Annotated in this window: 48 protein-coding genes and 1 pseudogene (2 of these 49 running past the window's edge); 22 read left to right on the forward strand and 27 right to left on the reverse strand. The window is 68.6% G+C overall.

Going from position 1 to position 56,751, the window contains the following annotated elements; translation table 11 throughout:
* The 7 genes in view from BKE09_RS10720 to BKE09_RS10750 are tightly spaced (at most 16 nt apart) and all read left to right on the forward strand, a layout consistent with a single transcriptional unit that may run on beyond the window.
* Nucleotides 1-160: the 3' portion of a TldD/PmbA family protein gene (locus BKE09_RS10720; protein WP_014035492.1), read on the forward strand. 1,175 nt of this gene lie to the left of the window's left edge; 160 of the gene's 1,335 nt are visible here — the last part of the coding sequence; its start codon lies beyond the left edge, outside the window; its stop codon occupies nt 158-160.
* Nucleotides 160-867 (forward strand): DUF4159 domain-containing protein, encoded by a 708-nt coding sequence (locus BKE09_RS10725; protein ID WP_014035491.1) that lies wholly within the window; start codon nt 160-162, stop codon nt 865-867. Before BKE09_RS10720 ends, BKE09_RS10725 begins: the two co-directional genes overlap by 1 nt.
* Nucleotides 868-883: 16 nt before the next feature.
* Nucleotides 884-1,867, forward strand: a complete 984-nt coding sequence (locus BKE09_RS10730; RefSeq protein WP_075675726.1) for a MoxR family ATPase — start codon at nt 884-886, stop codon at nt 1,865-1,867.
* A 7-nt stretch (nt 1,868-1,874) separates the two neighbouring features.
* On the forward strand, nt 1,875-2,771 hold the full coding sequence (locus BKE09_RS10735; RefSeq protein WP_014035489.1) for a DUF58 domain-containing protein: 897 nt from the start codon (nt 1,875-1,877) through the stop codon (nt 2,769-2,771).
* A complete protein-coding gene (locus BKE09_RS10740; protein ID WP_075675727.1) occupies nt 2,768-3,889 on the forward strand; it encodes a BatA domain-containing protein in 1,122 nt (373 codons plus the stop codon). Before BKE09_RS10735 ends, BKE09_RS10740 begins: the two co-directional genes overlap by 4 nt.
* A complete protein-coding gene (locus tag BKE09_RS10745) occupies nt 3,886-6,054 on the forward strand; it encodes a hypothetical protein (protein WP_075675728.1) in 2,169 nt (722 codons plus the stop codon). The genes BKE09_RS10740 and BKE09_RS10745 overlap by 4 nt, the downstream gene beginning before the upstream one ends.
* Nucleotides 6,051-7,859 (forward strand): hypothetical protein, encoded by a 1,809-nt coding sequence (locus tag BKE09_RS10750; protein WP_075675729.1) that lies wholly within the window; start codon nt 6,051-6,053, stop codon nt 7,857-7,859. Before BKE09_RS10745 ends, BKE09_RS10750 begins: the two co-directional genes overlap by 4 nt.
* Nucleotides 7,860-7,925: 66 nt before the next feature.
* Here BKE09_RS10750 and BKE09_RS10755 read toward each other — a convergent pair whose 3' ends face one another.
* Together BKE09_RS10755 and BKE09_RS10760 are read right to left on the reverse strand one after the other, a co-directional pair.
* Complete coding sequence (locus BKE09_RS10755; protein ID WP_075675730.1) at nt 7,926-8,600, reverse strand: hypothetical protein; 675 nt, start codon at nt 8,598-8,600, stop codon at nt 7,926-7,928.
* 40 nt (nt 8,601-8,640) lie between these two features.
* Nucleotides 8,641-9,159: a hypothetical protein gene (locus tag BKE09_RS10760; protein WP_075675731.1), complete on the reverse strand. Its 519-nt coding sequence runs from the start codon at nt 9,157-9,159 to the stop codon at nt 8,641-8,643.
* A 212-nt stretch (nt 9,160-9,371) separates the two neighbouring features.
* On the opposite strand from BKE09_RS10760, the gene BKE09_RS10765 reads away from it, so the two are divergent.
* From BKE09_RS10765 to BKE09_RS10775, 3 genes are all read left to right on the forward strand, one after another.
* On the forward strand, nt 9,372-11,861 hold the full coding sequence (locus BKE09_RS10765; RefSeq protein ID WP_075675732.1) for a DEAD/DEAH box helicase: 2,490 nt from the start codon (nt 9,372-9,374) through the stop codon (nt 11,859-11,861).
* A complete protein-coding gene (locus BKE09_RS10770; protein WP_075675733.1) occupies nt 11,858-12,877 on the forward strand; it encodes a ribonuclease H-like domain-containing protein in 1,020 nt (339 codons plus the stop codon). Before BKE09_RS10765 ends, BKE09_RS10770 begins: the two co-directional genes overlap by 4 nt.
* Before the next feature lie 78 nt (nt 12,878-12,955).
* Nucleotides 12,956-13,270 carry an I78 family peptidase inhibitor gene (locus BKE09_RS10775; protein ID WP_075675734.1) on the forward strand — a complete coding sequence of 105 codons (315 nt, stop codon included), beginning with the start codon at nt 12,956-12,958 and terminating at the stop codon, nt 13,268-13,270.
* A 40-nt stretch (nt 13,271-13,310) separates the two neighbouring features.
* Here the strand turns inward: BKE09_RS10775 and BKE09_RS10780 are convergent, their stop codons facing one another.
* The 5 genes from BKE09_RS10780 to BKE09_RS10800 all read right to left on the reverse strand — a co-directional run bounded on the left by BKE09_RS10780 (nt 13,311) and on the right by BKE09_RS10800 (nt 19,787).
* A complete protein-coding gene (locus tag BKE09_RS10780; protein WP_075675735.1) occupies nt 13,311-15,416 on the reverse strand; it encodes a M56 family metallopeptidase in 2,106 nt (701 codons plus the stop codon).
* Between the two features lie 3 nt (nt 15,417-15,419).
* Nucleotides 15,420-15,806: a BlaI/MecI/CopY family transcriptional regulator gene (locus BKE09_RS10785; protein WP_075675736.1), complete on the reverse strand. Its 387-nt coding sequence runs from the start codon at nt 15,804-15,806 to the stop codon at nt 15,420-15,422.
* Nucleotides 15,807-15,911: 105 nt separating this feature from the next.
* Complete coding sequence (locus tag BKE09_RS10790) at nt 15,912-18,167, reverse strand: TonB-dependent receptor (protein WP_075675737.1); 2,256 nt, start codon at nt 18,165-18,167, stop codon at nt 15,912-15,914.
* Between the two features lie 17 nt (nt 18,168-18,184).
* Nucleotides 18,185-19,405, reverse strand: coding sequence for an MFS transporter (locus tag BKE09_RS10795; protein ID WP_075675738.1), 1,221 nt, complete (start codon nt 19,403-19,405; stop codon nt 18,185-18,187).
* Nucleotides 19,395-19,787 carry a hypothetical protein gene (locus BKE09_RS10800; RefSeq protein WP_240502898.1) on the reverse strand — a complete coding sequence of 131 codons (393 nt, stop codon included), beginning with the start codon at nt 19,785-19,787 and terminating at the stop codon, nt 19,395-19,397. Before BKE09_RS10800 ends, BKE09_RS10795 begins: the two co-directional genes overlap by 11 nt.
* A 129-nt stretch (nt 19,788-19,916) precedes the next feature.
* On the opposite strand from BKE09_RS10800, the gene BKE09_RS10805 reads away from it, so the two are divergent.
* The gene (locus tag BKE09_RS10805) at nt 19,917-20,864 is read left to right on the forward strand and encodes an AraC family transcriptional regulator (RefSeq protein WP_075675740.1); all 948 of its coding nucleotides are present in this window, start codon (nt 19,917-19,919) and stop codon (nt 20,862-20,864) included.
* A gap of 49 nt (nt 20,865-20,913) precedes the next feature.
* Here the strand turns inward: BKE09_RS10805 and BKE09_RS10810 are convergent, their stop codons facing one another.
* The 3 genes and pseudogenes from BKE09_RS10810 to BKE09_RS10820 all read right to left on the reverse strand — a co-directional run.
* Nucleotides 20,914-21,708 (reverse strand): hypothetical protein, encoded by a 795-nt coding sequence (locus BKE09_RS10810; protein WP_240502899.1) that lies wholly within the window; start codon nt 21,706-21,708, stop codon nt 20,914-20,916.
* A gap of 21 nt (nt 21,709-21,729) precedes the next feature.
* Entirely contained in the window at nt 21,730-23,145 is a 1,416-nt protein-coding gene (locus tag BKE09_RS10815; RefSeq protein WP_075675742.1) for an XVIPCD domain-containing protein, read from the reverse strand.
* 123 nt (nt 23,146-23,268) lie between these two features.
* A pseudogene (locus BKE09_RS10820) lies at nt 23,269-23,424 on the reverse strand (short-chain dehydrogenase); the annotation flags it as partial.
* A 182-nt stretch (nt 23,425-23,606) separates the two neighbouring features.
* Here BKE09_RS10820 and BKE09_RS10825 point away from each other — a divergent pair.
* On the forward strand, nt 23,607-23,915 hold the full coding sequence (locus BKE09_RS10825) for a hypothetical protein (protein ID WP_075675743.1): 309 nt from the start codon (nt 23,607-23,609) through the stop codon (nt 23,913-23,915).
* Here the strand turns inward: BKE09_RS10825 and BKE09_RS10830 are convergent.
* Nucleotides 23,903-24,961 (reverse strand): DNA topoisomerase IB, encoded by a 1,059-nt coding sequence (locus BKE09_RS10830; protein ID WP_075675744.1) that lies wholly within the window; start codon nt 24,959-24,961, stop codon nt 23,903-23,905. The genes BKE09_RS10825 and BKE09_RS10830 overlap by 13 nt on opposite strands.
* A 111-nt stretch (nt 24,962-25,072) precedes the next feature.
* Here BKE09_RS10830 and BKE09_RS10835 point away from each other — a divergent pair, with 111 nt between their 5' ends.
* From BKE09_RS10835 to BKE09_RS10845, 3 genes are all read left to right on the forward strand, one after another.
* Nucleotides 25,073-25,462, forward strand: coding sequence for an I78 family peptidase inhibitor (locus BKE09_RS10835; RefSeq protein ID WP_014035471.1), 390 nt, complete (start codon nt 25,073-25,075; stop codon nt 25,460-25,462).
* A gap of 175 nt (nt 25,463-25,637) precedes the next feature.
* Nucleotides 25,638-30,092, forward strand: a complete 4,455-nt coding sequence (gene gltB / locus BKE09_RS10840) for a glutamate synthase large subunit (RefSeq protein WP_075675745.1) — start codon at nt 25,638-25,640, stop codon at nt 30,090-30,092.
* Nucleotides 30,093-30,153: 61 nt separating this feature from the next.
* The gene (locus BKE09_RS10845; RefSeq protein WP_049422385.1) at nt 30,154-31,599 is read left to right on the forward strand and encodes an FAD-dependent oxidoreductase; all 1,446 of its coding nucleotides are present in this window, start codon (nt 30,154-30,156) and stop codon (nt 31,597-31,599) included.
* Here the strand turns inward: BKE09_RS10845 and BKE09_RS10850 are convergent.
* Entirely contained in the window at nt 31,585-33,993 is a 2,409-nt protein-coding gene (locus tag BKE09_RS10850; protein WP_075675746.1) for a response regulator, read from the reverse strand. The two genes, BKE09_RS10845 and BKE09_RS10850, sit on opposite strands and share 15 nt — an antisense overlap.
* A 166-nt stretch (nt 33,994-34,159) precedes the next feature.
* Between BKE09_RS10850 and BKE09_RS10855 the strand changes: the two genes are divergently transcribed.
* Nucleotides 34,160-35,026 (forward strand): methylglyoxal synthase, encoded by an 867-nt coding sequence (locus BKE09_RS10855; RefSeq protein ID WP_075675747.1) that lies wholly within the window; start codon nt 34,160-34,162, stop codon nt 35,024-35,026.
* A 402-nt stretch (nt 35,027-35,428) separates the two neighbouring features.
* On the opposite strand, the gene BKE09_RS10860 is transcribed toward BKE09_RS10855, so the two are convergent.
* The 3 genes from BKE09_RS10860 to ttcA are packed head-to-tail and all read right to left on the reverse strand — an operon-like array spanning nt 35,429 to nt 38,130.
* On the reverse strand, nt 35,429-36,208 hold the full coding sequence (locus tag BKE09_RS10860) for a SprT family zinc-dependent metalloprotease (RefSeq protein ID WP_075675748.1): 780 nt from the start codon (nt 36,206-36,208) through the stop codon (nt 35,429-35,431).
* 59 nt (nt 36,209-36,267) lie between these two features.
* Nucleotides 36,268-37,173, reverse strand: coding sequence for a recombination-associated protein RdgC (locus BKE09_RS10865; RefSeq protein WP_005411825.1), 906 nt, complete (start codon nt 37,171-37,173; stop codon nt 36,268-36,270).
* A gap of 36 nt (nt 37,174-37,209) precedes the next feature.
* The gene (gene ttcA, locus BKE09_RS10870) at nt 37,210-38,130 is read right to left on the reverse strand and encodes a tRNA 2-thiocytidine(32) synthetase TtcA (protein WP_170871740.1); all 921 of its coding nucleotides are present in this window, start codon (nt 38,128-38,130) and stop codon (nt 37,210-37,212) included.
* Between the two features lie 91 nt (nt 38,131-38,221).
* Here ttcA and BKE09_RS10875 point away from each other — a divergent pair, with 91 nt between their 5' ends.
* Nucleotides 38,222-38,425, forward strand: coding sequence for a YdcH family protein (locus tag BKE09_RS10875; protein ID WP_005421068.1), 204 nt, complete (start codon nt 38,222-38,224; stop codon nt 38,423-38,425).
* A gap of 100 nt (nt 38,426-38,525) precedes the next feature.
* Here the strand turns inward: BKE09_RS10875 and plsB are convergent, their stop codons facing one another.
* From plsB to BKE09_RS10900, 5 genes are all read right to left on the reverse strand, one after another.
* Complete coding sequence (plsB, locus tag BKE09_RS10880; protein WP_075675749.1) at nt 38,526-41,162, reverse strand: glycerol-3-phosphate 1-O-acyltransferase PlsB; 2,637 nt, start codon at nt 41,160-41,162, stop codon at nt 38,526-38,528.
* Complete coding sequence (locus tag BKE09_RS10885; RefSeq protein ID WP_075675750.1) at nt 41,162-42,115, reverse strand: hypothetical protein; 954 nt, start codon at nt 42,113-42,115, stop codon at nt 41,162-41,164. The genes plsB and BKE09_RS10885 overlap by 1 nt, the downstream gene beginning before the upstream one ends.
* A gap of 316 nt (nt 42,116-42,431) precedes the next feature.
* A complete protein-coding gene (locus BKE09_RS10890; protein WP_075675751.1) occupies nt 42,432-43,253 on the reverse strand; it encodes a serine protease in 822 nt (273 codons plus the stop codon).
* Between the two features lie 218 nt (nt 43,254-43,471).
* Nucleotides 43,472-44,197, reverse strand: a complete 726-nt coding sequence (gene pyrF, locus BKE09_RS10895) for an orotidine-5'-phosphate decarboxylase (RefSeq protein WP_075675752.1) — start codon at nt 44,195-44,197, stop codon at nt 43,472-43,474.
* Nucleotides 44,194-45,117: a 5'-nucleotidase, lipoprotein e(P4) family gene (locus tag BKE09_RS10900; protein ID WP_075675753.1), complete on the reverse strand. Its 924-nt coding sequence runs from the start codon at nt 45,115-45,117 to the stop codon at nt 44,194-44,196. Before BKE09_RS10900 ends, pyrF begins: the two co-directional genes overlap by 4 nt.
* A gap of 101 nt (nt 45,118-45,218) precedes the next feature.
* Between BKE09_RS10900 and BKE09_RS10905 the strand changes: the two genes are divergently transcribed.
* Nucleotides 45,219-45,872, forward strand: coding sequence for a DUF480 domain-containing protein (locus BKE09_RS10905; RefSeq protein ID WP_075675754.1), 654 nt, complete (start codon nt 45,219-45,221; stop codon nt 45,870-45,872).
* A gap of 110 nt (nt 45,873-45,982) precedes the next feature.
* Here BKE09_RS10905 and BKE09_RS10910 read toward each other — a convergent pair whose 3' ends face one another.
* Together BKE09_RS10910 and BKE09_RS10915 are read right to left on the reverse strand one after the other, a co-directional pair.
* Nucleotides 45,983-46,507 (reverse strand): GNAT family N-acetyltransferase, encoded by a 525-nt coding sequence (locus BKE09_RS10910; RefSeq protein ID WP_075675755.1) that lies wholly within the window; start codon nt 46,505-46,507, stop codon nt 45,983-45,985.
* Nucleotides 46,508-46,768: 261 nt separating this feature from the next.
* The gene (locus BKE09_RS10915) at nt 46,769-48,745 is read right to left on the reverse strand and encodes a UvrD-helicase domain-containing protein (RefSeq protein ID WP_075675756.1); all 1,977 of its coding nucleotides are present in this window, start codon (nt 48,743-48,745) and stop codon (nt 46,769-46,771) included.
* 99 nt (nt 48,746-48,844) lie between these two features.
* Between BKE09_RS10915 and BKE09_RS10920 the strand changes: the two genes are divergently transcribed.
* From BKE09_RS10920 to BKE09_RS10930, 3 genes are read left to right on the forward strand one after another with little or no spacing between them, the layout of a single operon-like run.
* Nucleotides 48,845-49,516 carry an SEL1-like repeat protein gene (locus tag BKE09_RS10920; protein WP_075675757.1) on the forward strand — a complete coding sequence of 224 codons (672 nt, stop codon included), beginning with the start codon at nt 48,845-48,847 and terminating at the stop codon, nt 49,514-49,516.
* A 37-nt stretch (nt 49,517-49,553) separates the two neighbouring features.
* A complete protein-coding gene (locus BKE09_RS10925; RefSeq protein WP_053506918.1) occupies nt 49,554-50,282 on the forward strand; it encodes a sel1 repeat family protein in 729 nt (242 codons plus the stop codon).
* Nucleotides 50,283-50,291: 9 nt separating this feature from the next.
* On the forward strand, nt 50,292-50,912 hold the full coding sequence (locus BKE09_RS10930) for a thymidine kinase (RefSeq protein WP_005421101.1): 621 nt from the start codon (nt 50,292-50,294) through the stop codon (nt 50,910-50,912).
* A gap of 635 nt (nt 50,913-51,547) precedes the next feature.
* Here BKE09_RS10930 and BKE09_RS10935 read toward each other — a convergent pair.
* From BKE09_RS10935 to BKE09_RS10955, 5 genes are all read right to left on the reverse strand, one after another.
* Nucleotides 51,548-53,152 (reverse strand): glucan biosynthesis protein D, encoded by a 1,605-nt coding sequence (locus BKE09_RS10935; RefSeq protein ID WP_075675758.1) that lies wholly within the window; start codon nt 53,150-53,152, stop codon nt 51,548-51,550.
* A gap of 106 nt (nt 53,153-53,258) precedes the next feature.
* Nucleotides 53,259-54,071, reverse strand: a complete 813-nt coding sequence (gene mutM / locus BKE09_RS10940; protein ID WP_014645439.1) for a bifunctional DNA-formamidopyrimidine glycosylase/DNA-(apurinic or apyrimidinic site) lyase — start codon at nt 54,069-54,071, stop codon at nt 53,259-53,261.
* A 54-nt stretch (nt 54,072-54,125) separates the two neighbouring features.
* Nucleotides 54,126-54,776 carry a hypothetical protein gene (locus BKE09_RS10945; RefSeq protein WP_075675759.1) on the reverse strand — a complete coding sequence of 217 codons (651 nt, stop codon included), beginning with the start codon at nt 54,774-54,776 and terminating at the stop codon, nt 54,126-54,128.
* Between the two features lie 69 nt (nt 54,777-54,845).
* Entirely contained in the window at nt 54,846-55,178 is a 333-nt protein-coding gene (locus BKE09_RS10950) for an EF-hand domain-containing protein (protein ID WP_075675760.1), read from the reverse strand.
* Nucleotides 55,175-56,377: a fatty acid desaturase gene (locus BKE09_RS10955; RefSeq protein WP_075675761.1), complete on the reverse strand. Its 1,203-nt coding sequence runs from the start codon at nt 56,375-56,377 to the stop codon at nt 55,175-55,177. Before BKE09_RS10955 ends, BKE09_RS10950 begins: the two co-directional genes overlap by 4 nt.
* Nucleotides 56,378-56,528: 151 nt before the next feature.
* Here BKE09_RS10955 and BKE09_RS10960 point away from each other — a divergent pair, with 151 nt between their 5' ends.
* Nucleotides 56,529-56,751 carry the start of an ATP-binding cassette domain-containing protein gene (locus BKE09_RS10960; RefSeq protein ID WP_075675762.1) on the forward strand. Its footprint extends 599 nt past the window's final position, so only the first 223 of its 822 coding nucleotides appear in the window; the start codon lies at nt 56,529-56,531; the stop codon falls past the right edge of the window.

The raw sequence follows: 56,751 nt of genomic DNA on the forward strand, positions 1-56,751 counted from the left end.
GAACTTCCGCTTCAACGAGTCGCCGGTGATCATGCTCAACAACATCGAAGAGCTGGGCAAGCCGGTGCGCGTGGCCGGTGATGAATCCAGCTACGTGATGATGATCCCGCCGATGAAGCTGCGCGATTTCACCTTCACCTCGCTGTCCGACGCCGTCTGATGGATCGCCGGGCCTGCCTGCGCTGGTTGGCCGCTGCCGCTTCGGCGGCGGCGCTGCCAGCCTGGGCGCAGTCAGGCCCGCGCAGTTCACGCTACGACTTCTGGTTCACCCGGCTGCAGTACGACTCCGGTGACTGGGACGTGGACGCGCGCATGCCGTCCAACCTGATCACCTCGCTGATCGACTACACCTCACTGCGCGTGGACCCGCAGGAACACGTGGTGGCGCTGGCCGACCCGCGCATGCTGGAAGCGCCGTTCTGCTACCTGGCCGGGCACACGCTGGTGGAGTTCAATGCCGCCGAGCGGCAGAACTTCGTGCGCTACGTGCGCAATGGCGGCTTCGTCTTCGTCGACGACTGCAACCATGATATCGATGGGCTGTTCGCCACCTCGTTCGAGGCACAGATGGGCCGCCTGTTCGGTCCGAAGGCATTGCAGAAGCTGCCCAACAGCCACGCGCTGTACCGCAGTTTCTTCCGCTTCCCGGATGGCCCGCCCGCCACCAGCTTCGAACTCAACGGCTGGGGCGACGACCTGGTGCACGACTACCTGAAGGGCATCGAGGTCGACGGCCGCCTGGGCCTGCTGTACAGCAACAAGGACTACGGCTGCGAGTGGGACTACGACTGGCGCAACAAGCGTTTCCTGGCCGAAGACAACACCCGCTTCGGCGTCAACATCGTGATGTACGCGTTGAACAATTGATAGGACCTGCACGCCCATGACCTCCCCCGACCTCGATTCCCTGTTGCCGCGCCTGGATGCGCTGCGCGCCGCGCTTGCACGCGCAGTGGTGGGCCAGCACACCGTGGTCGAGCAGCTGCTGATCGGCCTGCTCGCCGGCGGCCACTGCCTGCTGGAAGGCGCGCCGGGGCTCGGCAAGACCCTGCTGGTGCGCTCGCTCGGGCAGGCGCTGGAGCTGCAGTTCCGGCGCGTGCAGTTCACCCCGGACCTGATGCCCAGCGACATCCTCGGCACCGAGCTGCTGGAGGAAGACCACGGCACCGGCCATCGCCATTTCCGCTTCCAGCAGGGCCCGATCTTCACCAACCTGCTGCTCGCAGACGAACTCAACCGCACCCCGCCGAAGACCCAGGCCGCGCTGCTGGAAGCGATGCAGGAGCGCACGGTCAGCTACGCCGGCACCACCTACGCATTGCCCGCGCCGTTCTTCGTGCTGGCGACGCAGAACCCGATCGAGCAGGCCGGCACCTACCCGCTGCCGGAAGCACAGCTCGACCGCTTCCTGCTGCACGTGCTGGTGGATTACCCCAGCGAAGACGAGGAACGGCAGATCCTGGAACAGACCACCGGCGGTGCCACCGACGCGGTGCCGAAGGTGATGGATGCCGAAGCGGTGATCGCCCTGCAGGCCGCAGTGCGCCAGGTGCATGTCAGCCCGGATGTGCTGGCCTGGATCACCCGCCTGGTGCGCGCCAGCCGTCCAGGCGAAGGCGCACCGGCGGCGATCAACCAGTGGGTGAAGTGGGGCGCCGGCCCGCGCGCCGGGCAGTCGCTGGTGCTGGCAGCGAAGGCACGCGCACTGCTGCAGGGCCGCTTCGCCGCCACCCGCGAGGATGTGCAGGCATTGGCCGCGCCGGTGATGCGTCATCGCCTGCTGCTGTCGTTCGCCGCCGAGGCCGAGCAGAAGCGTGCCGACGACGTGGTCGCCGCCCTGCTGCAGGCCGTGCCGTTCCCGGGTTGAGCCACGCGTGAACGCAGGTGCCCCGCTGACGTTGCCACCGGAACTGCGTGCGCGCCTGCGCATGCTGCGGTTGCGGCCGCGCCTGGCCAGCGGTGCCAGTGGCATCGGCCAGCACGCCAGCCGCAGCCGCGGTGCCGGCCTCGAATTCGCCCAGTACCGGGCCTACGAACCGGGCGACGAGCTGCGCCAGATCGACTGGAAGCTGTACGCACGCTCGGACCGCTTCTTCGTGCGCGAATCCGAACGCGAAAGCCCGATCACGGTCTGGCTGCTGCTCGATGCCACCGCCTCAGCCGGCCAGGCCGATCGCGCGGCACCGCAACGCACGCGCCTGGACCACATGCGCGGCGTTGCCGCATGCGTGGTGGAACTGGCCCTGCAGCAGGGCGACCGTTTCGGCCTGCTGGCGATCAACGGCGATGGACTGCAACTGGTGCCCGCAGCGAACGGCGCACGCCAGCGTGATCGCGTGCATCTGCAACTGCATGCCCTGCAGGCACGCGGCGGCTGGCCTGCGGCCGATCGACTGCGTCCCCTGTGGGAGCGCGTACGCCCGGGCGACCTGCTGCTGGCAGTTGGCGACGGCTTCGACGAAGCCGGCATCGCGCTGCTGGAACAACTGGCCAGCGCGCGCCGCGAAGTGGCGCTGCTGCAGATCCTCACCGCCGACGAGCGCGACTTCCCGTTCGACGCCGGCCATCGCTTCCGCGATCCGGAGACCGGCGAGGAACTGCTGGGCGATGGCGCGGCGATCCGCACCGACTACCTGCAGCGCTTCGCTGACGCACGCAGCGCATTGCAGTCGCGCCTGCAGGCCAGCGGCATCGCCAGTGCCACTGGCTGGCTCGACCAGCCGCTGGACCAGGCACTGCAGGCGCTGTTCGGTCGTGGGGGCGGTGCATGAACCTGCTGTTCCCGTTGGGCCTGGCCGCGCTCGCTGCAGGGTTGCTGCCGCTGCTGATCCACCTGGCCCGCCGCCATCCGTACACACCGCTGGATTTCGCCGCGCTGCGCTGGCTGCGCGCACAGATCCGGCCACGCCAGCGCATCCGCTTCGATGACTGGCCATTGCTGCTGGTGCGCCTGCTGTTGCTTGCCGCGCTGGCTTTGCTGCTGGCACGGCCTGCGTTGACCGGGCCTGCACCAGCCCCCACTGTGTGGACAGTCGTTGCTCCAGGGCTGGACGCGACCGCTCTGCGCGGCACCGCCGAAGCGGGCAACTGGCATTGGCTGGCGCCCGGCTTCCCGGCCATTGATCAAGTGCCACCTGCGTCCACGGCCTCCCTGCCCAGCCTGCTGCGCGAACTGGACGCACAACTGCCCGCGGGCACCGCAGTGACCGTGCACGTTCCCGATCCCCTGACCGGCCTGGACGGCGCACGCCTGCAGCTGTCGCGCGAGGTGCAGTGGCGGCCGCAGCCGATGCCGGTCGCTGCGCAACCGCGTGCCGCAACATCGCCGCGCCTGCGCGTGCACAGCGATGCTTCGGCCACCGCCCAGCATTGGTTGAATGCATTGCAGCGCGCGTGGGGCGTGCAGGCGCCGCTCGCTCCTCTGGTGGCGGATGCGCTGCCCGAACGCGGCGAGATCGGCGTATGGAGCCGCGACGGCTCACTGCCGGCGAACTGGCAGGCGTGGCTGCAAGACGGCGGACATGTAGTGACTGCCGGCAAGCCTGCCGCCGAGGCCAGCATCCTGCTGCGCAACACCGAGGGCGCCCCGCTGCTGTGGCGGCAACGCATCGGCCACGGTGTCCTGCTGTCTCTGCCCGGCGACTGGGATGCCTCAGGCAACGCTGCGCTGCGCGATCCGCAGTTGCCGCGTGCCCTGCTGCTGGCCCTGCAACCGCCTCCGCTGCCACGCCTCGGCGATGCACAGGACCAGGCACCCCGCCAGGCAACACTGCCTGCGGCAACGCCGCCGCTGCGCGAGCTCACCCCGTGGCTGCTGCTGGCCATCGTGCTGCTGTTCGCGCTGGAGCGCTGGATGGCCAGCAGTCGCCGACGCAGGGTGGCCGCATGAACACCCTGCAGCACGCCTGGCAACGCGCGCGCCGCCGCCGTGCACTCATCACCCTGCTGCTGGGCCTGCCGTGGGCGCTGGCCGCAACGGCGCTGGCGCTGCGCCTGGCGGGCTTCGACATCGCCTGCGTGGTTGGCACTGTCGGCCTGCTCGCCTGCGCAGCGCTCGCCAAGGCACGCTCCCGCCAGCTGGACCAGCTGTGGTTGCAGCGCCAGCTCGATGGCAGCGGCGCCAGCGAGGACAGTGCCGACCTGCTGTTCGCCGATGCCGCCATGCTCAATCCGCTGCAGCAGCGTCAGCGCGCGCACGTGCTGGCCGCGCTGGAACGTGCGCTGCCGGAACTGCGTCCGCGCTGGCCGCGTTGGGCATTGGCGCTGTGCTGGATCGCAGGCCTGGCCATCGTTGCGCTGGCAGTCGGCTGGCCACGCTCCAGCCCCGGCTCCGCGCCAGCCCGTGCGTCGGCGCCTGGCAGCACGGCTTCCGCGGGCCCACTGCACCTGCAGTCCACCCGCCTGCGCATCGACGCGCCGGCCTATACCGGCCAGGCCACGCTCACCCAGAACGCACTGGATGCCAAGGTCGCCGCCGACAGCCGGCTGTCGTGGTCGTTGCGCTTCGATCGCGCACCGGACAAGGCATGGCTGCAGTTCCACGATGGCCGCCGGTTGCCGCTGATCGAACACGATGGCCAGTGGCAGGCACAGGATGTGGCGCGCACGCCGGTGCTGTACCGCGTGGTGAGCGAACCGGCATTGGCCGGAACCCGCCTGCATCGCCTGGACGTGGTCGCTGACCGCGCGCCCAGCGTGCGCGTGCTGGAGCCGGCCGCCAGCCTGGTGCTGGGAACGCCCGGGCAGCGCCAGTGGTCGCTGCGCTTCGAAGCCAGCGACGACTACGGCGTAGCCGCACAGGCAACGCTGTCGATCACCACCACCCAGGGCAGCGGTGAGAACATCACCTTCGTGAAACGCAGCGTCACGCTTGCCGGCAGCGGCGAAGCCACTGCGCGACGTTTCGCCCACACTCTTGATCTGGCTGCGCTGGGCGCACAACCGGGCAACGATGTCATCGCCCAGCTGGAAGTGCGCGACAACCATGCGCCAACACCGCAGAGCGGGCGCAGCAGCAGCGTGATCCTGCGCCTGCCCAGCGCCGAAGTCGCGCTCGGTGCCGAACTGGAAGGCCGCATCAAGAAGACCCTTCCAGCCTACTTCCGCAGCCAGCGGCAGATCATCATCGATGCCGAAGCACTGATCCGGCAGCGTCGCAGCCTCGCCGCCGAGGACTTCGTGAAGCGCAGCGATGCGATCGGCGTCGACCAGCGCATCCTGCGCCTGCGCTATGGCCAGTTCCTGGGCGAGGAGAGCGAGGGCGCACCCAAGCCGCCGCCGACCAGCGACCTGCCCACCAGCGATGCACCGGCTGCAGACAGCCACGACGAAGATCACGATCACGACCATGGCGCCGAGGCCGGGGCTCACGACGCGCATGGCCACGATCACGGCGGCAAGCCAGCCAGTGCCGATACGCCGCCGGTGTTCGGCAGCGCCACCGATGTGCTCTCCGAATACGGCCACACCCATGACCATGCCGAGGCCGCGACCCTGCTCGACCCGCAGACACGCGCCACGCTGAAGGCCGCGCTGGACCAGATGTGGTCAGCCGAAGGCGAGCTGCGCCAGGGCCGCCCAGAGCAGGCGTTGCCGTTTGCCTACAAGGCGCTGGCTTTCATCAAGCAGGTGCAGCAGGCCGAACGCATCTACCTGGCGCGGGTCGGGCCGGAGCTGCCACCGATCGATGAAGGCCGCCGGCTGGGTGGCGATCGCGCCGGACTGGCCAGTCGCGAACTGCCGCTGGCCGCACGCACGCCGCCCGACCCGGCCATCATCGAAGCCTGGCAACGCCTCGGCGATGACACGGCCCCCCCCGATCTCGATGCACTCGCCAGCTGGCAGCAGCGCAATGCCGCGTACCTGCCCGATGCACTGGATCTGGCCGCCGCCATCGAGCAGCTGCGCATCGAACCCGGTTGCCGTGACTGCCGCCAGCGCCTGCGCGCGCAGTTGTGGCGGGCGCTGCAGCGTCCACTGCCGCAGGCGATGCGGCGCAGTGCCGCCGATGCGATGGGGCAGCGGTACCTTGATGCGCTGGAGGCGCAGCCATGAACGCCTCCGCCGTGAACCTGTGGCTTGCGCTGGCCCTCGCCCTGATCGTGGTCATCGCCAGCGTGCGCCAGCTGCGTGGCACTGCCACGCGTCGTGGCCGCCAGTGGATCGTGATTGGATTGCAGCTGATCGCTGCCACGCTGCTGTACTTCTGCCTGGTCCCCCCCACCCGCCAGCAACCCGCGGTCGGCCTGGTCGTGCTGGGAATCGATGCCGACAAGGCCGGCGCGCCGCCGACCGGCGCAGGCCCGCTGCTGCTGTTGCCGGAAGCTACCGATGTGCCCGGTGGCCAGCGCGTGCCGGACCTGGCCACCGCGCTGCGCCAGCATCCGGCCTCCACGCTCACCCTGGTCGGTGCCGGCCTGGTTGCGCGTGACCGCGACGCGGTACTGCCACGCGACGTGCGTTGGCAGCCGGCAGCGCCGCCGCGCGGGTGGATCGCACTGCAGCCACCCGCCGACACCGCACCCGGCGCACGCTTCGACGTGCATGCACAGGCGCACGGCGTCGCCAAGGCCAGGGCGGAACTGCTGGACCCCGCCGACAGCGTGGTCGATCGCGTGGATGTTGCCGAGGACGGTCGCGTGCAGCTCAGCGGCATCGCCCGTGCCGAAGGCCGCAGCGTGTTCCAGCTGCGCCTGCTCGATGCCGAGGGTCATGTGGTGGACAGCACGCCGGTACCGCAGCAGACCCTGCCGGCGGCACCGCTGCGCCTGCTGGTGCGTGCCAGTGCGCCGGGCCCGGAGCTGAAGTACCTGCGCCGCTGGGCCGCCGATACCGGCATCCGCGTGCAGGTGCAGGCCGATACCGGCGCCGGCCTGAGCGTCGGCGACGGCGCCTTGCCGCTGGATGCGGCGTCGCTGGCGCGCAGCGAGCTGCTGCTGCTGGACGAGCGCAGCCTGGCCGCATTGAGTGCAGGTCAGCTGGCCGCCGTGCGCCAGGCGCTGCGCGAGGGGCTGGGCGTACTGGTACGCAGTGCAGGCGCCCCTTCGGCCAGCGCGCGCCAACACCTGCACGATCTGGGCCTGCCGGTGCAGGGCGATGGCAGCAGCCACCTCCTCGAACTTCCCGGCGACGGCGAAAACGCGGTCCTCGCCGCACGACGCGGCCCGCTCGCCGCAGGTACGCTGCCGACCGGCTACGGCGAAGAGGCAGACCGCAGTTCGCACAGCGCCGCCCTGCCCACACTGGAAGCATTGGCGCTGCAGGCGCCGGGCAGCAACGCGCTGCTGCGCGATCGCGCTGGCAAAGCCGTTGGCGGCTGGCGCGCTACCGGCAAGGGCCGCATCGGCCAGCTGCCAATCACCGACACCTGGCGCTGGGTGCTTGCCGGGCGCGATGATCGCCACGGTGAACTGTGGAGCGGCGTGGTTGCCACACTGGCGCGAGCACAGGACAGCAGTGATGCGCTGTGGTCGCCACAGCCGGTCAGCTGGGCGGGCGAACGACAGGCGCTGTGCGGCGTGCAGGCGCCACTGCAGGTCTTCAACGCGCGCGGCGAAGGCACGCCGCTGATCGTCGATGGCGCGACGTCAGCCCTGCGCTGCGCCGGCTGGTGGCCCCGTGAGGCAGGCTGGCAGCGCCTGCAGCACGGTGACACGACCGTCTGGCGCTATGTGTTCGACCCTGCCGATGCACCTGCACTGCATCGGCAGGCGATGATCGATGCGACCACGCGTGCACTGGCGACCAGTGCACCGGCGAACGCGTCGGTGATGCAGCCCGTGCCGGGATCGCGCTGGCCGTGGTGGCTGGCGTTCGTGCTCTGCGCATCGCTGCTGTGGTGGCTGGAGCGGCGGCGCTGATCCCACCGATTGGATCGCACACAGCATCCACGCGTGGCGTGGATCCACTGCCCCCTCATGCGTCCTTCAACGTTTCCCCGCGCGCCGGTACGCGCCATTGAAGCGCACGTTCATGCCACCGCATTCGCTGTTGTCGGCCACGATCAGCACGTCGCCCAGCGAGTGCACGCGAACCCGGCACGTGTCCTCGACAAACTCGACATCAGCACCACGCGGTGTCGCGCGCGCTTCCACCTGGCCCATGTTCGGGCCATACGGGCGCTGTTTCGGCGTGGGGTTGGCAGAGGGCCAGTACGCGTCGCCGTCCACCAGCAATTGCCCGTCACGCACAGTGATGCGCAGGCCGTTGTCGCCATCCTTCCAGTCGCCCGCCCAGTCCTGCAGCGTTGGCACGGCCACCGGCAACGGCTGCAGCTTGCTGCGGTCGACCCAGCCGGCGCTGCCGCCCACCTTGTTCGGGAAGAACGCGCAGCGGTAACGACCCAGATCGCGACCGGTCACCACCGTATCGCCGTTGACCACATAGCTGCGCTGGCGGCAGGCCGGTTCGCCCTTGGCAGGGCAGCCGTCCATGTCGCCGAGCAGATACAGGCGCGGCGCATCGACCACGCGTGCCAGCGCGAACTGACTCTGTTCGGAGGGGAACGCGCCATTGCGGCAGGCGCCATCACCGGCAATGCCGGCAGCGAAGGCGGACGCGGGCAGCAATGCAGCCAGCAGGCAGAACGAACGCAGGAACATGGCAGCGCCACCGGTTGAGGAAACGGCAGGATATACCGGCCTACTTCACCGGCGGTGCCTCACCGGCATCCTGCTCCTGGGAGAACCGCAGCGCACGCTGCCGCTGTTCGGCACTGAGCTCCGGCGGTGGCCGTGCAATGGCGGACTGGATCTGGTCGGGGCCGCCGGTGAGCTTGTTCAACCCCCGGCCCGCCGCCAACACGCCCTTGACCACGCCCATCATGATGTAGCCGCCGCCCAAACTGACCTGCTCCGGTGACGGCGGCTCGCTCCAGTCGCGGCTGAAACGGTTGTCGCCGAACTTCACCGGGTTCTTGAAGCGGTACAGGTCCAGCGGTTCGTCATCGGGCTTGAGCGCACGCACTTCGCCGAGGGTGGTGACGTTGTCCTGCGGCAAGGTGGTGGAGACCGGTGCGGTGGTTGCAGCCGGCGCATCTGCAGGGGGAGCGGGCGCAGGATCGGGCGCCGCTGTCGGCGTGGCCTGCTGTGCCTGCGCGATGCCCGCCAGCAGCATGCTGGCCAGGAGTGCTCCCTGCGTTCCACGTCGTGCCACAGCCATCCACCCTGTTGGTTGCGTCCAGCGCTCAAGGATACGGATGCCGGCTTCAGATTTCGTTGCTGCACCGGCAGCTGTTCAGCCAAGGGAGATGCGGCGACGCCACGGGACGCGAGCACTGAACGGTTCACGCCTTCCGCGTGCGGTGTCTCACATCCTGAGACGTGAGTGTGGTGCCATGTGACCCCTCGCAATCCGTCCCGGCTCCCTCTTCCATGGCCTACGAACTCGCCAAGCGCACCGCCGACGCCGAGCAGAAGCTCGCCACCCGCGATGGCCTGCCCGCCCGCGACGGCGCCCTGCTCAGCGCGCGCCTGCAGCGCCGCTACCAGGACCGCATCACCGGCAGCTTCGCCATTCCCGGCCGCGACGGCCGCTACGCCGCCATTCCCGACACGGTGCCACCGGCACTGGCCGCGGCACTGAAGGCACGTGGCATCGAACAGCTCTACAGCCACCAGGCCGAGGCCTGGGAGGCCAGCCAGCGCGGCGAGCACGTGGCCATCGTCACCCCCACCGCCAGCGGCAAGTCGCTGTGCTACACCCTGCCGGTGGTCAGCGCGGCGATGCAGGACAAGGCCAAGGCGCTGTACCTGTTCCCGACCAAGGCGCTGGCCCAGGACCAGGTGGCCGAGCTGCTGGAACTCAACCGTGCCGGCGACCTGGGCGTAAAGGCCTTCACCTTCGACGGCGACACTCCCGGCGATGCGCGGCAGGCGATCCGCCTGCATGGCGACATCGTGGTGTCCAACCCGGACATGCTGCACCAGGCGATCCTGCCGCATCACACCAAGTGGGCGCAGTTCTTCGAGAACCTGCGCTACATCGTCATCGACGAGGTACACACCTACCGCGGCGTGTTCGGCAGCCACGTCACCAACGTGCTGCGCCGGCTCAAGCGCATCTGCGCGTTCTACGGCGTGCAACCGCAGTTCATCCTGTGCTCGGCCACCATCGGCAACCCGCAGGCGCATGCCGAGGCGCTGATCGAGGCACCGGTCACTGCCATCACCGAATCCGGCGCGCCCAGCGGCCCCAAGCAGGTGCTGTTGTGGAACCCTCCGGTGATCAATCCCGACCTGGGTCTGCGCGCCTCGGCACGCTCGCAGAGCAACCGCATCGCGCGCATCGCGATCAAATCCGGGCTGAAGACCCTGGTGTTCGCGCAGACCCGCTTGATGGTGGAAGTGCTGACCAAGTACTTGAAGGACATCTTCGACCACGACCCGCGCAAGCCACCGCGCATCCGCGCCTACCGCGGCGGTTACCTGCCCACCGAGCGCCGCGAGACCGAGCGTGCGATGCGCGCGGGCAACATCGACGGCATCGTCAGCACTTCGGCGCTGGAACTGGGCGTGGATATCGGCAGCCTGGACGTGGTCATCCTCAACGGTTATCCGGGCAGCGTGGCCGCCACCTGGCAGCGCTTCGGCCGCGCCGGCCGCCGCCAGCAACCGGCGCTGGGAGTGATGGTGGCCAGCTCGCAACCGCTGGACCAGTACGTGGTGCGCCATCCGGACTTCTTCGCCGAGGCCTCGCCCGAGCACGCGCGCATCGCGCCGGACCAGCCGTTGATCCTGTTCGACCATATCCGTTGCGCGGCGTTCGAGCTGCCGTTCCGGGTCGGCGATGGCTTCGGCCCGATCGATCCGGAGGTGTTCCTGGAAGCACTGGCCGAGACCGAGGTGATCCACCGCGAAGGCGAACGCTGGGAATGGATTGCCGACAGCTATCCGGCCAACGCGGTCAGCCTGCGTGCGGTGGCCGATGGCAACTTCGTGGTGGTCGACCGCAGCGATGGCCGCCAGCAGATCATCGCCGAAGTCGACTATTCCGCAGCTGCGCTCACCCTGTACGAAGGCGCCATCCACATGGTGCAGTCCACGCCCTACCAGGTGGAGACGCTGGACTGGGACGGCCGCAAGGCCTACGTCACCCGCACCCATGTGGATTACTACACCGACAGCATCGACTTCACCAAGCTCAAGGTGCTGGACCGTTTCGACGGTGGCTTGGCCGGCCGTGGCGATTCGCACCATGGCGAAGTGCACGTGGTGCGGCGCGTGGCCGGCTACAAGAAGATCCGCTACTACACCCACGAGAACATCGGCTATGGGCCGGTGAACCTGCCCGACCAGGAACTGCATACCACTGCGGTGTGGTGGCAGCTGCCGCAGGCGCTGTTGCTGCGCGCGTTCGCCAGCAGGCAGGATGCGCTCGATGGTTTCCTCGGCGCGGCGTATGCGCTGCACATCGTCGCCACCGTGGCGGTGATGGCCGATGCGCGCGACCTGCAGAAGTCGGTCGGCAACGGCGATGGTGCCTGGTTCGCGATTGCCGACCAGAGCGGCCGTGGCCAGCTGCGCGGCAGCAATGGCGACCCGGGCACGGTGGAACTGCTGCAGGAATTCGTGCCGACCGTCTATCTGTACGACAACTTCCCCGGCGGCGTTGGCCTCAGCGAGCCGCTGTGGCAGCGCCAGGCCGAACTGGTGCAGCGCGCGCGCGAACTGGTGCAGCGCTGCGACTGCAAGGCCGGTTGCCCGGCCTGTGTCGGCCCGGTGCTGGCCGCACAGGAAGAGGATGAGACCTCGCCGCGTGCGCTGGCGCTGCGCGTGCTGGACCTGTTCGATGCCGAGGCCTGCCAGCACGTACCCGACGTGGTGGTGACCGCGCGCGACCCGATGGAGCTGCTGGCCCCGTGAGCCTGAGCCTGGACAAGCTGCGCCTGCTGCGGAAGCAGGCCGGCGACCCGAAAGCAGTCACGCCGGTGGCGCCCGAGCCGCCGCCAGCGACGGCCCCGGTAGCCGCCAACGATGCACAGCAACCACCGGCCGAACGTTCGGTGTTCGCCTGGGTCGAACAGGAGATCCGCCACAAGCCGACCGGCGCTGCGGCGCCTATGACGGCCGCCGCACCGTTGCGTCGACCGGAAGTGGGCAGCCTGCATCGCCTGCTCGGCCTGCGCTCGCGCGGCGGTGCCACGCCGGCGCGTGCCAGCGCGCAGGATCGACAGCTGCCCGGCGAGGAGATCGCGCCGGGACTGTTCCTGATCGAATCACTGCAACCGCAGCCGATCCCGACCGCGCCGCTGTCGCTGGCCTTCGCCAAGCGCGAAGACCAGCACGTGGCTGCGCGCGATCTGCTGTTCTTCGATACCGAAACCACCGGCCTGGCCGGTGGCACCGGCACGCGTGCCTTCATGATCGGCGCGGCCGACTGGCACGTGTGCCCGCAGCGTGGCGAAGGCTTGCGCATCCGCCAGTTGCTGATGGCCACGATGGCCGCCGAGGACGCCATGCTGGCCACCTTCGCCCGCTGGCTGCAGCCGTCCACCGTGTTCTGCAGCTACAACGGCCGCAGCTACGATGCGCCCCTACTGAAGGCGCGCTACCGGCTGGCCCGGCAGCCGGACCCGATCACCGCGCTGGATCATGTCGACCTGCTCTACCCCACGCGCCGTCGCTATCGCGGCAGCTGGGAGAACTGCAAGCTGTCCACCATCGAACGCCAGCTGCTGCGCGTGGTGCGCGAGGACGACCTGCCCGGCTCGGAAGCACCCGGTGCATGGCTGCGCTTCCTGCGCGGCGGCGATGCGGTGAACCTGCGCCGGGTAGCCGATCACAACCACCAGGACGTGGTGACCCTGGCCCTGCTGCTGCAACGGCTGGTGCATGAGGAACAGCGCGAGCGCGAGACGCTGGCGCTGGTCGGGCGGTAATGGCGCAGGGCCGCGTTGACATGCCCTGACGGTGGCAGCGGTGACACTGCCGCCACCATCCACGCCTGGAGCCCGACGATGCGCCTCACTCCGCTTGCCCTGCTCGCCATCCTGCCGCTGGCCGCCTGCAGCCACGCCGGCAGCAGCACCACCCACGATGCCGCGCCGGCGCCCGTGGCCGACGCCGCGCACGAATGCAAACCAGAGGCACTCGAGGCCTTCACCGGCAAGACCGCCGACGAAGCCACGATCAAGAAGCTGGTGGCCGACAGCGGCGCGCGCAACGCACGGGTGGTCAAGCCGGGCATGGCGGTCACCATGGACTTCCGCCAGGACCGCGTGACCGTGCAGGTGGACACTCAGAACCGGATCGAACGCGCCAGCTGCGGTTGATCGACCCAGGGGAGTGCCGGCCGCTGGCCGGCACTACCGATCAGAGTCGTTCGGCCTTGCCGCTGGCCAGTGCGCGCGCGATCACCTGCTGCGCCTGCTGCGATGCCTGGGCATGCACGCGTGCCTGGCGCTCGCCCAACGCGGCCTGCTGGCTGCCCAGCGCCGCCTGGCGGCTGGCCAGTTCAGACTGCTGGCTGGCCAGGCGCTGCATGTCGCGGCTGCGACTGGACTGCGCGGCGTCGGCACGGGCTTCCTGCATCGCACGACGTGCCTCGGCAGCGGCCTCACGGGCGCCGGCCATATCGTTGGTCACGCCACGCGCCACCTTCGCCGCGTCCGCTGCGGCGGTGGCGGCCTCACGTGCCGCCTCACGCACACCGGCTACGTCTACGGTCAGGCCACGCACCGACTTCACCGCTTCCGCAGCAGCAGCCGCATCGTGGGCCGCGCCGCGCGCCGCCTTCGCCGCTTCCGCCGCCGCTTCGCGGTTGATGTCATGCGCGGCCATCGCGCTGCGCGCAGCCTCGGTGGCGGCCAGTGCGATGCGACGCGCGTCCTCGCCCTGCAGGCGGCCCATCTCGCCCATCTGCCTGCCGAGTTCGCCCTGCTGGCGACCCAGCACACTCTGCTTGCGGCCCAGTTCGCTCTGCTGGCGGCCCAGATCCACCGCGCCGCTGTAGGCACGCTGCAGGGTCTGGATCATCATCGGGTCACGCACCACGTAGCGCTTGTCACCCTGGCGGAACCACAACGCCGGGCCCTTGCCGAGCTGCCGGCGGGCCACCGTCACGTCGTCCATGCCACCGTTGGCGAAGGTCGAATCGCCATCGACCAGCACGAAGGCCTCCCGGGGCGAGCTGCCCAGATCCAGGCGGCCGTAGGTGGTGATGGAGGTGGTGTGGGAAGTCGTACCGTCATGATCCTCATCCATGCCGGAAGCATCGTCGACGTAGGCCACGTCGACATCGTCAGGACCGGACGGTTCTTCGGCATCGGCCGGCTCGGCAGGCGCTGCAGGCGCGACCGGCACCGCCGGAACGCGCGCGGACGACGGAGGTGCCGGCGGAGCCTTCGGCGGCGGCGGCACAACAGCCTTCGGCGCCGCAGGAGGCGCGGGCGGGGCCGGCGGCACCGGCGCAGCGACCAGCCGCATCGGCGCCACGCCCACCACCACCACCACCGCGGTCAACGCCATCGCCAGGATGCGCGGGCAGGAACGGCGCGACTGCAGCGAGAGCAGGCGACGCTTGAGGCTGGTGGTATCCGGTGCGGCACTGGCCACGCCCAGGTGCGGCTGCGGTGCCACGCCCAGCTGCAGCAACAGACGGCCATAGGCCTGACGGCTGGCACCGTGCTGGCCAACCACCGCTGCGTCCACTGCTTCTTCACGGGCCTGTGCGTATTCACGCACCGACAAGCGCAGCAGCGGGTGGAAGAAGAACAGGTGCTGGGCCAGTGCAGGCAGCAGGCCCCATTGCAGGTCGCGCCGCTGCAGGTGCTGCAGTTCGTGGGTCAGGGCCAGGTCCAGCGCGTCGCCCTGCAGGGCGTTGTCGCCGGCCGGCAGCAGCAGCACCGGGCGGAACGGACCGACCAGCTGCGGTGCGTCCACCTGCGTGCTCATCCACAACCGCGGCGCAGGACGCACGCCGTGCGCATCGGAGGCCAGCTGCAGGGCCTGCACCAGCGCCTCGTCCTCACAGGGATAGGCCGCTGCCAGCAGCGCGCGGCAGCGACGCCACTCACCGAAGGTACGCAGGGCCATCAGCAGCACGCCGGACGCCCACAGCGCGGCCAGTGCAACGGCCCACCACGCCACCGCCGGTACGTCCGGCGCCGGCATCGGCATTGCGGCCAGCAGTTGTGCCGAAGCTTCCGGAGCCAGCGGGTAAACCATATCGGCGGCCACATCGGTCGCGGTCATCGCCACCGCCTGCGGGGCCGGCAGCCAGGCCAGCTGCAGCGGCTGGCTCCAGAACAGGCCGAGCACGGCCTGCAGCGACACCAGCCACCACAGGCGGCAGCGGGTCGCCGCCGACAACGATGGCAGCGCGCGGCACACGCCATACACCAGGGCCACCAGCAGCACGGTCTGCAGGCTGGTCCAGCCCAGGCGTTCCAACATCGGGATCAGCATCGTGGTGTCCATGGCTCAGCCCTCGTGGCGGCGCGATTGGAGTTGGGCGACCAGCGCTTCCAGCTCGGCCAGTTCGTTGTCGCTGACCTGCTGGCGCTTCGACAGGTAGGCCACGAACGGCGACACCGAGCCCTGCAGGGTGTTGTCGACGAACTGCGCCACCGCGCCCTGCAGAACGCTCTCCGGGCCACGGGTGGCCTGGTAGCGGTAGACGCCGTCCTGCTGCTGGCGCTGAAGATACCCCTTCGCCCGCAGCCGCTCCATCATCGTCAGCACGGTGGAGCGGGCCAGGCCGCGGGCCTCGCCGTAGCCGCTGGCAACCTCGCCGACGCTGGCCGGCGCATGCTCATCGATGTACTGCAGCAGGGCCAGTTCCTGGTCCCCGATCGTCTTGCCACGCATGACACCACTCCCTTGACTACACGTGTCGCCACTGTCTGCGTGACGACAACTGTAGTCAACCCCCCGAAAGTCATGGGCCGACGAACGGTAGGGGGGCGTGCCCCCTCAGTACTCCACCCGGTACCCGATCGAGAAGGTCCGCCCTGCCGCCGGCAGGCTGGACATCTTTCCGTAGGTCGCCTCGGCCTGCTGGCCGTAGACCGTGCGGTAGTCACGATCGGCCAGGTTGTAGATGCCGACGCTGAAGCGGCCACCTGCCAGCGGCAGCTCGCCGATCAGGTCGAACACTGCGTAGCCGTGGATCTTCGCCGCCGGCGTGGCGCGGATGCTGGGACTGATCGCCGCAGCCGGTGCATCGCGCCAGGCGCGATCGGTCCCGCCGACGACCTGCCCCTGCAATCGCAGCAGGCTGTCGTTTGCAAAGCGCCACTGCCCATGCACACCCGCCTTCAAGGGTGAAACGCGGAACGCATTGAGCTCACGCCAGCGTCCGGCAGCATCGCGGTACTGACCACGGGTGCTGGCAAGGCTGGCACCCAGCTCCAGCGGTGCGGTCGGCGTGTAACGCAGGTTGGCCTCCACGCCCCACACCCGCTCGTCGGTGTCGGCCACCGACACGCTGTAGTCGCGGTTGAACTGCACGGTCTTGTCCGAGCGGTTGTAGAACGCGGTCACTGCGCTCTGCAGCGAGGCATCGCTGCGGCGCCAACCCAGCTCGTAGCTGTCGACCTTGATCGGGCCGATGTTGCGGCTGTCGATGACGAAGCTTGCCGGTACGTCGCGCAGCATGCGCTGGGTGTCGGGCAGGCTGAAGCCCTGCGAGACGTTGGCGAACAGCTGTTGCGATGCATCCAACCGGTACACCACGCCGGCATTGAACAGCGTCTGCGAGTGGCGCACGCGGCCGCCCTGCAGCAGCCGCGGTTGATACCCGGCAACGGCATCGGCGGTGATCGCTTCGGTATAGGGAAGCGAGTCTTCTACGCGGTTACGCAGGATCTGGTGGCGCACGCCGGCCTGCACGCTGAAGCGCTCACCCAGCGAATGATCGGCCTGCAGGAACAGGCCGGTGGTATCCACGCGCACGTCCGGTCCCATCGCGTACTGCGCGGTGGGCTGGTAATCGAGACCATTGCTGGCGATGAAGCGGTTGATGTCATACATCTGCCCGCGCTGGCGATCCTGCTCGCGTTCGTGGTCCACGCCATACGACAGCTGCAGGCTGCGGCCACCGACCTGGAAATCCTTGTGCAGCGCGCTGCGCAGGCCCCAGACATCAATGTCGGTGTTGGACTGCATCGCCACATAGGCGAAGCCGCCGCGCAGGGCGGGGTGCACCAGGGTCGACACCGACGGGAACCAGCGCCCCTGCTCGTTGCGGTAATAGGCTTCCACGCTCAGTTCCTGACCACCCGGCAGGTCGCGGTTGCGGTACTGCACATTCACTCCCTGGTGCCGGGTCCGCGGCTGCGCCTCCAGCTGCAGGCCGGGCAGCGCCTGGTGGCTGGGCGTGAATGCAGGGTTGAACAGCGCGGCCAGGCGCGGGCCATAGTCGGGGCCCTGATCACTGTCCTGCTGATCGTCGAACCAGCGTACGCCCACGCTCAACCGCTGGCTGTCCGTCGGGGTCCAGTCCAAGCGCGCATTGAGTTCGCGGGTCTCGGTGTCCTGCCGATCGGTCTGCGCGATCTCCGGGCCGATGCGGCGGCCATGCGCATCCAGCGATGCGCCCTGCCGGCCATAGGCGAAGCCGAACGCGCCACTGAACTGATCGCCGCGCACGGTCATGGTCTGCGCTGCGTTCCAGGCCAGCGTGTCACTGGACAGATGCGAGGGACTGCGCAGGCCGAACTGGCTGGCCAGCTGCACCGGCTGTTCGGCGGGCTGCAGGGTGATGATGTTGATGATGCCGCCACTGGCACCGGCGCCATACAGCGCGGTGGCGCCGGAGATCACCTCGATGCGCTCGATCATGGTCGGCGAGATGCTGTTGAGCTGGCGCGACCCATCGCGTGCGCCGGTCAACGGCACGCCATCGATCATCACCTGCACGCTGCGGCCACGCATGGTCATTCCGTAGTTGCTGGTGGTACCACTGGCCGGCGCCAGCGACGGTACCAGCTGGCCGAGGATGTCGGCGGTGCTGCGCCCGGCGGTGATCTGCTGGGCAATCTGTTCGTGCTCGATGGCATAGACGGTGCCAGCGATCTCGGCCACGCTGCGTGCGCCTCGCACGGCGGTGACACTTACCGCATCCAGTTGCCGGGTGCCGGCCGTAGCAGACGCATTCTGCGCCGCCAGCTGGCCACTGATGGCCATCGCCAGCACAGCCAGCGGAAGGGTTGCTGCGGTATGCCACATGGTGTCCTCGTTGCGTATCAGGGGGAGTTCGTAGGTGCTGCGAAGTGGCGCATCAGCGGCTCGCATAACAGCAGTCCAAGCGCCGAAACCGTGGCCAGCGCGATGTAGTAGGTGGGGTAGCCCATGCCCTTGGCGAGGAAGCCGGACAACGCGCCGCCGATGAAATTGACCAGCAGCTCGAAGCACACCAGCAGGGTGAAGTCGGTGCCGGCCTGGGCACGCGAGCTGACCCGCATGAACAAGGCATACAGGCTGGTCATCGCCACATAGCGCAGCGCCAGCAGGGCGATCACCAACATGCCCAGGCCGAACCGCGAGGTCGCAAGCGCTCCGCTGTACAGCATCAATGCCAGCAGCACGTACAGCGCCGTGCGCCACCAGCCGGCATGCATCAACAGCTGCTCGGCCCGGTGCTGCTTGAGCAGCCAGGCTGCGCCCACCGCTGCCAGCATGCCGGTGCCAGCGCCGCCCACCGAGATCAGCAACCCGATCTCGGTCAGGCTGAACTGCTGGTCGACCAGCAGCGGGTTGATCATCGCCATTGCCGGCGCTTCCACCAGCCGGTACAGCACGATCAGCAGCAGTGCCCAGCGTAGTTCGCGGCGGCGCAGCGCGCGCAGGATGCTCGGCCGCGGCGCGTCGGGCCTGGCCGGCGTTTCGTTGATCTGCTGCACTGCCAGCAGGGTCAGTGCGCTCATCGCGGCCAGGCTCAGCAGGGCCACGCTCCAGCCGCGGGTTTCATACAGCCACAGCACACCGGCGCCACCGATCATGCTGCCCAGGGCCACACCCACGCTCTGCGCCATGCTGCCCAACCGGTGCTCGGCCGGCGCCAGTGCCTCCACGGTGTAGCCGTCGATGGCGATGTCCTGGGTAGCGGCAATGCTCGAGATCCACATGCCGACCAGCACAAACACGACCAGGCCATGATCCAGGCCGGTGAACGCCAGCACCAGGATGCCGGCCAGCAGCAACAGTTGCGTCAACCACAGCCAGCTGCGGCGGCGGCCGAGGGCAGGCAGGTGCCAGCGGTCCACCAGCGGTGCCCACAGGAACTTCAGCGCCCAGGGCAGGTACAGCAGCGACAACATGCCGATCCAGCGCAGATCCACGCCCTGGCTGCGCAGGATGGCCGGCACCGCCACGTTGTAGAAGTACAGGGGCAACGCATGCGCCATGTACAGCGCAACAATCACCCCCAGGCCGAATGGCGAAGCGGCGGCGCGCTCAGTGCGCATCGGCCTGCCCCAGGTGCTCGCCGATCCAGCGCATGCCGGCGCCAGCATCGGCGGTGACGAAGTAAGGCACGGCCCAGGCGGCATGCAGCGCCGGGGTGTCGAGCCGCTGCTGCTCGGCGGCATCGCTGGCGATGCGTACCAGGCCCCGGCAGTACTGCCGGAAGGCAGCCTTGTACTGCTTGTACCAGACTGCCTGCAGGGCGCGGTAATCGTCGCAGAAGGTGGCACCGGGCGCGGTACGGGCAATGAAGTAGAAAGGACGGTGGGCCTCGATCAGCGCCTGCACGCGGTCCAGCCAGTACCGGATCTGGTCCGCATCCACCGCGCCATGGAAGACGGCACGCAACACCACCGCCTCGTTGATCACCAGACCCATTGCCATCGACCTTCTTGCTGAACAGGGAAAAGGGGCAGCGACCCACCCCGCAAATGAGAATAATTTGCAATACGATTGCAAGTTTAGGCGCGACGAAAGAAAATTTAGGCACGACAGCATTCGTGGGTGCCTTGCATGCAGGTCTATTCCTGCGCCGAACTGATGAGCGCCGCCCACGCGCTGGGCGGCCGGGTCGACTTTGAATCGGGCCTCCCCGATGCGCTCCCAGTGCTGGCCGGCTGGCAGCAGGTGCAGTCGATGGACAGCGGGCTGGTGCTTTATCTCAGCCGCAGCCAGGACATGGTCGGCGGCCGCAGCCAGAACTGCCTGCCTGCGGGCCTCACCGCCAGTTTCCTGCTGCAAGGACAGGCCGAAGTGGTCATCGCCAACCAGCGCCTGCAGATGGACAGCCGCCGGGCCGGGAGCCCGGCGATGCTGGTCCACCTTCGCGAGGAGGAAGCGTTCCAGCGCCATTGGCAGGCGGGTCGTGAGGAAACCAAGGTCAGCCTGCACCTCAGCCAGGACTGGCTGTCGCGCCAGCTCGACGGCATTGCCTCAACCGGTCTCAGCCGCCTGCGGCTGAGCCACGCGCGCAACCAGGCGTGGCAACCGCCTGCGCCGCTGCTGCGGCGAGCCGCGGCGTTGTTCGGGACGGAAACGGCGGAGCCGCCTCTGCTGGCCAGCCTGCAGCGCGAGAGTTTCGCGCTGGAGGTCGCGGCCAGCGTGGTTCGATCCGTGGTCGCCGAACGCGACGCGCCTGCCCCCAGCGCGCATCTGCGGCGTTGCGTGGACCAGTTGCAGCAATGGCTGCAGAGCGGCGAGGCCGATGGCCTGACCATCAACCAGATGGCGCGCAGGCTGGGTACCAACGCCGTCGACCTGCAAAGCACCTTCCAGCAGCTGCACGGCAGCAGCATCGCCGCCTGGCTGCGTGCACTGCGCCTGCAACGGGCACACGATGCGCTGCTGCAGCGGCGGGTGTCAGTGGACGTGGCGGCCAGCCTTGCCGGGTACGCCCATACCAGCAGCTTCAGTGCCGCGTTCAAGCGGCAGTTCGGAAGATCTCCTTCCCGGATCCGCTAGGCGCAGCAGGCACGCAGGATCCGATTCAACAGCCCCTGCGCTGCCCCTCTCAACGCCCGATCACGAACGGGTCGCCCTTGCACGGCAGCAACGGGCTGTCGTCGCAGGGCCACAGCGCGGCAGGTACGGTCCTGGCCACCTCGAAATGGTCCTCGTTCCAGCGCAGGAAGCCTGCATGAACCGCATTGCCATGGTCGAAGCTGCGCGCATCGGCGGCCAGTGGCTGTTCGGGATCGGCCTCGGCCGCCCAACGCAGCACCGGCACCTTGTCCAGCTGCCCGATGAAGGCGAACAAATCGCCCGCGCCCTTGCTCTGATAGGCCGCCATCGCCGCCGCGTCGGGCAGCTCGGCCTGCGCCAGCAACGACGCGGTGACATCCTGCAGCGGTGCTGCTCCCTGTGCGATGTAGGCGCGCATGCCCGCGGTGGTTGCCGGGCAGTCCTGCAGCTGCACCAGATACCCGGTGGTACCGCCACTGCCGGAGAACGACCGCATCCAGTAGCGGAAACGCGGCCCGCTGCTGTCGGTGACCATGACGTCCTGCTGGCCACCCTGTGCGGGAATGGAAAGCACCTGCACGTTGCTGGTGCCCTCCACGTTGCACTTCAACTGCGCCAGCACCTGCCTGGCCGGTTCCGGTAGTGCTTCGTAGCGGCCGCCGGGGTGGGCGCTGCCGGAGGCTACCGGCAGTGCGGGCAATCCGCGATCAGTGGGCAGGGTCTGCGCAGGCAAGGCCTCCGGTTTCGCCGCCGGGCTGGCGGCGGGCGCTACCGGCGCGGCGCGCTCTCCAGCGGGCGCACAGGCGCTGCAGGCCAGCAACAGCATCAACGAAACGCTCGGCATCAGGTGTGATCGGACCATCGCTCAACGCCCTCCCATCGCCGGCGCTTCCTGCGGTTGTGCAGGCGCGGGTATGGGTGCCGCCTGTTCGCGTGATTGCTGCTGCAGCTGGCGCAGGCTGGATTCCACCGCAGTCTCGCGCACCTCGGCCGCATTGACCCCTGCGCGCAGCGCCGCAGGATCGCCCGGGCTGCCCTGCACCAGGAACAGTGTCTCGCCCGCCGTACGTCCAGCACTGGGATTGCTGGCCACGATCTGGTCGACCCGGGTGATGCCCGCGGCCTTCGCTTCGCGCAGCATCACCAGACTGTAGTCCTCGGCATGCTCGGCGTAGCGTCCGCCCAGGGCCTGAAGGCGCGTGCTGATCTGCTGCTGCAGGGCATGATCGCGATGCTGCGGCTGACGCGGATCGTCGTTGGCCGCGAGCGGCACCTCCTGCCCCAGCTCGCGCGTCTGGCCGGGTGCAACCGAGGTCAGCACGTACTGCCAGCGGTTCTGCCCAGGCGTGCCGCGCACCGTCGACACGAAGTCGTCGTACTCGCCGCCGCCGATGGTCTGGCAGCCGGCCGAATCGGTGTTGGAGCGGCTGCCACGATGGATCTTGAAGGTGTCGTTGAGGTCCTGCACGCCCTGGGTATCGCGCGCATCGAACCAGCCGTCGCCATTGCTGTCGCGCTCCACCCGTCCGGCGCCCGCCGTGATCGCGTCCTGCGAAGGACGCAGCGCGAACTCATCAGGATGGCCATTGCGTGGATGGGTGGTTGCGCGCATCTCGGTGGTGCCTTCGCCCAGGCGCCCGAGGTCCTTGATCCGGTCGCCGTTGACGTCCTCACCCTCGGTCTTGGTGCGCGGCGCCACGTCGCCGAACCCCGGGCTGCGCGGCGTGGTCTTGGCATGACCGTCGTACTGGGCGGTCGGCTCGGTCGTGGCCTGGTTGAACTCGCGCACATGGCCATGGCCCTGCGCATCCTTCCACAGCACTACGATGCGATCGTCGTAGACGCCACGCCCACGTGCCTCGGTGGTGCGGTTCTCGTCGCGCAGTCCCAGCACCACGCGGTCCTGCGTTGCCATCGCGTCATTCGCAGCGGTGTTGCCGCGCTGGGCCACGATGCTGCCGTACACATCGTACTGCTGGGCCTGGCTCAGGCCTGCGGTCTCAGCCGCATCGGGCATCCGTGGTGGACGCGCCGCGTTGCCCAGACGGTCCAGCATCGGGTTCACCGTGGCCGCATCTGCTGCGGCAACACCTCCGCTGCGCCGCAACGCCTCAAGCTCGGTGGCCGCGCGCACCGACACGTAGCGGTCCAGCGCTTCCTGCACCACCGCGGTCTGGCCGCTGTGCAGGGCGTCCAGGCGGGCGGCAGCACCGCGCGCGTCGTTCTGCCGCAACAGGGCAGCGACTTCATCGGCCGCTGCATTGATATCCAGTTCGGGCATGGTCGGTCCTTGAACGTGATCGGCGTGGGGGTCCAGCCTACTCCAGCGCGCCTGCCGAGCCTTTGACACCTGCCACACAGCCGCGCGAAGCCTCGTTCAGGAGGCTCCGCACAGCCCGGCGGTTCAGCCCCGCGGCCCGCCCATCACCGGCAGGATCACCCCGCGGATGTAACTGGCACAGACCGGCGAGGCCAGGAACATATAGGCGGGTGACAGCTCTTCGGGCTGCGCAGGCCGGCCCATGTCACTGTCCCTGCCGAATTCGGCGACATCCTCGGCCTGCTTGAAGGAACTGCCAGCCAGCGGCCGGCACTACCGGGGGCGGCGCATGCCGCTCCTGCAGCGTCTCCGCCCATGCTGTCGGCAGCAGTGAATACGCCGTGTCCACGATGTGCACGGTATTCATTGCGCCACCACGTGCGCCGCCGCAGGCTGCACGCAACCACACGAGGAACGCCTCCATGAAACATGCCATCGCCACCGCCGCCGTCTGCTTTGCCCTCGCCGCCTGCAGCAGCACGCCGGTGGCCCAGGTGCAGCCGATCGACGGCGTGATTTCGGGCCAGTGCCACAGCGACATGGTGCGCGGCGCACTCGGTCTTGCTGCGTCGGATGCCACCGTGGCCCGCGCGCGCGTGGACAGCGACAGCCTGCATGTACGGGTACTTCGTCACGATGGCCCGCGGGTGCCTCCGGCACACGAAGGCGGCGACCGCCTGACCATCGAGAAGGGCCGTACCAACAACATCGTCGCGATCTACTGCGGCTGACGACTGCGGCTGAGCCGACGCGCCCTGCGCAGCACGCGCAGGGTGGCCTGTTCCCACTGGCGCGGCCCACGCAGGCCGGCCAGCTTGGCCAGTTCGCCGCGCTCCCAGCCGGCGAACACGCACGGGTCGATGTAGGCCTTGCGGCACACCGCCGGGGTGTTGCCCAGCAGCGACGCCACCTCGCACACCACCGCGCGCTGCGCCTGCGCCAGGGCACGCTGGCTGGCCGGTTCCGGCAGCTCGGTGGCGGCGAACGCCTGCACCGCCGCCACGGTACCGCCCCAGGTGCGGAAATCCTTGGCGGTGAAGTCCTCGCCCATCACCCCGCGCAGATAATCGTTCACCGCACCGGAGTCCACCGGCTGCAGCGCACCGTCGTCATCGCGGTACTGGAACAGCGCCTGCCCCGGCAGCTGCTGCAGGCGCCGCACCAGCAGCCCCAGCCTGCGGTCGCCCACGGTCACCTCCTGCAGCTGCCCGGACTTGCCACGGAAGCGCATGCGTACGCGGCCACCGCGCAGCAGTTCCAGGTGCCGGTTGCGCAGTGTGGTCAGCCCGAACGAACGGTTCTGCTGTGCATAGGTTTCATTGCCGACCCGCACCAGCGTATCGGCCAGCAGCGCGACCACCATGGCCAGCACCTTTTCCTGCGGAAACCCGGGGCGTTTGAGATCCCGTGACAACCGCCGCCGCAACGTGGGCAATGCCTCGCCGAAGGCAATGATGCGGTCGAACTTGCCGGCGTCGCGCTCCTTCGCCCAGTCGGCGTGGTAGCGGTACTGCTTGCGCCCGCGGGCATCGCGGCCGGTGGCCTGCAGGTGGCCATTGGCGTGGGCACAGATCCACACGGCGGTATACGCAGGTGGAATCGCCAGCGCACGGATGCGCTGCAGGGTGGCGGCATCGCGCACCGCGTGGCCATCGGCATCGCGATGGCTGAAACCGTTGCCGGCGCGGCGCCGGCTGATGCCCGGCTGGGTGTCATCGACATAGCGCAGGCCGGCAGCACGCGCGGCCTGTCGTTCAGGGGTAGAGGCGGTTGGCATGCCCGCAGTGTCGCCGCCGCGATGCCGCGAACCTGTCGATAACACAAGACAAACACGTGAGGGTCGGTTCGCCGCTATGCTCGGGCTTTCACAATCCCTTCCGGAGTCATGATGTCGTTCCCGATTCGCGCCCGTTCGCTCTCCGCCCTGCTGCTGCCGGCCGTGCTGGCCCTGACCGCCTGCCAGGCACCGGCGCTGGATGAACAGGATTCGGCCACGGCCCATGCCCAGCAGGCTGCCGAAGCCGCCAAGGCACCGGCCGATGAAGCCGGCAAGGCCACCGAGGCACCGCCGGTCGGCACCTGCGATGCCAGCCAGGTGCAGAGCCTGGTCGGCCAGGCCTACGCCGACGCACTGGGCAAGCAGGCGCAGGAAGATGCCGGTGCCCACCAGCTGCGCGTCATGAAGCCCAACGACGTGGCCACGATGGAGTTCCTCGGCGACCGCCTGAACATCGAAGTGGACGACAAGGGCCTGGTCAGCGGCGTGCGCTGCGGCTGAGTTCGACCCCGCGCCGGCACTGGGTTGCCGGCGCGTTCTGTTGCACCTGCAACCGTGTATTGCGGCGCTGCAGCAACCTGTGATCTAGTCGAGGCATCCGGTGGCCTCACGATGCGCTCCAGGGATTGAGCGGGCTTGAGTGTCCCCGTTCAATTCATCCCGCATCGAGGTAGAGATGGCCCCCCGCAACCGCCAAGGGCTTTACGACCCGCGCTCCGAGCGCGATGCCTGTGGATTTGGCATGGTCGCCCAGCTCGACGATCAACCTTCGCGCCTGTTGGTTGATACCGCCATCGCCGCGCTTTCGCGCATGACCCACCGTGGCGGCGTCGCTGCCGATGGCCTGACCGGTGATGGTTGTGGCCTGCTGCTGCGCCGCCCCGATGCATTCCTGAAACTGCTGGCCAGCGAAGCCGGCATCACCACCGCCGCGCGCTTCGCTGCCGGCCTGGTGTTCCTGCCGCACGACGCCGACGCCGCCGACGCCTGCCGCACGCAGCTGCAGGCGCAGGTGGAAGCGGTCGGCTGCAAGGTCGCCGGCTGGCGCGAGGTACCCACCGACGACAGCGTCTGCGGCCAGCTGGCGCGCGATACCCTGCCGCGCATCGAACAGGTGTTCGTCGATGCCGGCGTCGGCCAGGATGATGCCGGCTTCGCGCTGGCGCTGTTCCTGGCCCGCCGCCGCAGCGAACAGCAGCTGCGCGGGCACGCCGACTTCTACGTCACCACCCTCACCCCGGATGCGATCAGCTACAAGGGCATGGTGCTGCCGGACAAGCTCAGCCGCTTCTACCCGGACCTGCAGCGGCGCGAACTGGCCTCCAGCGCGATCGTGTTCCACCAGCGCTTCTCCACCAACACGCTGCCGCGCTGGCCGCTGGCCCACCCGTTCCGCATGCTCGCCCACAACGGCGAGATCAACACCATCGAAGGCAACCGTCGCTGGGCGCAGGCACGCAGCAAGGTGTGGAAGACGCCGCGCTTCGACATTGGCGAGTTCGACCCGGTGATCTCCATGCACGGTTCAGACTCGCAGAGCCTGGACAACATGCTGGAGCTGATGGTGTCCGGTGGCATGGAACTGATCCAGGCGCTGCGCATCCTGGTGCCGCCGGCCACCCAGTCGCTGGAGTTCAAGGATCCGGACCTGGCCGCGTTCTACGAATTCCATGGCCTCAACAGCGAGCCGTGGGATGGCCCGGCCGGCATCGTCGCCTGCGACAGCCGCTACGCCGTATGTACCCTCGACCGCAACGGCCTGCGTCCGGCACGCTGGATGCTGACCGCAGACCGCCACTTCCTGGTCGCCTCCGAAGCGGGCGTGTGGGAAGTGCCGACCGAGCGCGTTGTGCGCAAGGGCAAGCTGGGCCCGGGCGAGATGATCGCCATCGACCTCAAGCGCGGCGACCTGCTCGACTCCGACGCGGTGGACCGCATCAACCGTGGCCGCGCGCCGTACAAGCAGTGGCTGCAGCAGGGCGTGACCTACCTGCAGACCGAACTGATCGACCCCTCACTGGTGGAAGAGCCGTTCGACGAAGGCACCCTGCGCAGTTACCACAAGCTCTACCAGCTCAGCAGCGAGGAAGTGGAACAGGTGCTGCGGCCGCTGGCCGAGACCGAACAGGAAGCCACCGGCTCGATGGGCGACGACACGCCGATGGCGGTGCTGAGCCAGCGCAGCCGTCCGCTGTACGACTATTTCCGCCAGGCCTTCGCGCAGGTCACCAACCCGCCGATCGACCCGCTGCGCGAAGACTGCGCGATGTCCCTGTCCACCCAGCTCGGCAAGGAGACCAACATCTTCCATGCCGGCCCCGAGACGGTGAACCACGTCATCCTCAATTCACCGGTGCTCAGCCAGCGCAAGCTGCGCCAGCTGCTGAAGATGGACCAGTACGTGCAGGCCAACCGCCTGCTCGACCTGTCCTACAGCGAAGACGAGGGCCTGCGTGCCGGCATCGAGCGCATCTGTGCCGAGGCCGAACAGGCCGCGCGCGAGGGCATGGTGATGCTGCTGCTGTCCGACCGCTACCCGGTGGCCGGGCGGCCGATGGTGCATGCGCTGCTGGCCACCAGCGCCATCCACCACCACCTTTCGCGGCTGGGCCTGCGCTGCGACGTCAACCTGATCGTGGAAACCGGCACCGCGCGCGACCCGCACCACATGGCCTGCCTGCTCGGCTTCGGCGCCACGGCGGTGTATCCGTACCTGGCCTACCAGACCCTGTTCGACCTGGGCCGTCGCGGCATCCTGAAGCTCAGCAAGGGCGGTGAGCAGTCGCAGATCGGCCGCCGCTACCGCAAGGGCGTCTACAAGGGACTGTCGAAGATCATCTCGAAGATGGGCATCTGTACCGTGGCCAGCTACCGCGGCGCGCAGCTGTTCGAGATCATCGGCCTGGAACCAGAGGTCGTGGACCTGTGCTTCCCGGATACCGCCTCGCGCATCGGTGGCGCCGGCTTCGCCCGCCTGGATGCCGACGCGCGCGAACTGTGCGCGCAGGCGTGGGACGCGCAGCAGGACGTGGATGTCGGCGGCCTGCTGAAGTACGTGCACGGCGGCGAGTACCACATGTACAACCCGGACGTGGTCACCACGCTGCAGCGCGCAGCGCGCAGCGGCGACCCACGTGCGTGGCAGCAGTACTGCGATGCGGTGCACGCGCGTCCGCCGTCGGCGCTGCGTGACCTGCTGGAGCTGGTGCCGGCCGCCACGCCCGCGCCGCTCGATGAGGTAGCACCGGCCAGCGAACTGTTCCCGCGCTTCGATACCGCGGCGATCAGCCTGGGTGCACTGTCACCTGAGGCGCACGAGGCGCTGGCGATTGCGATGAACCGCCTGGGTGGCCGCAGCAACTCCGGCGAAGGCGGTGAGGATCCCGCGCGCTATGGCACCGCCAAGCGCAGCAAGATCAAGCAGGTGGCCTCGGGCCGCTTCGGTGTCACCGCCGAATACCTGGTCAATGCCGAGGTGCTGCAGATCAAGGTCGCGCAGGGTGCCAAGCCCGGCGAGGGCGGCCAGCTGCCCGGGCACAAGGTCAACGAACTGATCGCGCGGCTGCGCTATGCGCGTCCGGGCATCGGCCTGATTTCGCCGCCGCCGCACCACGACATCTATTCGATCGAGGACCTGGCGCAGCTGATCTACGACCTCAAGCAGGTCAACCCGACCGCGCTGGTGTCGGTGAAGCTGGTCAGCCATGCCGGCGTCGGAACGATCGCGGCGGGCGTGGTCAAGGCCGGTGCGGACCTGATCACCATCTCAGGCCATGACGGCGGCACCGGCGCCTCGCCGGTCAGCTCGATCCGTTATGCGGGCGTGCCGTGGGAGCTGGGCGTGGCCGAAGCGCACCAGGCGCTGCTGGCCAACGACCTGCGCGGGCGTACCCTGCTGCAGACCGATGGCGGCCTGAAGACCGGCCTGGACGTGGTCAAGGCCGCGCTGCTGGGCGCGGACAGCTTCGGCTTCGGCACTGCGCCGATGATCGTGCTGGGCTGCAAGTACCTGCGCATCTGCCACCTCAACAACTGCGCCACCGGCGTGGCCACCCAGGATGAGCGCCTGCGCGAGAACCACTTCACCGGCCAGCCCGAGCGCGTGGAGAACTTCTTCCGCCTGCTGGCCGAGGAAGTGCGTGGCTGGCTGTCCTACCTGGGCGCGCGTTCGCTGGAAGAGATCGTGGGCCGTACCGACCTGCTGCGGCAGATCGACGCCGCGCCGCGCGACGGCGTGCGCGTGGATCTGTCGCGCCTGCTGGCCGACAGCCGCTACGAGGGCAGCCACTGCGCGGCGCAGCGCCTGTACGAATCGCCGGACAGCCTGGCCACGCAGATGGACGGCCTGCTGGCGCCGGCCATCGAGCACAAGCGCGGCGGCGAACACCGCTTCCTGATCCACAACACCGACCGCAGCATCGGTACACGCCTGGCCGGTGCGGTGGCACGCGCGCACGGCAACCAGGGCATGGCCGAGGCGCCGCTGGAACTGCGCTTCCGCGGCAGCGCCGGGCAGAGCTTCGGCGCCTTCAACGTCGGCGGCCTGCACCTGGAAGTCGAAGGCGAAGCCAACGATTACGTCGGCAAGGGCATAGCCGGCGGCCGCCTGGTGGTGCGCCCGCCGCGTGGTGCCCGCTTCGAGGCACGCAGCACCGCGATCATTGGCAACACCTGCCTGTATGGCGCCACCGGTGGCGAGCTGTTCGCCGCGGGCCGCGCCGGCGAGCGTTTCGCGGTGCGCAATTCCGGCGCGCTGGCGGTGGTGGAAGGTGCCGGTGACCACTGCTGCGAGTACATGACCGATGGCGTGGTGCTGGTACTGGGCAAGGTTGGCCTGAACTTCGGTGCCGGCTTCACCGGCGGCCTGGCCTACGTACTGGACGTGGACCGCGATTTCGTCGACCGCTACAACCACGAACTGATCGACATCCATCGCGTATCCGCCGAAGGCTTCGAGAACTACCGCCAGCACCTGCACCGCCTGATTGGCCGCCATCGCGAACTGACCGGCAGCATCTGGGCACAGCAGATCCTGGACGAGTTCCGCGATTACATCGGCAAGTTCTGGCTGGTCAAACCGAAGGCCGCCAGCATCGAGTCGCTGACCGAAACCCTGCGACGCGCCGCCTGATGTTTTCCGGTAGTGCCGGCCGCTGGCCGGCAACGTTCCCCCTCGCATTCCAGAGCCCGCCATGAGCCGCAAGCACGCCTTCCAGTTCCTCGACCTGCCCCGCACCATGCCGCAGCGCATCCCGGTGGAACTGCGCACGTCCGGCGACTGGGGCGAGCTGTACGGAAAGTTCGGCAAGGAAGACGCCCAGTACCAGGCCGGTCGCTGCCTGGATTGCGGCAACCCCTACTGCAGCTGGAAGTGCCCGGTGCACAACGCCATTCCGCAGTGGCTGCAGCTGGTGCAGGAGAACCGCATCCACGAAGCCGCCACGCTGTGCCACAGCACCAACCCGTTGCCGGAGGTCTGCGGCCGCGTCTGCCCGCAGGACCGCCTGTGCGAGGGCAGCTGCACGCTGGAAGAGTTCGGTGCGGTCACCATCGGTGCGGTGGAGAAGTACATCGTCGATACCGCGCTGGCCAGCGGCTGGCGCCCTGACCTGGGCGCGGTGCAGCCCAGCGGCCACAGCGTGGCGGTGATCGGCGCCGGTCCGGCCGGCCTGGCCTGCGCCGATCGCCTCGCCCGCGCCGGCATTGCCGCGGTGGTCTACGACCGCTACGAGCAGATCGGCGGCCTGCTGCAGTTCGGCATCCCCAGCTTCAAGCTGGACAAGGACGTGATCCATCGCCGCCGCGAAGTGCTGGAGGGCATGGGCGTGCAGTTCCGCCTCGGTGTCGAGATCGGACGCGACCTCAGCGTGCAGCAGCTGCTGGAGACCCATGATGCGGTGTTCGTCGGCACCGGCGCCTACCGCTACACCGATGGTGGCCTCGACGGCCAGGACCTGAAGGGCGTGCTGCCGGCGCTGCCGTTCCTGGTGCAGAACAGCCGCATCGTTGGCGGCGATGACCCGAAGGGCCGGCCGATTGCCGGCTGGGAAGACACCATCGCCCTGCCCGACCTCAACGGCAAGCGCGTGGTGGTACTCGGTGGTGGCGATACCGGCATGGACTGCGTGCGCAGCGCGGTGCGCCTGGGCGCGGCCAAGGTCACCTGTGCCTACCGCCGCGACGAAGCCAACATGCCCGGCAGCGCGCGCGAAGTGGCCAATGCGCGCGAAGAAGGCGTGCGCTTCCTGTTCAACCGCCAGCCGCTATCGATCGAGGCCGGCGCCGACGACGAAGTGATCGGCGTGACCGTGGTCGAAACCCGCCTGGGCGAGCCCGATGCCAATGGCCGCCAGAACGCGGTGCCGATCGAAGGCAGTGAATCGCTGCTGGAGGCGGACGTGGTGATCATCGCCTTCGGCTTCTCGCCGAGCGTGCCGGCGTGGCTGGCCGAGCTGGGCGTGGAAGGCCAGTCCAACGGCCGCATCGTCGCCGGGGGCAAGGACCGCCTGCCGTTCCAGACCGCACATCCACGCCTGTTCGCCGGTGGCGACGCGGTACGCGGTGCAGACCTGGTGGTGACCGCCGTGGCCGAAGGCCGCGATGCCGCTGCCAGCATCGTCCGCCTACTGGCGCACTGAGTCCGGCAACAGCAGCACTTCCAGCAGCGCGCGCAGTTCGCACGGCTCCACCGGCTTGGCCAGGAAATGGTCGATGCCCGCATCACGGCAGGCCTCGCGCGTGCGCTCCAGCACGCTGGCGGTCAGCGCGATGATCGGCACCTGCGCACGGATGGCACAGGTGTCGCTGCGGATCGTGCGTGCCAGCGCGAAGCCGTCCATGTGCGGCATATGGCAGTCGGTGATCACCAGGTCGAACGGCTGTGCCTGCCAGGCCTCCCATGCCTGCAGACCGTCGTCGCAGGCGTGTACCTGCAGCCCCAGTTCGCGCAGGCGCTGCTCCAGCAACTGCAGGTTGGTCGGATGGTCTTCGACAACCAGCACCCGCGCCGGCGGCAGCGGCCGTTGCGCGACCGTCGTGAGCACCGGCACCACCGTTGGTGCCGCACAGGCCGCCAGAGCCAGCTCCAGCGATACGGTGGTGCCCTTGCCCGGCGCGCTGCGCAGGTGCAGCTGCCCGCCCATCGATGCCGCCAGCTCGCGGCAGATCGACAGGCCCAGCCCACTGCCACCGAAGCGGCGCGTGGTCGAGGTCTCGGCCTGCTCATAGGCGGCGAACACCGCCTGCTGCCGCTCCACGCTGATGCCCACGCCGGTATCGGTCACCTGCAGGCGCAGCCGCTGGCCGCCATCGCGCTGCTGCAGCACATGCACCTGCAACACCACGCTTCCCTGCAGGGTGAACTTGAGTGCATTGCCGGCCAGGTTGAACAGGACCTGGCGCAGGCGCAGCCCATCGGCCAGCGACCACCGCTGCAACACGGGGTCGATCTCGCTGTGCAGGTGCAGGCCGCGGCTGGCCGCAACGGGCATCAACAGCTGCTGCACCGCGCGCACCAGCGCCGCAAGATCGGTCGGCCGCAGCTGCAGTGGCGCTGGCTGCAGGCGCTGGCTGTGCAGCACATCGTCGAGGATCTGCCGCAGCATCTGCGCGGCGTCACCCACGGTGGTCAGCACCTGCCGCTGGCCCGCATCCAGGTCACTGCCCGCCAGCCGCTCCAGCATGCCCAGCAGGGTACTCATCGGCGTGCGGATCTGGTGGCTCATGGTCGCCAGGAAATGGCTCTTGGCCAGCGCCGCCTGCTCGGCCGCGTGGCGCGCCTCGGCCAGCGCTACGGCACGCGCCTGTGCTTCGCTGACATCCAACCAGTAACCGCTCCATTCCACGCTGCTGTCATCGCACTGCAGCGGTCGTCCCTGCGAACGGACCCAGCGCCAGCCCTGCGCCGACCGGGTGCGGAAGGTAACATCGATGGGACCGCGCACCAGCGCGGCCGCTTCGATGCACGCCATCACCCGGCTGCGGTCGTCGGCGTGCACCGCAGCCAGCAGCTGCAGATGGTCGATCCGCGCGGTCTCCACGCTTACCCCGAACAGCGCCTGCACATCGCCGGCGATCTGCGCCAGGCTGTAGTGGCCGGTCGCAGAACGGCGGGCCTGGTAGACCACCGCCGGCAGGTTCGCGGTGACGTCGTGCAACCGCTGCTCCAGCACGCGACGACGCACGCTCTCGCGATGCACGCGCCAGTAGCCGAAGGCATGCAGCAGCACGAGTGCGAGCAGGATCAGCGACGCCGGCACCAGCCAGCGCAGTGCCGAACCGGGGAGCTGCGCGCGTGGCCGATCCGGCAGCCAGGCGCTGCGGTTCGACGCGCGACGTGCATCGCCGTCCTGCAGCAGCTGCCGGTCGAAAGCGGCGACCACTTCGGCACAGGCCGGCGCGGCCGCGAGTACCAGTGCATCGCCGAAGCCCGCGGGTGCCGCGATCACCACCGCGTCACCCGGCTCCGCGCGGAGCGCGGCTTCCACTTCGGCGAGATTGGCGACCACGGCGTCAACCAGCCCGGCGCGCAGCAGTGACAGCGCGTGGTCCAGCGGCGCAGGTGCCAGCAGCTGCGCCCCCGGGGCCTGCTCGGCCAGCAACGCCTCCAGCGGCAGCCGGTCCGGGCTGGCCACGCTACGACCACGCAGGCCCTCCAGCCCCAGCACCGCAGCGGCGCCCTCGCGCCGCACGATCACCTGTGGCACTTCCAGGTAGGGGCTGCTGGCCACCCAGCCGGTCGGTAGCTGAGCGCGCGGCCAGCCCAGCAGCACCTGGGTGCCGGCCGGCAGTGATCCCTCGGTAAGCACCGCCGCAGGCAACGGCTTCGCATGCTGCACTGCCTGCATGCCCAGCAGCGGCAGGTAGTCCGCGGCCAGTCCCGCAACCTCGCCCTGCTGGCTGTATGACAGTGGCGGCCGGTCGGAGCGCCATGCCACCTGCAGGGGGTTCGCACACCCGGATGCAGCGGCGATGCCGGGCAGCAACAGCGATGCCATGACAGCGGCGACGGCGCGGCGGCCGGCGACATTCACGATGGGCGTCCTCATTTCGCGGGCAGGAACCACGGCCGCGCAGCGGTACCGCTGCAGCCACGCTAGCGAGGCAGGCTTCCGCGACAATGAGAAAAATTGGAAAAGCATCCGCATCGGCGAATGCCGACATACACTGCCGCTTCTACCCGTCCCTACGGAGCGCTCGATGCGTATCGGCCTGGCCGCCAACCGTCTCCATCACCACGATGCGCGCGCCGCGCTGTTCCGTTGGCTGCGTGCCAGCGAGGCAGGCCTGCGCGAGCTGGGGGTGTCACTGCATGCGGTCGGGCGCACCCACGATGCGATCGAGCGGCAGGGCTTCCTGGCCGGCTACGGCGGCCTGCACCGGTATCCCTATGGGCGCGAGGGTGGCCTGATGAAGCTGGTGGCCGAGGTGGTCGGCATGGGGCCGGAGCGGACACTGGACGGTGCGATCTACCTGATCGACCCGGTCGATCCGTCCTCGGTGTTTCCGGAAGCAACCGCGCTCAAGCGGCAGTGCGTGATCCACGGCAAGCCGTTCATTTCAACCGTGGCCACCGCACGCGACTGGATCGAGGTGGAGCGCATCCACGCCGGGCTGGCGGCCGACACCGGTGCCGACGACCTGCATGCCTTCCAGGGACAGACGCTGGCGCTGATCGCGCATGATGCGATGAAGCCGGCGATGCTGGCCTTTGCCGATGAACACTTCGATGTGCTGGCCCGGTTTGGCCAACGCGTTGCGACGGGCACCACCGGGCAGCGCTTGAACGAGCTGGCCTGGAGCCGGGGGTGGCCCAGCGATACGCCGTGGGTGACGCGTTACCAGAGTGGCCCGATGGGCGGCGATGCACAGATTGCCGACCGGGTGCTGGAGGGGCGCTGCCAGCGCGCGATCTTCTTCGAGGACCCGCATGTGGCACGCCAGCACGAGGCCGATATCCAGCTGCTGGAGCGCGCGGTGACGACGGTGACCGACCAGGCGGTGTGCATCACGGCGCCGCGGGTGGCGGCGCGCTGGGCGACGGCGGCGGCGTTGCGGGCGGGGTGAGGGTTTCGGCCAACGGCTGAGCCCCTCGTGGTGGGTGGCAGCCGATGGCAAAGCCGTGCTTGGCCGGGCGGGTGAGCCATGCAGGGGACGCTGCAAGTACGTCCCTGTAAGCTCGATGGCGCCATCCATGGCGCCAACGCCCCTGCATGGCCCACCCGCCCGTCCTTCGACAGATTCCGGTGTGCCCACCACGGAAGAAAGAAGGAAGAGCAGGAGCCGGTCGCGCGCTGAGCGCGCTCTGCGGCACGCTCCCATTCCGCGGAGTTGTTGTTCTTCACTCTGTAGCGTCGAGCTTGCTCGACTGCTCAGCACACGGTCTGGAGGAAAGCCCCTTCTGTTGAAGGGGCGCGCCGAAGGCGGGGGTAGAGGAAGAATGCGTGGGCAACTGCTGTAGCGCTGGCGCTACAGCAGTTGCCGGAGCATAGCTTTCAAGCGTCGCCCTTCGAGCTGGAAGTAGTCGCGCTGTTCGCGCCACGCGGGGAAGCGCTGTTCCACTTCATGCCAGAACGCGGGCGAATGGTTCGGCTGGATCAGGTGGCAGAGTTCGTGCACCAGCACGTACTCGAACGCTTCCGAACGACCCAGCACCAGGGCCAGGTCCAGTGCCATGCTGCCGTCCGGCGCCAGCGAGCCCCACTGCGAGGACATCACCTTCAGCCGCAGGCGGCTGGGTGCGCGTGGCAGGGAGGGCAGGTACTTTGGCAACCAGCGGCCGACGTCGGCGCGGGTCTGGGCTTCGTAGAACTCACGCAGCAGGCGGCGCAGGGTGGCATCGCCGCCCCGGGTCGGCCACTGCACGCAGGCGCCGTGTTCATCGATCTCCAGCCGCGCGTAGCGGCCTTCCTGCCAGCGCAGCGGCAACAGTTCGCCGCGCAGTGGCAGCACGCCGTCCTCGCCTGGCTGCAACGGGGCGGGCAGGCCCTGGCTCTGGTACTGGCGCAGCTGCAGCGCCAGCCAGTCGCGGTGCTGTTCCAGGAAACGCTCGCCCATCACCAGGCTGGCCCGCGGCGGCAGGGTCAAGCGTGCGCCGCGCTCGTCCACGCTCAGCTTGATCCGGCGCGCGCGCGGATCGCGCACGCGCAGCACCTCGATCTCGGCATCCTCCAGGCGCAGGCGAACGGTGTCGCGCTGCACGGTGGCGGGCGGGGTCGGGCTGATCAGGCGGCGCAGCAGACGGCTCATGCGCCCAGCATAGCGCTGCTTCGGGCCGCCGGATGACCGGCGGCCCACAGGGTGCCTGTTCAGTCAGCCTTGCTGAGCTTGAAGGCTTCTTCCAGCAACAGGAACAGGCGGCGGATCTCGGCGCTCTGCAGGGCGAAGCGGGCGTCGAACTCGGCGCGGCGGCCGTCTTCGTCGGCATGCTCCAGCTGGTCCAGGGCACCGTCGAGGAACTTCAGCTTGCGCACGATCAGGTCGTCGCCGATCACGAAGGACAGGTTGTCCTCGAAGATCAGCGCCAGCTTGGTCACCTGCTTGCCGGCGTCCAGGTGCTTGTCGATCTCGTCGCAGCGCAGTTCCTGGTGCTGGCACTTGACCACGGCGCCGCCCTCCACCGGGTCCTTCATCTCGCACTCTTCGCCCAGGCTCAGCCCGGTCGGCAGCGGCTCGCCGGCGATCCAGCCGGTCAGGATCGAACGCGGTGCGACTTCGGCGTTCAGCGGCATCGCCGGGAAGCTGCCGAGCAGGCCGCGGATGTCGGACATGAAGTACTCGCCGGTCTTGCGGCTGGAGGTATCCACCGCCACGTAGCCGTGCTGCAGGTCGATGAAGGCATCGTTGCGCGAGGACTTCACGAAGGCGCGCGGCAGCAGTTCATGCAGCAGGTCGTCCTTCATGCGCTTGCGCTCGCGGCCACCCGGGCGGCGGCCTTCCTTCTCCTCGATCTCCTCCAGCTTGCGCTCGAGCAGATCGTTGACCACCGCCGCCGGCAGGATCTTGTCCTCGCCGCCCACGGTCAGCCACAGGTGTTCGGCGATGCGGTGGGAGAGCAGCTCCTTCTCCTCGCGGCCGAACGGCGAGATGAAGCCGCGCGAATTCATTTCCAGCGCGCCGACCGGCTTCAGCAGGGCGTGCGGCAGCAGGGTGTCGACTTCGGAAAAATCGGTGGTGGTCGGGAAACGGAAGAACGTCAGGTTGCGAAAGAACATGGAACTCCGGATGGCAAAGAGGAAGGGCGACCGACCTTAAACGGTGGGCGTCTCGGGATCTGCGTCGGCGTCGGCCGGGGAGCCGGCCAGCCAGGCATGGGCGTCGGGCAGCGGCGCGTCGTCGCGACGGCCCAGCGCCATGAAGTCGAACAGGGTGGTGTCGGCCAGCTGCGAGGGCCGGACTTCACCCATGGCCCGCGCGATCTGCTCGATGCGGCCCGGGTGGTCCTTTTCCCATTGCTTCAGCATCAGGCCGACCTGGCGGCGCTGCAGGTTCTCCTGGCTGCCGCACAGGTTGCAGGGAATGATCGGGAACTGGCGGGCCTGCGCGTACTCGACGATGTCGCTCTCGCGCACGTAGGCCAGCGGCCGGATCACCACGTGCCTGCCGTCATCGCTGCGCAGCTTCGGCGGCATGCCCGACAGCTTGGCGTGGTGGAACAGGTTCATGAAGAACGTGGCCACCATGTCGTCGCGGTGGTGGCCCAGCGCGATCTTGGTGAAGCCATGGGTCTCGGCGTAGTTGTAAAGCGCGCCACGACGCAGCCGCGAGCACAGCGAACACATGGTCTTGCCTTCCGGGATGACCCGGCTGACCACCGAATAGGTGTCCTGCTCGATGATGTGGTACGGCACGCCCAGCCCGGCCAGGTACTCCGGCAGCACGTGCTCGGGGAAGTCCGGCTGCTTCTGGTCCAGGTTCACCGCCACCAGCTCGAACGGCACCGGCGCCTTCTTCTGCAGCTGCAGCAGCACGTCCAGCAGGGTATAGCTGTCCTTGCCGCCGGACAGGCAGACCATGACCTTGTCGCCGGCCTCGATCATGCCGAAGTCGGCAATCGCCTCGCCGACCTGGCGGCGCAGGCGCTTGGCCAGCTTGTGCTGCTCGCGCTCGGCCACGCGCGGATCACGGGCGGCGCGCGGCTGGGGATCGGGAAGGGAAATCACGGCACTCATGGGTTCCATTCTAACGGCTCGGAGCCGCCCCGGCCGGGGGTCGGGGTTCCCCTCTCCCGGCGGTCATCATCGCTGTGTATGCTCGGAGGCTGTGGACACCTACAGCCCCGCCGAGATCGTCGAGCACCTCGCCGCCCTGCGCGCCGAGCACCGCCTGCTGGATGAACAGATCACCCGCATGGCCGCCAACGGCGAGGACGAACTGGAAGCCAAGCGCCTGAAGCGGCGCAAGCTGCAGCTGAAGGACTGCATCGCCAGGCTGGAAAGCCTGCAGATTCCCGACGAACCGGCCTGAGCGGTGGCCCATCCACGCATGGCGTGGATCTACTGCTTCGCCCCGGTGGATGCCAACCTTGGTTGGCATGCCGTTCGCCGGGCATCGCCCGGCGCTGCCTTCAATCCTGCGGCGCAGGCTCGTCCGGGCGGGCCGCTTCCGGGCTGACCCGTTCGATGGTGTGGCGCAGCTCGCGGCCGAGGATGAACTTGGCGTCCTTGGCCCAGGCATCCAGGCGCTCGTCGAACAGCAGCTTGCTGTTCTCGTCCGGCCACACCAGGCGCAGTTCGCGCAGCTTCTGGATGAAACCGCGGAACAGGGACTTGTCGAAGAACTCCGGTGCCGCCGGTGCATAGAGCAGGCTCAGCCGCTGCGCCGCCTGCTGGCACAGGCTTTCCAGCTCGGCGGCGCCGAGCATGCCGGGGCCGTTCTTCACCAGCACCGAGATGGCGATGTAGTAGCGCTCGAACGCCTGCTGCAGCGAATGGCCGATCGCACGCAGGCGGAACACCTCGTCGGTCTGCCCCGTATTGCGCGCCAGGATGCCGCCGTCGTCATCGTTGACGTTCTGCAGCAGGCCCTCGCGCACGAACACATCGATGGTCCGGTCGATGCGCAGGGCGAACTCGTCCTCGCTCCACGGCAGGAACAGCTCGGCCTGCAGGAACGGGTACACCGTACGGCCCAGCTGGACCAGGCCGGTGCGGCTCATGCGGCGGTTGTTCTGGAAGCAGCAGGCCACCCACGACGAGGCGGTGAACAGGTGCACCACGTTGTTGCGGAAGTAGCTCAGCAGCACCGCGGTGTCGCCGCTGACGCTGAGCACGTCGCCCAGCGGGTGCTTGATGCGGGTGAGGACGTTGATTTCCTCGGCGTGGGCGATGATCCGCTCCGGCGAGTGCGGGGTCACCGTCACCCGGTCCGAGTACGGCATCTCGACCAGCAGGGTCTTGCACAGCTCGATCTGCGCGATCAGGTCGGCCTCGCCCATCGCGTGCTTCGGCGTGGACAGCAGGGCCAGCGCCAGCAGGTTGATCGGGTTGACGTCGGCGGCGCCGTTGATGCGCACCTGGATGCGTTCGGCCAGCGTGTCCACCGTGGTCGACAGCCAGGCCGGCTTCTCGTCCTCGGACACCGCCTCGCCCTTCCACTCCGGCGCCTTCTCGGCCAGCACGTCGTTCAGCGCGATCGGCTCGCCGAAGTTCACCACCACCTGGCCGTAGTTCTGCTTGAGCACCTTGGGGATGCCCCACAGCAGCGACCAGATCGATTCCTTTTCCTTCGGCCGGCCGGACAGTTCGTCCAGGTAACTGCCGCCTTCCATCAGCTTCTCGTAGCCGATGTAGATGGGCTGGAACAGCACCGGCTTGCGCGGCTGGCGCAGGAACGCGCGCAGCGTCATCGAGATCATGCCGCCCTTGGGCTGCAGCAGCCGGCCGGTACGCGAGCGGCCGCCTTCGACGAAGTACTCCAGCGAGTAGCCACCGGCCACCAGCTGCGCGACGTATTCGCTGAGCACCGCCGAATACAGTGCGTTGCCACGGATCGAGCGGCGGATGAAGAACGCACCGCCCTTGCGCAGCAGGGTGCCGACCACGGGCAGGTTCAGGTTGATGCCGGCCACGATGTGCGGCGGCACGATGCCACGGTCGTACAGCAGGTACGACAGCAGCAGGTAGTCCATGTGGCTGCGGTGGCTGGGCACGTAGACCACTTCGTGGCCCGGCGCGGCGGCCTTGAACTTGTCCAGGTGGTGCACCAGCACGCCCGCATAGATGCGGTTCCACACGTGGCTGAGCATGAAGCTGGCCGAGCGCACCATCGGGCTGGAATAGTCCGCAGCGATTTCCCAGGCGTAGGCGTGCGCCTTCTTCCAGGCATCGGCCGGCTTCGAGTTGTCGCGCTTGGCCTGCGCGGCGATCGCTTCGCGTACCGGCTCGGCGGCCAGCACCTGGTCCACCAGCAGGCGCCGGGTCGACAGGTCGGGGCCGATCACCGATTCACGGATGCGTCGGAAGTGCGTACGCAGCACGCGCTGCAGCTTGCGCACCGTGCGCTCCGGCTCCAGGCCTTCGTCCACGGTGTTGCGCAGCGAGATCGGCGGGGCGAAGCGGACGATGGTGCTGCGGCCGTTGAGCAGCACCGCCAGCAGGCGACGGAAGCGGCCGACCAGTGCCCAGTTTTCCGAGAACAGCACCGCGAACCAACCGCTCTGCTTGTCCGGGGCGCGGCCGACGAAGATCGACACCGGCACCAGGTGCACGTCCAGGTCATCGCGCACGCGGTGTGCCTGCAGGACCTTGGCCAGCGAATCGGAGTGGGTCTTGGCGCCGCGCTGCTCGGGAATCAGCGAGTTGCTGGAGCTGCGCCGCGACAGGGCCAGGTAGGCGCGCTTGCGGCCGGTCGGGTCACCAGCCAGCGGCACCAGCGGCGACGGCAGCCCGGCCTGGCGGCAGGCCTTGTCCAGGATCAGCGCGTTGGACAGGCCGTAGTCTTCCAGCACGTACATGACCGGGCGGCCATCGTTGTACTGGCCCGGGTCTTCCGGTTCGATCTTCAGCGACAGCCACGGCTCGACCAGGCGGCCCAGCAGGCGCGCCCACAGCGGGCGGCGGCCGGCCGGACGCGCGTGCGCGGGCGGCGGTACCGGGTTCGGGCCGGTACCGGTCGAGGGGGACGCCGGCACCGTATCGGCGGGCGTCGACTGGGATTCTTCGCCGGGGAACGGCAGCGGGTTCTGTTTCGACATCGGCGCCATTATGGCTTAGGCGGCGGCGTTGCCGCTTCCCCACCCTCGGCGGGGGCTTCAGCCGGTGCCGGCGACGCAGCCGCGCGGGCCGCGTCGGCCTTGCGCAGCAGCGCGTCGGTGTCGGCCAGGGTACGGGTCAGGTACCAGTGGCCCTCGCGCCGGCTCAGTGGCAGCTGCAGGGTCATCTCGCGCCCGGCCAGGTCGTAGTGCAGGCGCACCAGCGCATTGTCGCCCTCCACCGAGAGCAGCTCGCCCCGGACGCTGCGCAGCGCGTCATCCACGCCCAGCCCGTAGCTGCCAAGCACCGCCTTGAGGGTGTGGATGAACGGCGCCAGCTGCTGCAGGCTGCCTTCCATGCCAGCGGCCTGCAGGCCAGCCTCGTCATCGAAGCCGACCTTGCCGGCCGCGCCGACCAGCGCGGCGATGGTGCTGCGTGCACGGGCACGGTCGCTGATCGGCGCGCCCTGCGCCCACACCGCCAGGGTCTCGACCAGAGCGATGTAGTGGGCCTGCTGGCCCGGCGTGTAGCCCTTCTGGTGGCGCAGGTACTGCACGCCGAAGTTGCCCATCGACTGCGCGGCCTGGCGCACGGCGCTGGCCTGGCCGGCCAGCTGGCGGTCGAAGCTGCGCTGCAGTTCGGCGCTGGCATCGGGCTTGCGCAGCGCGGCCAGCATCGGCAGCAGCTGGTCCCCCAGCGGCAGCTCGGTCAGCGGCCACTGGCTGTGGCCCTCCGCCCAGGCCTGCTGCAGGCGCTGGTACTGGCCCGGCGGTACCGACAGCTTTGCGTAGCCGACCAGATCATCTTCGGCCAGGCGCAACGCCATCGCCTGCACCGCAGCCACCGGCTCGGCCGCCGGCCTGGCCGGATCGTTGGCAGACTCGCGGCACGCCGCCACGGCCAGCAGCAGCATGGCCGCCAGCCCCCATCCACGCGCAGACCTTCCTCGCACCGCCACGCTCATGCAATCGGACTCCCCGGACCGGCCCGCATCTTGCGGCCTGCGACGTGACAGCGGCAAGCCGGGACGTCACGGTTTTCGGCCAAGGGGGTCAGATCCCTTCTGCCGCAGGCAAAAGGGATCTGACCCCAGAGCCACCGCCGGCATAAAAAAAGAGCCCGGATCACGGGGATCACAGGCTCTTCAAACCGGCGCGAGGCCGGAGGACAGTGTTGTGGCACATGTCCGGTCCGAGGACCGGATGGCGGCGATCCTACGCTGCCCTTCAAGTTAAGGCAACACTTCACGTAATGCCATGTATGTATTTGATTTTATTGAATCAATCGCGCTGCCAGACAGATTCAATGAAATCTACGGCGTGTTTCTCGGCGATTCGGGCATAAATCCCTGGATAGCCGGCCAGCGCGCAGCCCTCCCCCCAGCTGACGATGCCGAACTGGGTCCAGCCATCGCGCAGGCGCAACAGCAGCGGCCCGCCGGAATCCCCCTGGCAGCTGTCGATGCCCTCGCGGCCGGCGCAGATGACCTTACCACGCGACAGTTCCCCACCGTAGGCCTGCTGGCATTCATTGAATGCTACGAACGGCACCTGCACGGTCTGTAGCTGGGTCGGGTAGACCCGGCCATCGCCGATGTCGGTGTCTCCCCAGCCAATCACCGTGAATTCGCGGCCCGGCTTGAGATAACTGGCGTCGGGCCGCAGCCGCAGTGCCACCGGCTGTGCACCGTCCACGGGTGTGCTGAGCTGGATCAGGGCCACGTCGTGCTCCAGCGAGTTACCGCTGTTGAATGCCGGATGGACGTGGATCGCCTTGACGTTGGAGGCGCGGGGCGAGGCGTCGGTGGACAGGGCAGCGGCGTTGCTGACGACGGCGATGCCGCCAGGCGCTTCCCCCTGCATGCAGTGCGCGGCGGTCAGCACCCACGAGGGCGAGATGAGGGTGCCCCCGCAGAAGTGACGGTCATGATCCGAATCGCCGTCGAAGATGCCCTGGATGCTGACCATGAACGGGTATTCGCCGGCCTGAGCCGCTTCACCGCCGATGATGCGCGGTGCTTCGCGTGCCTGCGGCGCAGCGATGGCGGGTACGGCAGACGCGGCCAACAGCAGGCCGATGAACAAAGAGGTGCTGCGATACATATCCCTGTACTCCTCTATCGATGGTTGGAACCGGCGCGGCCGCGGTCCGTGCCGGTGCATCGATTGAGGAACAGTGCAGCGGCCCACAGCGCGAACGCGCGCACAGTTCTGCGGCCTGGCGCTGCGAGCGACAGGTACAGGCCCACAAATGCGAACGCCATCCCGCATGGATCGGGATGGCGTTCGTGGTACCGGCGTGACCGGCGTCGGCGGTGGGCTCAGCGGGCAGCCAGAGCCGACGCGATTTCCTGTTGGATTGCCCGCGCTGCGGCCTGCGGATCAGCCGCCAGGCGGATCGGGCGGCCAACCACGATGGCATCGGCGCCATCGGCGAAGGCCTGCGCCACGCCAACGGTGCGCTTCTGGTCATCGCCGACCGGGCCACCGGGTCGGATGCCCGGGCAGACGATCGAGAACCCAGCGCCGGTGGCGGCACGGATCGGGCCGGCTTCCTGGCCCGAGGCGATCACACCATCGATGCCAGCGGCCTGGGCGGCCAGCGCGCGCTCGACCACCACGTCCACCGGCTCGCGGTCGATGCCCATCTGCGCCAGGTCGGGGCGGCCCATCGAGGTCAGCACGGTCACTGCCAGCAGGCGCATGTCGCTGCTGTTGGCGGCCGCGCAGGCCTCCATCATGGCCGGGTGCCAGCCGTGGATGGTGGCGTAGCTGACCGGCCACTGCGACAGGCGCTTGATCACCGCCGCAGCGGTGGCCGGGATGTCGAAGAACTTCAGGTCGACGAACACGCGCTTGTCGCGGCGGGCCAGCGCATCGAGCACCTGGAAGTACTCGCCGGAGGCGAGCAGTTCCATGCCGATCTTGTAGAACGCCACGCTGTCGCCGAGGCGATCGACCCACTCCAGTGCCTGCACGCGGTCGGGTACGTCCAGCGCGAAGATCAGGCGCTCGTCATCGCGCAGCGGCAGCGGTGCGCGGCTCACGGTGCGTAGTCCAGCGCAGCGCGCTTGGCGTCGTGGCGGGCCTGGCGCGACTGGCTGTAGTCGTTGTTGAACTGCGCCGGCTCGAAGCCGCCGTAGGTCGGGTTCGGCAGCATCCACCAGCGCTCGCCGAACCAGTCGTGGTACTGCTGCAGCAGCGCGTCACGGCCGTCGTTGGTGTTGGCGGTCACTTCCACGAAGTCGCCCAGCTGGTCACCGAACTGCATCAGCACGCGGTACTTCTGCCCGGCCAGGCGGCGGCGGCAGTTCTTCTCGCTGCCGTTCTGCTCGCACCCCGGCACCACCGTGCCCAGGCCGAGGAACACGCTGTCGTCGGCCACCGGCAGGCCCTGCTCGCGCAGGTTGGCCAGGGTCGCGTCCTTCAGGTGCACGGCGCGGTTGGAGATGTACAGCAGGGTCACGCCCTTGGCGTTGGCGGCCTTGGCGAAATCAACCACGCCCGGGATCGCCTTGGCCTTCTTCTCGGCCACCCACTGGTCCCAGGTCAGCTCGTCGTATTCCTTGCCATCGCGCACCAGGCGCGCCTGGTAGGGCGAGTTGTCCAGCACGGTCTCGTCCACGTCCAGCACCACGGCCGGCTTCAGGCCCTTGGCCTCGTTGCCGCGTTCTTCAGGCACCAGTGCGTCCCAGTGGGCTTCCTTGAGGGCAGCGTCGAGATGGTCGGCGGCGGCACGGTAGGTCTGTTCGGTGATCGCCTTGTATTCCTGCGCGCGCTGCATCCACAGCACCGCGTTGAGGTTGTCGTTGGCGGTGGCATCGAGCGCGCCATCGGCCTTGGCGGCGGCGGCCGGGGCCTGCGGAGCAGCGGCTTCAGCGGCAGGCGCATCCACGCGCTTGCAGGCGGACAGGCCCAGCGCCGCGGTGGCGAGCAGGGTCAGGGACAGGGAAACGGGACGACGCATGGGTTCACCGGCAATCAGATATACCGGCGCATTTTACCGGCAAAGCCGGCCCTGGGACGGCTATGCTTGGCGGTTGACCCGTTGCCCTTCCGGAGGCCGCCATGACCGATTCCGCCCAGACCCCCGACGTCCCCCTGCTCGACGCCGTGCAGGCCCGCCTGCTGGGCTGCCTGGTGGAGAAGGAGGCGACTACCCCGGACACCTACCCGCTGACGGTCAACGCCGCCCAATCGGCCGCCAACCAGAAGACCGCCCGCGAGCCGGTGATGAACGTCGATGCCGGCAGCGTGCAGCACGCGCTGCGCCAGCTGGAAACACTGGGCCTGGCCCGCCAGCACTTCTCCTCGCGCGCCGACCGCTACGAGCACCGCCTGCAGGCCGCGCTGGACCTGACCCGGCAGCAGACCGTGCTGCTGGCGATGCTGCTGCTGCGTGGGCCGCAGACGCTGGGCGAGCTGGTGACGCGCAGCGAACGCCTGCACCGCTTCGCCGATACCGACGAAGCCCGCCACGCCATCGAGCGCCTGCAGCAGCGCGCGCTGCTGGTAGTGCTGCCGCGTGCCAGCGGCCAGCGCGAAGACCGCTACATGCACCTGCTGTGCGGCGAGGTGGACGGCGCGGCACTGGCGGCGAAGTACGCCAGCAGCGGTGGGGGCAGCGAGGCCGCCGACCCGGGCCTGGCCGAGCGCGTGGCCCAGCTGGAAGCGGCCGTGGCCGATCTGCAGGCGCAGTTGGCCGAGCTGCGCGGCGCCTGAGAGGGTGGGTGCCGACCGTTGGTCGGCACTGCATTTGAATCGTGCCGACCAACGGTCGGCACCCACCATCAGCCGCTATTGTGCCGGCCAACGGTCGGCACCCACCACGATCAAACCTCGGCCGCACCCGGCGTGGCATACAGCCGGCTCGGGCTGTCCACGCCCGGCAGCTGGATCACCCCGCGTTGCTGCATGCCCAGCCCCACCAGAATCTTCCCGGACACCACATTGTCCAGGTCGGTGATGCCATACAGATCGTGCAGGCCCAGTGCTCCACGTGCATGCGCGAACACCGCCCGCGCCGCCTCGCCGGCATAACCCTGCCCGGCGAACTCCGACAGCACCGCATAGCCGATATCCGGCCCCGGCAGGCCATCCCGCCGCACCAGCCCGGCGTTGCCCAGCCAGGCACCATCGGACAAGCGCTCGATGGCATACATGCCGAACCCGTTCAACGCATAGCTGTGCAGCACCCGCAGCGCGATGTACTCCCGCGCCTGCACCTCACTGCGCACATCGCGGTCGCCGATGAAGCGCAGGAAACCCGGATCGTTCAACAGCGCCAGCATCGGCGCCGCATCGCGATCAGGTTCGATCGCACGCAGTCGCAGGCGTTCACTTTCAATCGGATGCACGCGCAGACCTCCAGCCGAAACCCCGATTCTGCCTCACCCCCCCGCTGTTGAATTTGATTTTCTTTGCATTGCCGTGGAAGGACGCGCCCGGAATCTGTCAGAGGCCGGTCGGGGTGGGTTCGCGGGGGTATCCGCGCCATGGATGGCGCGGCTAAGCCCCCAAGGACGGGTTCACGGCGTCCCCCGCGAACCCACCCCGACCGGCCACGTCACCGAACCAACGCGCGCTCCACCACGGAGGGGCGGCGCCGTTGGAGCGGCTTAGTCGAACAGCGCCTCGATCGCGGCCAACCCCGCCGTCGCGCGCTCCTTCTTCCGCACCGCATCCGCCACCGGATCAGCACCATCGCGCTGGATCTCCTCGGCCGGAATCTCCTCGAAGAACCGGCTCGGCTTCAGCCGCACGTGCTCGCCGAACTTGCGGGTCAGCTTGCTGTAACTCATCCACAGCTGGATCTTGGCGCGGGTGATGCCCACGTACAGCAGGCGCCGCTCTTCCTGCAGGTTGCCCTCGTCCAGGCTGACCTGGTGCGGCAGCACGCCATCCTCGCAGCCGACGATGAACACGTAGGGGAATTCCAGGCCCTTGGAGGCGTGCATGGTCATCATGCGCACCTGGTTGCCGCCCTCGTCCTTGTCGCTGCGCGACAGCAGCGCCAGTTGGCCGGCCAGGTCGGCGGCGGTGGCACCGCGCGGGCCGCCCTCGAACCACTGCGCCAGTTCCTCGATGTTGTTGGCACGACGCTGGTAACTCGCCTCTTCCTTGGCCTGCTGGCGAAGTTCGCTGAGCAGGCCCGACTCCTTGGCCACCTTGCGGATCATGTCGCCGGAACTGATCTGGCGCGTCTGCGCGCGCAGGTCGCGCAGGATATCGGTGAAGCGCGCCAGGCTGTTGGCCGCACGCGGCGGCAACTGCTGCAGGGCACCGATCGCCTCGGCGGCCTGCGCCATCGGCATGTCCTTTTCCTGCGCCAGTTCGGCCAGCTTGGCCAGCGTGCCTGCACCGACGTCGCGCTTGGGCGACTGCACCGCACGCATGAACGCGGTGTCGTCGTCCGGGTTCACCAGCAGGCGCAGCCAGGCCAGCGTGTCCTTCACTTCCTGGCGCTCCAGGAACATCGTGCCGCCGGTCAGGTGGTAGGGGATGCGCAGCAGCTGCATCGCCTTTTCCAGCGGGCGCGACTGGAAGTTGCCGCGGAACAGGATGCAGAAATCGCTCCACGGCACGTTGTGCGACTGCGCCACGAAGGCAATCTCCGCAGCGACCTTCTCCGCTTCGTGTTCGCTGTTGCGGCATTCCCACACGCGGATGCGCTCGCCGTCAGCCTGGTCGCTCCACAGCTTCTTCAGGTGCTCGTGCGGGTTGTTGGCGATCAGCGCGTTGGCCGCGCGCAGCACGCGGTTGGAGCAGCGGTAGTTCTGCTCCAGCTTGATGATTTCCAGCGCGGGGTAATCACGCCCCATCTGCTGCAGGTTTTCCGGGTTGGCGCCGCGCCAGGCGTAGATCGACTGGTCATCGTCGCCCACGCAGGTGAAGTTGCCCTTGTCACCGGCCAGCTGCTTGAGCAGGCGGTACTGCGCGTCGTTGGTATCCTGGCATTCGTCCACCAGCAGGTAGCCGATGCGCTCGCGCCAGGCCAGGGCGATCTCCGGGTTCTCTTCCAGGATCTGCACCGGCAGACGGATCAGGTCGTCGAAATCCACCGCATTGAACGCGGTCAACCGCAGCTGGTAGCGCTCGTAGACGCTGGCCGCTTCCTTCTCGCGGTTGCTGCGCGCGGCGGCCATCGCCTGCTCGGGCGACAGGCCAGCGTTCTTCGCGCGCGACACCAGGTTCTTCATGTCCTCGATGTCATCGGGCTTGGCGCCGTACATCAGGTCCTTGATCTGCGCGGCGGCATCGTCGGCATCGAAGATCGAGAAACCGCGCTTCAGGCCCACGGCGGCATGTTCGATCTGCAGGAACTTCAGGCCCAGCGCATGGAAGGTGCAGATGGTCACCTCGTCGGCGTCCTGCTCACGCAGGCGCTTGGCCACGCGCTCGCGCATTTCCTTGGCCGACTTGTTGGTGAAGGTGATCGCGGCGATGCGGCGGGCCGGGTAGCGGCCACAGCCGATCAGGTGGGCGATCTTCTCCACGATCACGCGCGTCTTGCCGCTGCCGGCGCCGGCGAGCACCAGCAACGGGCCTTCGATGTGCAGGACCGCGGCAGCTTGGGGAGGATTCAGACCGTGCATGGGGACAGGATTGTAGCGGGGTGCCGGCAGGCCCACCTGACTTGCATGGCGCCCGGCCGTAAGGTATTGAATCGGCACCGGAACACAGGAGCGTGGTCCATGTCCTTGAGCATCATCGCCCGCCCGTTGGCGGCCACCCTGCTCGGCCTGCTGGCCCTGCCTGCGGCCGGGTCCAGCCCGGCGCCGCCCGCCGATGCCTATGAAACGATCGTGCTGCAGTCGCACGAGTTTCTTGTCTACCATCCGGACCTGCGCTTCCGTGGGCTCGGCATGCAGGCCCGCGAACGGGGCCGCCATGAAGAAGCCCGCAACGACTTCCGCAATGCCGCGCGCTACGGCGACAAGCTGTCACAGGCAGCCCTGGCCGACATGCTGTGGAACGGGCAAGGCGGTCCGGCCGACCGCGCCCTGGGCTATGCGTGGATGGATCTGGCTGCCGAGCGTGGCACCGAATGGCTGGTGGCACAGCGCGAACGCTTCTGGGAGGCGCTGTCAGCGGACGAACGCGAGCGCGCGGTGCGCGAGGGCCGCGCGCTGTACGCCGAATTCGGCGACCCGGCGGCGACGCCACGGCTGGAACGCGAACTGCGGGCCGGCAGCATGCAGCAGACCGGCAGCCGCGCCGGCTGGAGCGGCGCCATGCGCAGCCAGGGCCGCGGCGATGCCGGGCCGCGCGTGCTGCAACCGGAGAAGCACCAGCTGGCCCGCTACTGGGACCCGGTGGCCTACCGGCAATGGCAGGACGAGGAGCTGGCCAGGTCGGGGCGATGACGTTCGTTCTTCCATCGTCATGGCCAGGAGGGCGCTCATGAAGGCGAAACACGCTCCACTCTGCCTGTTGCTGGTGCTGTCGATGGCCGCTGCCGCCGGCGCAAAGGAATGTCCGGTTGAGACCCCGCGACGGATTCCGCCCACCGTTCTGACCGGAGGGTTCTTCGATTCCCACCCGGACCTCTTCTGGCGAAGCATGGCCCAACGGGCCGAGCGGGACAAACAGCCCGCCAAGGCGCTGGTCTACTACAAGCGCTCGGCACGCTACGCCGACAAGTTCTCCCAGGCAATGGTGGCGAGGCTGTACCAGGAGGGTGTCGGCACTGGGGCGGATCCGGTGATGGCCTACATCTGGATGGACCTGGCTGCCGAGCGCATGTACCACGACTTCCTGGTCCTGCGGGAGCACTACTGGGCACGACTGGATCCACTGCAGCAGGCACAGGCGATCGAGCGCGGCCAACAGGTATACGCCGACTATGGCGACCGCGTAGCCAAGCCCCGCATGGAACGGGCGCTCAGCGACGGGCGCCGGCAGATCACCGGCAGCCGAGTCGGCTACGTGAGCTCGGCCCTGGTCGTCGTACAGCGCCGCGGCGACGAGCAGGGTATCGCCACGCCAGGCAACATCGTCTACGACAACGACTACTGGAAGGCCGCCGACTACTGGTGCCTGCAGGACAACTACTGGCGGCCAGCGCTTGCGCCCAGCATCGAGATCGGTGCACCGCAGCAGATCCGCGACGGCGGGCCGGTCGGCGACTAGAATTGGCCGATGGCCAAGCTCTACTTCTACTATTCGGCGATGAACGCCGGCAAGACCACCACCCTGCTGCAGAGCGCGCACAACTACCGCGAGCGCGGCATGCGAGTGGCAATCCTGACCCCGCGCCTGGACGACCGTGCCGGCGCCGGCGTAGTCGCTTCGCGGATCGGCCTGCGCGCCGATGGCATGGCCTTCGACCGCGATACCGACCTGCAGCGCTGGGTCGAGCAGGATCTGGCAGCCAACGGCCCGATGGGCTGCGTGCTGGTGGACGAGGCGCAGTTCCTGACCCGTGCCCAGGTCTGGCAGCTCAGCGAAGTGGTCGACCAGCTGCGCATTCCGGTGCTGTGCTACGGGCTGCGCACCGACTTCCGCGGCGAGCTGTTCGAAGGCAGCCAGTACCTGCTGGCCTGGGCCGACGAGATGCAGGAGATCAAGACCATCTGCCACAGCGGCAAGAAAGCGACGATGACCGTGCGCGTGGACGAGCATGGCCACGCCGTGCAGGACGGCCCGCAGGTGGAGATCGGTGGCAACGAGCGCTACGTGTCGGTCAGCCGTGCCGAGTTCAAGAAGATCACCCGCGGCGAAGGGCGGATCGATCCCGCGCAGGCACCCCTGCCGCTGTAATGGGTGTTCTTTTGCAGGGCTTGCAGCCCTGCACCTGCGGTAGTGCCGGCCGCTGGCCGGCAACAGCAACAGCAACAGCGAAAGCTGGCATTCCGTGGGATGGCGGGGCGGTGTGGGCTTGCAGGACACGCCGTAAACCCCCAGACCGGCCCAGCCGCTGGCGGCTGTGCGTTCGGGCGCTTGCGAAGCAGTGCTTCGCAATCAAAGCGCCCTCACCCCTGGGGGCTCGATGGCGCCATCCATGGCGCCAACGGTCCTGCAAGCCCACACCGCCCCACCTCTGACAGATCCCCGCGCCTGTTGGTAGGTGTCGACCTTGGTCGACACATCTGTCAGATATCGAAAGAAATTCCGGGGTCAGATCCGTTTTCCTTCGGAAAACGGATCTGACCCCACGAGCTGTTCCAACAGATCGCGCGGAACTGTCGAAGGCGGGGTGGGTCCGGTTGAGGGGGCGTGAGCGCCATGGATGGCGCGACCGAGGCTACATGGACGTATTTACGCCGTCCCCCGCAACCGGATCCACCCCGCCTACCCACGGAATGCGGGCTTTTGACCTTGAGGTTGCCGGCCAGCGGCCGGCACTACCGCTTCTGCAGGTGCAGGGCTGCAAGCCCTGCAAACCCAGCCCCTTCTTAGTACAGCGTCCGCTCCGGCGCGCCCGCCGGCGGCGGGGTGTACTGGTACAGCCAAGTCTCCGTAAGCGTCTTGCCGCCACTGCGCAGGAACAGGCGGATGTCGATCTGCTCGGTGCTGCCTTCCGGCGGCACCAGGTCGAACATCGCGCGATAGCCGTTGATCTCGCGCAGCGGGCGCGCCGACACGATCTCGACCCGGCCACGGCTGGCTTCCACCACCGCCTCGACCTCGCCCTTGTCGATCAGGCTGGCCAGTTCGCCGCCTTCGAAGTCCACCGCGAAGCGCCAGCTGAAGTACTCGCGCTTCTTGCCAACCACACCGCCCAGGCCGGTACGGCTGGCCACGCAGTGCGCCAGCGGCGGCCGCGCAGGCGGTTCGGCGCCCCAGTACAGGCGGTAGCCGACCAGCAGCTCCTGGCCCGGCTGCGGCTTTTCCTTCGGGTTCCAGAACGCCACGATGTTGTCGAAGGTCTCGTCCACGGTGGGAATCTCCACCAGCTGCACCGAGCCCTCGCCCCATTCGCCCTTCGGCTCCACCCACAGGCACGGGCGCTTCTCGTAGAACACGCCGTCGTCCTGGTAATGGTCGAAATTGCGGTCGCGCTGCAGCAGGCCGAAGCCGCGCGGGTTGCGGTCCACGAACATGTTGAAACGCAGGTTGCGCGGGTTCAGCAGCGGCCGCCAGATCCACTCGCCGGCACCGGTCCACAGCGACAGGCCGTCGGTGTCGTGGATCTCCGGGCGCCAGTCCCAGCCCATGCGGCGGTCGTTCTCACCGACCTGGTACATGCTGGTGCACGGGGCGATGCCCAGCCGCTCGATCGCCTTGCGCGGGTACAGCGCGCTGTCGATGTCCATCAGCAGCACGTCGCCATTGGTGATCGCGAAGCGATAGGCGCCGGCCACGCTGGGCGAATCCAGCAGGCCGTAGACCACGATCGTCTCCGAATCGGCCGACGGCTGTTCCAGGTAGTAGGCGATGAAGTCCGGGAACTCCTCCGGCTTGCCCATGCCGGTGTCGATCGCCAGGCCGCGTGCGGACTGGCCGTACTGGCCTTCCTTGCCGACCGCGCGGAAGTAGCTGGCGCCGAGGAAGGCGGCGAAGTCGCGGTCGGTATCCTTGCGGGTGTTCAGGCGGAAACCGGCGAAGCCGAGGTCGGCCGGCAGCTCGCCGTCCTTGATGCCGCTCTTGCCGTAGTTGAACGCCGCGCCGTCATAGGCCAGCTCCTGCGCCTTGCCGTCGACCACGTCGAACATGCGCACCGGCGAATGGAAGTACAGGCCCAGGTGGAAGAACTTGGCCTGGAACTTGCCCGGCTGGTCAGCCCACAGCGCATGGTCCTGGCGGTAGCCGATCGACTGGTACTGGTCCCAGTCCAGTCCCTCCAGGCGGCCCGGCAGCACCCGCTTGTGGCTCTTGTAGGGCGCCTGCGCCAGCGCGCGCGCCTGGCCCTTCAGGGTGGCGAAGTCGAACGGCTGCGGCTGGCCGAGGCGGCGCAGGCCCATCTGGCCGCTCTTGCTGGCCGCGCACGCGGGCAGGGACGGCAGGCCGAATGCAGCCAGGGCGAGGGAGGCATTGCGGATGAAGTCGCGTCGTTGCATGCAGGCGCGTCAGGCACAGGGAGGAAGGTCGGCCATCATAGGCAGACAAACGTTAACGGGCAGCGGAGACGCGCCCTGCCCGTTCAGCTGCCGCTGGCGGCCCGGCTCAGCGCTGGCAGTGGCTGCACCAGACGCTGGCGCGCTGGCCGATGGTGGCGTGCTTCAGCGCACGGCCGCAGTTCGGGCAGGGCAACCCGTCACGGCCGTACACCAGCAGTTCCTGTTCGAAGTAGCCCGGCGCGCCATCGGGGCTGATGAAATCGCGCAGGGTGGTGCCACCGCGGGTGATGGCGTAGCCCAGGATCTCCTTCACCGCGTCGGCCAGCCGCTGGTAGCGTTCGCGCGAGATCTTTCCCGCCTCGCGCAGCGGACTGATGCCGGCCTTGAACAGGCTTTCGGCCGCGTAGATGTTGCCCACGCCCACCACCACCGCCTGGTCCATCAGGAAGGTCTTCACCGGCGCACTGCGGCCACGGCTGCGCGCAAACAGGTAGTCGCCGTCGAACCCTTCGTCCAGCGGCTCCGGGCCCAACCCCTGCAGCAGCGGGTGGATCTCGCCGGCCGGCTGCCAGAGCAGGCTGCCGAAGCGGCGCGGGTCGTTGAAACGCAGCAGGCGGCCGTTGTCCAGGCTGATGTCGACGTGGTCGTGCGCACGCAGCGGGGTATCGCCGGGCAGCACGCGCAGGCTGCCGGACATGCCCAGGTGCAGCACTGCGCTGCCGATGGCGGTATCCAGCAGCAGGTACTTGGCGCGCCGGCGGATGTCCTCGATGCGCTGCCCCGGCAGCAGCTCGGCCACTTCCGGTGGAATCGGCCAGCGCAGGTCGGCACGGCGCAGGATCACGCCATGCACGCGGCGGCCCTGCAGGTGCGGCGCCAGGCCGCGGCGGGTGGTTTCGACTTCGGGCAGTTCGGGCATGGGGTGATTCTACGCGGGGCCATGCGAAGCCGCCGGGCATGGCTCCGCGCCACCTTATGAATCCAGACCAGTCGCTGCCACCAGGAACGCGCCGTCGACCAGTGCGCCGCGTCCACCCAGGCGCCAGAACGCCAGGTAAGGCGCGAAATCGACGGCTGCCGGGGACAAGGGCTGGGCGATATACCAGCCCAGGTAGAGGTCCGAAGCGATGTGGTACAGCGCCTCGTCCAGTGCGGCCATCTGAGGAGTATCCAGCGTGCGCGCCTCGCGCACCACATCACAGACGACATCATGCAGGTAGGCGGCGGGGGCCGATTCGCGCCAGGCCGCCTGCAGCTGCCCGGCTGTGGCTGCCACCACGGGTACGTCGCGCAAGGTGGCCTGCAGCCCGGGCTCACCGGCCATCCCTGCCACCCTCGCCAGCTCATCCAGCCAGGCCCGCGCGGCGGCCGCCACGGCCTGCGCATCGCCGGCGATGGCTGGCTGCAGGTACAGGTGCTCGCCCCAGTGGCCTGCGCCAAGCACGTCCAGCGCGCGCGACTGCAGCGCATCGGCATGCGGGAAGCGGGCGAACACCGCCGTCAGCGTGTCCGGGTCAGTCACACCCTGCAACAGGCCGGAAAAATGCCAGTCCTCCTGTTCGCTGCGGCCAGCGCAGAATTCAAGCCATTCGGCGAACAGTTCCTCGTCGATGCGGTCATCCATGGGCGAACTCCTTGGGGAACACGGGTCCGCGATGATCGCCCGGCAGGTGGTCCGCGGGCCAGCATGTACTCAGCGCGGAGGCGCCGCCAGTTCGCGCGCATCCAGGAAGCCATCACCGTTGGCATCCTGCTTGTGGAAGCGCTGCACGATCACCTGCCGCTGCTGCTCGCGGCTGATCGCCCTACCCTTGCCGCCGGGCAGCTCCTCGGCCGTCAACACACCATCACCATTGCGGTCCATGCGGTCGAAGGCATACAGCATCCACTGCACGTACTCGGCCTCGCTGACCCTGCCGTCGCCGTCGCTGTCCATCCGCTGCAGGTAACTGGCGGTGTCGGTAACCTGGGCCAACGCCACGCCCGGCAGCAGCACCGCCAGCAGAAACCCGTACCCTGCCCTCACGCGCCCACCAGACTGTAGCCCTTCAACCGTGCGGCGTAGGCCTGCAACGCCGCGATACCGCTTTCCTCGGCCTCCCGGCACCACGCCTGCAGCTGATGCAGGCGCTCGGCGGCATCGTGACCACGGGCTTCCAGCAACGTAGCCAATCGCCCGCGGTACTCGACCAGCGTGCGGATGCGCGGCCGTTGTGCCACCCATGCGCTGAGCTGGGCACGGCTGTCAGGCTTCAGCCAGCGGCCATCGTTGACCAGGCCGCGGCGCAACCGGCGTGGCAGCAGGCGACGCAGTTTGGCCCCAGCCTGCGCGGCTTCCTCGCGCAGGGCCGGCATGAACACGTTGCGCTGGTAATCGGTCATCGCCTGGAAGCGGTGCGACAGGAGTGCCTTCAGGGTTTCGGCGTCGGGCACCGCGATGTTCGGGCGCACGTCCATGGCCGGCGCCACCCGCAGCACCTTCGCCAGGCGCAGCACCTGCAGCAGGCGGATCGCACTCCAGCCGATGTCGAATTCCCAGCGCCGCATGGCAAAGCGCGCCGAACTGGGGAAGGCATGATGGTTGTTGTGCAGCTCCTCGCCACCGATCCAGAACCCCCACGGCGTGAGGTTGGTGGAGGTATCGGCCGACTCGTAGTTGCGGTACCCCCACCAGTGGCCCAGGCCATTGACCACGCCCGCAGCCCAGAACGGGATCCACGCCATCTGGATCGCCCACAGGGCCACGCCGGGCAGGCCGAACAGCACGCTGTTGATCGCCAGCAGCAGCACCGGGCCCAGCGTGGCGTGCGGGGTATACAGGTGGCGCTCTATCGCATCGTCCGGGGTGCCGCGCCCGTACTGCTCGATGTCCGCGCGCATGCCGCGCGCTTCCCGGTACAGCTCCACGCCGTGCCAGAACACCTTGCCGATGCCGCGGGTAACCGGGCTGTGCGGGTCGTCCTCGGTCTCCACCTTGGCGTGGTGCTTGCGGTGGATGGCCACCCACTCGCGGGTGATCATCGAGGTGGTCAGCCACAGCCAGAAGCGGAACACGTGGGCCAGCGCCGGGTGGAAATCGACCCCGCGATGGGCCTGGCTGCGGTGCAGGTACAGGGTCACCGAGAAGATGGTGATCTGGGTGAAGACCAGCAACACCGCCAGCATGGCCCACCAGCCCAGGCCGAGCACACCACCGGTCAACAGGGACATCAGGGCATCAGGCATGGCAGCTCTCCGGATCGACGCGGGGATGGCAGACATGATGGGCGCTTGCGTTGCAAACTGCATCCCTGCGGCGATGAATCCCATCGCCATCCGTGGCACCGTTCACAGTTGGGGACCTGAGTTGTCGAGCCTTGATCCACGCGCCAGCGCCATGACCGCCGCCCCGCCCGTCGCGGGGCAGCCCCCGTTGATCGAACTGGACCGCGCCACCGTGGTGCGCGGCCAGGTGAAGGTGCTGCACGGGCTCAGCCTGCGCATCGCGCAGGGCCAGCACACCGCCCTGCTCGGCCCCAACGGCTGCGGCAAGTCGACCTTCATCAAGCTGATCACCCGCGAGCTGTACCCACTGGCCCAGGGCGACGGCTCGGTGGCGG

Source organism: Stenotrophomonas sp. TD3 (genome assembly GCF_001939825.1).
Taxonomy (GTDB): domain Bacteria; phylum Pseudomonadota; class Gammaproteobacteria; order Xanthomonadales; family Xanthomonadaceae; genus Stenotrophomonas.

What these genes read in the sequence shown, in the direction of transcription:
- BKE09_RS10790 (WP_075675737.1), bottom strand. Translation starts at nt 18,167, where the DNA reads ATGTGGCATACCGCAGCAACCCTTCCGCTGGCTGTGCTGGCGATGGCC.
- BKE09_RS10750 (WP_075675729.1), top strand. Translation starts at nt 6,051, where the DNA reads ATGAACGCCTCCGCCGTGAACCTGTGGCTTGCGCTGGCCCTCGCCCTG.
- BKE09_RS10795 (WP_075675738.1), bottom strand. Translation starts at nt 19,405, where the DNA reads ATGCGCACTGAGCGCGCCGCCGCTTCGCCATTCGGCCTGGGGGTGATT.
- BKE09_RS10885 (WP_075675750.1), bottom strand. Translation starts at nt 42,115, where the DNA reads ATGAGCGTGGCGGTGCGAGGAAGGTCTGCGCGTGGATGGGGGCTGGCG.
- BKE09_RS10835 (WP_014035471.1), top strand. Translation starts at nt 25,073, where the DNA reads ATGTCGTTCCCGATTCGCGCCCGTTCGCTCTCCGCCCTGCTGCTGCCG.
- BKE09_RS10945 (WP_075675759.1), bottom strand. Translation starts at nt 54,776, where the DNA reads ATGGATGACCGCATCGACGAGGAACTGTTCGCCGAATGGCTTGAATTC.
- BKE09_RS10935 (WP_075675758.1), bottom strand. Translation starts at nt 53,152, where the DNA reads ATGCAACGACGCGACTTCATCCGCAATGCCTCCCTCGCCCTGGCTGCA.
- BKE09_RS10825 (WP_075675743.1), top strand. Translation starts at nt 23,607, where the DNA reads ATGAAACATGCCATCGCCACCGCCGCCGTCTGCTTTGCCCTCGCCGCC.
- BKE09_RS10725 (WP_014035491.1), top strand. Translation starts at nt 160, where the DNA reads ATGGATCGCCGGGCCTGCCTGCGCTGGTTGGCCGCTGCCGCTTCGGCG.
- ttcA (WP_170871740.1), bottom strand. Translation starts at nt 38,130, where the DNA reads ATGAGTGCCGTGATTTCCCTTCCCGATCCCCAGCCGCGCGCCGCCCGT.
- BKE09_RS10760 (WP_075675731.1), bottom strand. Translation starts at nt 9,159, where the DNA reads ATGGCTGTGGCACGACGTGGAACGCAGGGAGCACTCCTGGCCAGCATG.
- BKE09_RS10900 (WP_075675753.1), bottom strand. Translation starts at nt 45,117, where the DNA reads ATGCGTCGTCCCGTTTCCCTGTCCCTGACCCTGCTCGCCACCGCGGCG.
- BKE09_RS10855 (WP_075675747.1), top strand. Translation starts at nt 34,160, where the DNA reads ATGCGTATCGGCCTGGCCGCCAACCGTCTCCATCACCACGATGCGCGC.
- BKE09_RS10730 (WP_075675726.1), top strand. Translation starts at nt 884, where the DNA reads ATGACCTCCCCCGACCTCGATTCCCTGTTGCCGCGCCTGGATGCGCTG.
- BKE09_RS10865 (WP_005411825.1), bottom strand. Translation starts at nt 37,173, where the DNA reads ATGTTCTTTCGCAACCTGACGTTCTTCCGTTTCCCGACCACCACCGAT.
- plsB (WP_075675749.1), bottom strand. Translation starts at nt 41,162, where the DNA reads ATGGCGCCGATGTCGAAACAGAACCCGCTGCCGTTCCCCGGCGAAGAA.
- BKE09_RS10890 (WP_075675751.1), bottom strand. Translation starts at nt 43,253, where the DNA reads ATGTATCGCAGCACCTCTTTGTTCATCGGCCTGCTGTTGGCCGCGTCT.
- BKE09_RS10765 (WP_075675732.1), top strand. Translation starts at nt 9,372, where the DNA reads ATGGCCTACGAACTCGCCAAGCGCACCGCCGACGCCGAGCAGAAGCTC.
- BKE09_RS10800 (WP_240502898.1), bottom strand. Translation starts at nt 19,787, where the DNA reads ATGGCAATGGGTCTGGTGATCAACGAGGCGGTGGTGTTGCGTGCCGTC.
- BKE09_RS10785 (WP_075675736.1), bottom strand. Translation starts at nt 15,806, where the DNA reads ATGCGTGGCAAGACGATCGGGGACCAGGAACTGGCCCTGCTGCAGTAC.
- BKE09_RS10755 (WP_075675730.1), bottom strand. Translation starts at nt 8,600, where the DNA reads ATGTTCCTGCGTTCGTTCTGCCTGCTGGCTGCATTGCTGCCCGCGTCC.
- mutM (WP_014645439.1), bottom strand. Translation starts at nt 54,071, where the DNA reads ATGCCCGAACTGCCCGAAGTCGAAACCACCCGCCGCGGCCTGGCGCCG.
- gltB (WP_075675745.1), top strand. Translation starts at nt 25,638, where the DNA reads ATGGCCCCCCGCAACCGCCAAGGGCTTTACGACCCGCGCTCCGAGCGC.
- BKE09_RS10925 (WP_053506918.1), top strand. Translation starts at nt 49,554, where the DNA reads ATGAAGGCGAAACACGCTCCACTCTGCCTGTTGCTGGTGCTGTCGATG.
- BKE09_RS10780 (WP_075675735.1), bottom strand. Translation starts at nt 15,416, where the DNA reads ATGGACACCACGATGCTGATCCCGATGTTGGAACGCCTGGGCTGGACC.
- BKE09_RS10745 (WP_075675728.1), top strand. Translation starts at nt 3,886, where the DNA reads ATGAACACCCTGCAGCACGCCTGGCAACGCGCGCGCCGCCGCCGTGCA.
- BKE09_RS10845 (WP_049422385.1), top strand. Translation starts at nt 30,154, where the DNA reads ATGAGCCGCAAGCACGCCTTCCAGTTCCTCGACCTGCCCCGCACCATG.
- BKE09_RS10955 (WP_075675761.1), bottom strand. Translation starts at nt 56,377, where the DNA reads ATGCCTGATGCCCTGATGTCCCTGTTGACCGGTGGTGTGCTCGGCCTG.
- BKE09_RS10740 (WP_075675727.1), top strand. Translation starts at nt 2,768, where the DNA reads ATGAACCTGCTGTTCCCGTTGGGCCTGGCCGCGCTCGCTGCAGGGTTG.
- BKE09_RS10775 (WP_075675734.1), top strand. Translation starts at nt 12,956, where the DNA reads ATGCGCCTCACTCCGCTTGCCCTGCTCGCCATCCTGCCGCTGGCCGCC.
- BKE09_RS10805 (WP_075675740.1), top strand. Translation starts at nt 19,917, where the DNA reads ATGCAGGTCTATTCCTGCGCCGAACTGATGAGCGCCGCCCACGCGCTG.
- BKE09_RS10920 (WP_075675757.1), top strand. Translation starts at nt 48,845, where the DNA reads ATGTCCTTGAGCATCATCGCCCGCCCGTTGGCGGCCACCCTGCTCGGC.
- BKE09_RS10810 (WP_240502899.1), bottom strand. Translation starts at nt 21,708, where the DNA reads ATGCCGAGCGTTTCGTTGATGCTGTTGCTGGCCTGCAGCGCCTGTGCG.
- BKE09_RS10860 (WP_075675748.1), bottom strand. Translation starts at nt 36,208, where the DNA reads ATGAGCCGTCTGCTGCGCCGCCTGATCAGCCCGACCCCGCCCGCCACC.
- BKE09_RS10905 (WP_075675754.1), top strand. Translation starts at nt 45,219, where the DNA reads ATGACCGATTCCGCCCAGACCCCCGACGTCCCCCTGCTCGACGCCGTG.
- BKE09_RS10830 (WP_075675744.1), bottom strand. Translation starts at nt 24,961, where the DNA reads ATGCCAACCGCCTCTACCCCTGAACGACAGGCCGCGCGTGCTGCCGGC.
- BKE09_RS10930 (WP_005421101.1), top strand. Translation starts at nt 50,292, where the DNA reads ATGGCCAAGCTCTACTTCTACTATTCGGCGATGAACGCCGGCAAGACC.
- BKE09_RS10915 (WP_075675756.1), bottom strand. Translation starts at nt 48,745, where the DNA reads ATGCACGGTCTGAATCCTCCCCAAGCTGCCGCGGTCCTGCACATCGAA.
- BKE09_RS10815 (WP_075675742.1), bottom strand. Translation starts at nt 23,145, where the DNA reads ATGCCCGAACTGGATATCAATGCAGCGGCCGATGAAGTCGCTGCCCTG.